We start from the raw sequence: 40,462 nt of genomic DNA, 5'->3' as shown, positions 1-40,462 counted from the left end.
CGGATTTGAATTAAAGAAACCCCCTCGCGGCTGGCGCCGCGAGGGGGTTTTGCATTGGAACAAGGCGTTTGCGGCTAACGTTCGGCGGGATTTATCAGCGCCGTCAGGACGTGATCGCACCAGGCCCCATTGATTTGCAGATATGACTGCGCTTCTCCTTCGCGCTGGAAGCCCAGGCGGGACAGCAAGCGGGCGCTGCGCATATTTTCCGGACGGTAATTGGCCATGATCCGGTGCAGCTTCATATTCTGGAAGACGTGCGCGATTGCGGCTGTCAAACCCTCATGCATCAAGCCCTGCCCTTGGCTGCGTTCGGCAATCGAGTATCCCAAGTGACAGGCCTGGAACGCGCCTCGGACGATATTGGTGAAGTTACAGACGCCAATGAGTTCATCGCTTTCCCGGCCGAACAACAGCAAGTGAAGGGCCTCGCCATTCGCGTTCCGTTGGGCCATTCCTTGCAGCCGTTCAGCGACGGCATAGGGTTCAAAGAAGGCTGCGTGGCGCAGTGGTTCCCAGGGTTGCAGATAGTTCTGATTTTCCAGCAGATAGGCCCGAACGCTGGCGGCATGAGACACCGCCGCGGATACCAGGCGTAGCCTTGCCGTGATAGGCACGATGGGGGGAAAGCGCGGTTTCGGCGTGATGAGCGCGGCGGGGAATGAGGGGGAGAGGGGGATCACGATGCCTTTCCAGTTGGGCGCGTACAGACCGGTTCAACCCGGGTTGCGCAAGTAGTGCTGGCGATCGATGCCGTGGCGCTGAAGCTTGTCATAGAACGTCTTGCGGGGAATGCCCAACGACTCCAGCGTGGCTTTGATGTCGCCTTGGTGCGTGGAAAGCGCATCGCGGATGAGCTGCGCTTCGAAGCGCTCCATCCGTTCCGGAAGGCTTTGCGGGATATCGTGTGCGGGTTGCGCTTCCAAAGAGGGGCTGCTCAACACACCCAGGACCACACGTTCAGCGAAATGGGCGAGTTCCCGCACATTGCCTGGCCAATCGTGCGTCATGACGTAGTGCTGGATCGAGGCGGGCATGTCCGGAATATCGCGGTTAAAGCGGCGCGATGCGTGGCCAAGATAGTGGGCGAAGAGCAGGGGAATGTCGTCCCGGCGTTCACGCAGGGGCGGAATGCGGATCGTGACGACATTGAGCCGGTAGAACAGGTCTTCGCGGAATTTGGCCCGGATGGCGGGACTGCCCAGGTCTTCCTTGGTGGCCGCTACGACACGTAGATCCAGATTGCGGACATCATTGCTGCCCAGGGGGGTGATCTGGCGGGATTCGAGCACACGCAGCAGCTTGACCTGCACGGCCAAGGGCATGCTTTCGATTTCGTCCAGGAACAACGTGCCGCCGCTGGCATGTTCGATGCGCCCAATGCGCTTTTTCTGGGCACCGGTGAAGGCGCCGGGCTCATGCCCGAATAACTCGCTTTCGATGACGCTTTCGGGCAAGGCACCGCAGTTGATGGCGACGAGCGCGCGATGCCGGCGGCGGCTGAGGCGATGGAGCGCGGTGGCCACGACCTCCTTGCCGGTGCCTGTCTCGCCTTCGACCAGCACGTCGACATCCGCATCCGCAATATGCCGCAGCGTCTGCTTGATGCGTTGCATGGCGGGCGTGGCACCGATGAAAGGCACCTCGTCGGCATCCACTGCAAACGCGGCGTCGCGCAGACGCCGGTTTTCGAGGATCAGCCTCCGTTTTTCGGCGGCGTGGGTGACCGCGGTAAGGAGCCGATCGGGGGGATAGGGCTTGGCCAGGAAATCGTAGGCACCGTCGCGCATGCACTGCACCGCGGTGGCGATATCGCCGTGGCCGGTAATGAGGATGACCGGGAGTTCGGGGTCGATATCGCGCAAGCGATGGAATAGCTGCAGGCCATCGATATCGGGCATGCGGATGTCCGTCACGACCACGCCGTCGAAATCCCGGTTCAGATGGGACAGCGCGGCGCGGGCGGATCCGTGAGCATCTACCGTCATGCCATGCAGCTTCAAGGTCTGGACGTTTGCTCGCCGGAGATCTTCGTCGTCGTCGATGAAGACGACATGGGCAAGAGCAGGCGGGCGTAGCCGATCCTCCGCCGATGCCGAGCCGGGCGCGGAAGTGGCGGCCGAAGCGGAGGCGGAAGAAGGGGAGGCGGAAGAAGGGGAGTCAGGGGCGCGGGTCATGGCGTGAAGGCCGGAAGCGGTGTTCCGGGGGCTGCCTTCTGCAGCGTCAGAGTGAACATGGCCCCCTGTTGAGGACCGTGCGGATTGGGGAACCCGGGATCATTGGGGTGCGCCGCACGCAACTCGCCGCCGAATTCGTTGACGATGTCGCGGCAAATGACGAGCCCCAGACCCAGGCCTTCCGGTTTGCTGGTATGGAACGGCGTGAAAAGGCGAGCCCGGGCGTTCGGCGACAGGCCGGGGCCGTTGTCGCTGACGTGGACTTGCACGGTTGCGCCCAGGTCTTGAAGGGCGACAATGACGCGGCCGTCGGGCCGTCCTTCCAGCGCTTCCAGGGCATTCTGAAGCAGGTTGACAAGCACCTGCTCCAACCTGACGCGGTTGGCGCGGACCAGGAAGTCTTGGCCCTCTGGCGGGCGTTGAAGGGTGACGCCTTGACGGCGCGCGCGCGGGCCGACCAGCAACAGCGCGCCGTCCAGCGCTTCCGTCAGCCGGGTAGGGCCAACCGAGGCGCCGGCCTTGCGCGAAAAGGCGCGCAGCTCGCCGGTGATGTGCCCGATGCGTTCGGTCAACGTGGAGATGGTGACAAGGTTCTCCTGTACCGAACCGGTGTCTTGGCGCCGAAGGAATTCGGACGCGTTGTCCGCATAGGCGCGGATGGCGGCGACCGGTTGATTGATTTCGTGCGCGACACCGGCGGCGACTTGGCCCAGCAGGGCCAATTTGCTGGCTTGCACGAGTTCATCCTGCATGGTGTGCAGCCTGGCTTCAGTGCGCTGGCGTTCGTCCATTTCGTCCGTCAGTTGCTCGTTTACGTCCAGCAATTGGGCCGTGCGCTCGTCTACCAGCGCCGCCAACTGCGCCTGGACGGCCGCATGCTGTTCGGCGCGCTCGCGATGGCGTTGGCGCCTGACCAGTAGGATGCCGAGCGCTGCGGCCAGCAGGCTCAGGGCCAGCAGGGCACCCAATTGGGCGTTGGCGCTGGCCTGGTTCATCGCTGTTTGCACGGGCGACAACAGGTGCAATGTCCAACCGGGTGATTCCACAATCGGCAGCGTCGTGTGCAACAGCGGTGCGCCCTTGGGCAACGGCGGCAGGTCGTCGTCGGTGCGCACCAGGTCGCCTGTGCTGACCGGCGCGAGAGGCGGGGACAGGGGCAACGGCCGGAATTGGGCGTCGCCGAATTGCAAGCTGGTGCGTAAGCTCTGCGCTAAGTCGGGCGCGAGCGGCGCCAGGACATCGAAGCGCCAGTCCGGAATGCTGCCCAGCAGCACCACGCCGTGTTCGTCGGTCACGAAAATCGGCGCGCTGGACTGGCGCCAGTCGGCCTCCAGGTCGCGGAAATCCACCTTCAGCACGATCACGCCGAGCAAGGCGCCGTTCGCGTCGTCGATCCGCCGCGACAGGTACAGGCCGGCTTCGTGGCTGACCGTGCCCAAAGCGAAGTGTTCGGCGAAACCGCGGGCGACAGAGCCTTGAAAGTAAGGCCGGAACTGGTAGTCGACGCCGACGAAGGTCGCGGGTTCGCGCCAGTTGCTGGCGGCGATGGCCAGGCCTTTCTTGTCAAGCAAGTAGATGGCGGAGGCGCCGACGCCGCGGCTCAGCGTATCGAGCTTTTCGTCCAGCGACTCGATCTGCCCGCCGGATGCGCCCTGCAAGGCTGCCCGTACGTCGACGTCCCGCGTCAACACGAAAGGCAGCGCCCGGAATTTGTCGAGGTTGTTGCGCAGCAACGCGGCATTGATCTGGCCGGCAGCACGCGCCTGCGCCGCCGCCGCCTTGACCGCATCGTCGCGTGCCCATTGCGTGGCGACGTGCAGCACGCCGAACACAAGGCCGACGGCCATCAGGATCATGGCCGTCCGTCCCAGCCACGACCCGGTTGCCGGCGGCCGTCGGTGCGGCGGCAGGCCGACGGAATCCCAGCGAGGGCGGGAGGGCGATGAGGAGGAGGCGGGGGCAGGCATGGCGTGTGCGGTTTTCCGCACATTCTATCCGGTTTCTGTGTGATTTTCCGCCCGAATGCCGCATGCGAGAACGGCGACCGATGAGGGAAATAGCGATATATCAACAGCTTGGCCGCGCAGCCAAGCCAATTGTGTCCCTGGCACGGCTCTTGCATATACGGGGGTAAGCCGGGCATCGACCGTCCGGTGAAATGGGCTTGCGGCGATAACGCAATGCCACAAAACAGATAACGCTCCGTCGCCCGCCGCGCTCAAGCGCCCGGGGCAAGGGGCATTGGTGGGGACAAACCCAATGATCGACGTGGATCACGGCGCGCCTGCGCGCAAGCTCAAGTTCTATCAAATCCTGTATGTCCAGGTGGTTTTCGCCATTGTGGTGGGTGTTTTGCTGGGCGCGTTCAAGCCTGAACTCGGCCAGCAGATGCAGCCGCTGGGCGACGCCTTCATCAAGCTGGTGAAGATGATCATCGCCCCGGTGATCTTCCTGACCGTGGCATCCGGCATCGCCGCCATGAGCGACCTGAAGAAGGTGGGTCGCGTGGCGGGCAAGGCCATGCTGTATTTCCTGATCTTCTCGACGCTGGCCCTGATCGTGGGCATGCTGGTCAGCCATCTGGTCCAGCCGGGCGCAGGGATGCATATTGACCCCAGCACGCTGGATCAAAAGGCGGTGGCGACCTACGTGGCGAAAGCCCACGATTCGACCATCACCGGCTTCCTGATGAACATCATCCCGACGACGATCTTCAGCCCGTTCGTGGGCGGGGACATCCTTCAGGTCCTGTTCGTGGCGGTGCTGTTCGGCATTGCATTGGCGATGGTCGGCGAGCGCGGCAAGCCTATCCTGAACTTCATGACGGCGCTGGCCCAGCCGATCTTCAAGCTGGTTGCGATCTTGATGAAGGCGGCCCCGATCGGCGCATTTGGCGCGATGGCGTTCACCATTGGCAAGTACGGGATCAAGTCGGTGGTGAACCTGGCGATGCTGGTTGGCACGTTCTACGCCACGTCGGTGCTTTTCGTGGTGGTGGTGTTGGGGCTGGTCGCCCGCTACAACGGCTTTTCGATCCTGAAACTGGTGCGCTACATCCGCGAAGAACTGCTGCTGGTGCTGGGCACCAGCTCGTCTGAAGCCGCGCTGCCCACCTTGATGCAGAAGATGGAACGCGCGGGGTGTTCAAAGTCGGTGGTCGGGCTGGTGGTGCCCACGGGATATTCGTTCAATCTGGACGGCACCAACATCTACATGACGATGGCTGCGCTGTTCATCGCGCAAGCTTGCGATATCCCGCTGTCGCTGCCCGATCAGATCCTGTTGCTGGCCGTTGCGATGCTCAGCTCCAAGGGCGCTGCCGGTGTCACGGGTGCGGGTTTCATCACCCTGGCCGCGACCTTGTCTGTCGTGCCGTCCGTGCCGATCGCCGGCATGACACTGATCCTGGGCGTGGACCGCTTCATGTCGGAATGCCGGGCGCTGACGAACCTGGTCGGCAACGCGACCGCCGCCGTCGTGGTCGCCCGCTGGGAAGGCGAATTGGATCAGGAGCAATTGCACGCGGCGCTTGATGGCCACGCGCCGGCGCTGCCCGATGCTACTGCGGCCGCCGTGCCCCAAACGCCGCTGAGCCATACGGCCTGAGTCGCGGGGACCATCCCGCAACGACAAATCCCCCGGAGCCGGATGGCTGCGGGGGATTTTTTTTGTCGGAAAAGGGAGGGCGGCTCAGGGCAGCGGGATGCCCGCGGCGCGCAACAACTCGGATGTTTCGAACAGCGGCAAGCCCATTACACCGGTATAGCTGCCGGAGATATGCGCGATGAAGGTGCCGGCCAACCCCTGGATGCCATAGGCACCAGCCTTGCCGAAGGGTTCGCCGCTGTCGCAGTAGCGGCCGATTTCGTCGTCGTCCAGTTCGCGCATGTGGACTTGCGTGACAGAAACGGCTTCCAGCAACTGGCCGCCCGTCCAGACGGCGACGGCGGTGTGCACTTCATGCGCGGCCCCGGACAGGGCGCGCAGGATGCGGATGGCGTCATCGCGGTCGGCCGGCTTGCCCAGCACCACGCCATCCAGGATGACGGTGGTGTCCGCCGCCAATAGGGGTAAGGGCGGCAAGGCCTGGCTGTGCATCCAGTCGCGTCCGCGCAAGGCTTTGTCGCGAGCGGTGCGCCGGACGTAGTCGGCGGCGCTTTCGCCGGGATGCTGGGGCTCGTCTTCGCCAGGCGGCGCAGGCACCCGCAGGACCTCGTGGGTCAGGCCGATCTGCGTCAGCAATTCGCGCCGCCTGGGGCTGGCCGAGGCAAGATAGAGACGGGCGTGGGAATCGGAGTCGGTTGTCTGGGGCATGCGGGAACAGGATGAGCGCCGCCCCGGCAGGCGGTCAGGCGCGGTGATAGGGGTGATTGGTCATGATGGCCCAGGCCCGGTAGAGCTGCTCGGCCAGCACCACGCGCACCATGGGGTGCGGCAATGTCAGGGAGGACAGGCGCAGTTGCCCGCTGCACGAGGCTTTCAGGTCGGCATCCAGGCCGTCCGGGCCGCCGACGAGGAAGGCGACGTCTTGTCCGCCCGCCCGCCATTGTTCCAGCTTTTGCGACAAGGCCATCGTGGTGAGGTCGCGGCCGCGCTCGTCCAGCGCCAGGCGCAATGCGCCGGCGGGCAACGCGGCTTCGATGCGCTTGGCTTCCGCTGCCATCATCTGCGCCGGCGTTTTGCCGGTGGTGCGGGGTTCGGGCTTGATCTCGCGCAGTTCCAGCGCGCAATCGGCTGGAAGGCGTTTGGCGTAGTCGGCCCAGGCGGTCTCCACCCAGTCCGGCATCCGCGTGCCCACGGCCGCAACGATCAGTTTCACGGCAGGGACTCAGCTTTCGGCGTCGTCGTAGCCGCTGTCGGTGGGAATAGGCGCCGCGCGGGTGGATTCGGGCAGGAGCTTCACGCGCACCGGCTTGCCGCCCCAGATTTCTTCCAGGTTGTAGTACTGGCGGATGGCGGGCTGCATGATGTGCACGACGACGTCGCCCAAGTCGACGACGACCCATTCACCGGTGTCCTCGCCTTCGATGGTGATGCCGGACAAGCTCAGCGCGCGGCCGCTGTCGGCCACGCTGGAGGCGAGGGCGCGGGTCTGGCGGTTGGAGGTGGCGCTTGCAATCACGACGCGATCGAACAGGCTCGTCAGATGCGTGGTGTTGTAGACCTTGATGTCTTGCGCCTTGACGTCTTCGAGGGCATCGATGACGGCGCGTTGGAGTTTCGTTATATCCATAGCTGCAAATATAACCCGCGGACGGACGGCGGATGCCGGCTCCGTGGCGCTTTGGGCGCCAGGCGGGTGTGGGTTTATCGGTAAAGCTGGTGCGCCGCAATATAAGCGGCAACAGCGGGGGGCAGCAGGCCATCGGTGGATTCGCCGGCGGCCAGGCGCCGGCGGATCTCGGAGGCGGACACCGCCATGGGGGCAAAGGGCAGTTCTTCCAGGCAGTGCCCGTGTTCGCCCAGCCAGGTGGCAAGTTCTGCCGGGGGCGCCAGCGGGGTGCCGGGGCGAGTCGCCACCGCCAGGTCCACCAGGCTGGCGATGTCGCGCCAGTTGCGCCAAGTGCAGAAATTGGCCAATTGGTCGGCGCCCAGCAACCAGACATAGCGTGCGTCCTGGGGCAGGGCGCGCAGGGTGTCGATAGTGTAAGTGGCGCCGCCGCGTTCGATTTCGATCGGATTGACGACCAGGCCGTCATGGCCGACGATGGCCAGTTCAAGCATGGCGCAGCGTTGTTCGCCGGTGGCGTGCAAGGCCGCGCGTTGCCAGGGATTGGCGGCAGGGATCAGCTCGACGGCTGCCAGGTCCAGGGTCCGCAGGGCATTCTGCGCCAATGCGAGGTGCGCGACGTGGACAGGGTCGAAACTGCCGCCCAGGAGGCCGATGCGCTTCAAATCCAGTCCCGTGGCGTCAGGTAGGCGGCGAGCCCGGCTTCCGGGGTGCCCGCTTCCGGCTGCCAATCGTAGCGCCACTGCGCCATGGGGGGCATGGACAGCAGGATCGATTCCGTGCGGCCGCCCGACTGCAGCCCGAATAGCGTGCCGCGGTCGAAGACCAGATTGAACTCGACGTAGCGGCCACGGCGGTAGGCCTGGAAGTCGCGCTCACGCTCGGTGTAGGCCAGCCCGCGGCGGCGTTCGACGATGGGCAGGTAGCTGGGCAGGAACGCGTCGCCGACCGAGCGGGTCAGGGCGAACGAGGCGTCGAATCCGGGGGCGTTCAGATCGTCGAAGAAAATGCCGCCGATGCCACGCGTTTCATTGCGGTGCTTCAAGAAGAAGTATTCGTCGCACCAGCGCTTGTAGCGCGGATAGTACTCGGCGCCATGTGCCGCCAGCGCGTCCCGGCACACCGTGTGGAAGTGCCGGGCGTCTTCTTCGAAGGGGTAATAAGGGGTCAGGTCGATACCGCCGCCGAACCAGAACACGTCGGATTCGGCGTGTCCGGGGCGGGCCGCCGCCATGAACATGCGCACGTTCATGTGCGTGGTGGGCACGTAGGGGTTGCGCGGGTGCAGCACCATCGACACGCCCATGGCTTCCCAGCCGCGCCCGGCGAGCTCGGGGCGGTGGGCGCTGGCGGACGGGGGCAGCTTCGTGCCCTTGACGTGGCTGAACAGCACGCCCGCCCGCTCGAACAGCTTGCCGCCTTCAAGCAGGCGCGACAGGCCGCCGCCGCCCTCGGGCCGGACCCATTCATCGGCCCGGAAGGCGCCGCCTTCCGCCGCTTCCAGGGCACCTACGATGCGGGCCTGCAAGCCGGTGAAGTAGTCGCGCACGGTGGCGACGGGCAAGGCGTTCATCTATCGCTTTCCGTTCAGGCTTGGGGCTTGGGTTTTTGCTGGGACGGTTTCAACGCACGCCAGCCGATGTCGCTGCGGTACTGGCGACCATCGAAATGGATGCCGTCGATGGCTTCGTATACGCGGTCGCGCGCCATCTTGACCGAGTCGCCCAGGGCCGTCACGCAGAGCACGCGGCCGCCGGTGGTCTTGGTTTCGTCGCCGTCGAGTTCGGTGGCGGCATGGAAGACCATGCAGTCTTCGGCGTCGGCGGGCAGGCCGCGGATCACGTCGCCGGTGCGCGGGGTGTTGGGGTAGTTGTGCGAAGCCAGCACCACGCCAAGCGCCGTGCGGCGGTCCCAGACGATGTCGGCCTGGTTCAGTGTGCCTTCCACGGCGTGCTCAAGGGCGTCCAGCAGGTCGCTCTTGACGCGCATCATGATGGGCTGCGTTTCCGGATCGCCCATGCGGCAGTTGAATTCCAGCGTCTTGATGGCGCGGTCGGGATCATCGCCGGGGGCGATCATCAGGCCGGCGTACAGGAAGCCCGTATAGGGGATGCCGTCGCGCGTCATGCCCTGCACGGTCGGCAGGATGATTTCGCGCATGATGCGGTGATGGAGCTCGGGCGTGACCACCGGGGCGGGCGAGTAGGCGCCCATGCCGCCCGTGTTGGGGCCCTGGTCGCCGTCCTGCAGGCGCTTGTGGTCCTGGCTGGTGGCCAACGCCAGCACGTTGCGGCCGTCGCACATGACGATGAAGCTGGCTTCTTCGCCCACCAGGCATTCTTCGATGACGACGCGGGCGCCGGCGGCGCCCATGGAGCCGTCGCCCAGCATGGCGTCGACGGCGGCGTGGGCCTCTTCCAGCGTGGCGGCGACCACGACGCCCTTGCCAGCGGCCAGGCCGTCGGCCTTGATCACGATCGGGGCGCCTTCCTTATCGATATAGGCGTGGGCCAGGGCCGGATCGGTGAAGGTCTCGTAGCGGGCGGTCGGGATGTTGTGCCGGACCATGAAGGCCTTGGCGTAGTCCTTCGAGCTTTCCAGCTGCGCGGCGGCCTTGGTGGGGCCGAAGATCTTCAGGCCACGGGCACGGAACACGTCCACGACGCCTGCGGCCAGCGGCGCTTCCGGGCCGACGACCGTCAGGGCGATACCCTCGCGTTGGACGAAATCAGCCAATTCCTCGGCATTGGTGAGCGCGATGTTTTCCATCTGCTCGGCCCGTTGCGTGCCGCCGTTGCCCGGAGCGACATACACCTTGTGTACGCGCGGGGAGCGGGCCAGCCGCCAGGCGAGGGCATGTTCGCGGCCGCCCGAGCCAATAACCAGGAGTTTCATGTTGCGTGAGTCTGAAGGTTGCCACTGGCGCCCGGGCGGCATGGGCCGCACGGGCGTCAACAGGGGGGATTTACTGCGCTTCGTCGAAAATGACGGTCGTATAGACTTCCTGCACGTCGTCCAGGCCTTCCAGGGCGTCGAGCAGTTTCTGCATCTTGATGGCGTCTTCGCCAGCCAGTTCGGTCTCGTTCAGGGCCTTCATGACGATGCCGTCGACTTCGGCCTTCAGGCCGGCGTCGTCGAAAGCGCGGCGGACGGCGGCGTAGTCGGCCGGCGCGCAAACGACCTCGATCACGCCTTCCTCGTCGGTCAGGACATCTTCGGCGCCTGCTTCCAGCGCGGCTTCCATGACCTTGTCTTCCGGCGTGCCGGGGGCGAACACGAATTGGCCGCAGTGCTTGAACATGAAGGCCACCGAGCCTTCCTGGCCCAGGTTGCCGCCGTTCTTGGCGAAGGCGTGGCGGACTTCCGCCACGGTGCGGGTGCGGTTGTCGGTCATGCAATCGACGATGACGGCCGCGCCGCCGATACCGTAGCCTTCGTAGCGGACTTCCTCGTAGGCGTCGCCGTCGGCGCCGCCGGCGCCACGCTGGATGGCGCGCTGGATGTTGTCCTTGGGCATGTTGGCGTCGGTCGCCTTGTCCCAGGCCATGCGCAAGCGCGGGTTGCTGTCCGGGTCGGGGCCGCCGGCGCGCGCCGCCACGGTGATTTCACGAATGATCTTGGTCCACAGCTTGCCGCGCTTGGCGTCTTGACGCCCTTTACGGTGCTGAATATTGGCCCATTTGCTGTGTCCGGCCATGGCTTCCCAGGAGAAATTGTCTGCAAAAGAGGCATTTTACCGTGCCGGCGGTCCGCGCGCCCGGGAGGCGCGCGCCTGTGTCCTTATTGCCACGCGCACAAGCCGGGCGGCAGGCTCTACACTTGGGCATCCTACTGATTCCCTGGCCCGGAGCGCTGCACATGCCCAACCCCATCGTCATTGCCAAAAACGCACAGGCCGAGTTGGCGCTGTTACCCGCCCTGGCCAACCGGCATGGATGCATTACCGGCGCCACCGGCACGGGCAAGACCGTCACGCTGCAGGTGCTGGCCGAATCGTTCTCCCGCATCGGCACCCCGGTCTTCATGGCCGACGTCAAGGGTGACCTGACCGGTATTTCCCAGGCGGGCGCGGCCAGCCCCAAGCTGGCGGAGCGCCTGAAGAGCCTGGGGCTGGCCGAGCCCGCCTGGGCCGCCAGCCCGGTCACGCTGTGGGACGTGTTCGGCGAGCAAGGGTTGCCCGTGCGGGCCACCATCACCGACATGGGGCCGCTGCTGCTGTCGCGCATCCTGGAATTGAACGACACGCAGGAAGGGGTGCTGACCCTGGTATTCAAGGTCGCCGACGATGAAGGCCAGTTGCTGCTGGACTTGAAAGACCTGCGGGCGATGCTCCAGAACGTGGCCGACCGCTCGGCTGAGCTAAAGACCCGCTACGGCAACGTGTCGTCGGCCAGCGTCGGGGCGATCCAGCGCGGCCTGTTGGCGCTGGAGTCCCAGGGCGCCGAGAAATTCTTCGGCGAACCCATGCTGGATGTCGCCGATCTGATGCGCACGGACGCCCAGGGGCGCGGCATGGTCAACGTGCTGGCCGCCGACAAACTGATGCAGGCGCCGCGCCTATACGCCATTTTCCTGCTGTGGCTGCTGGCTGACCTGTACGAAAAACTTCCCGAAGTGGGCGACATGGACCAGCCCAAGCTGGTGTTCTTCTTCGACGAGGCGCACTTGCTGTTCAACGACGCGCCGCCGGCGCTGCTGAACAAGATCGAGCAGGTCGTGCGCCTGGTCCGGTCCAAGGGTGTGGGTGTCTACTTCGTGACGCAGAATCCGTTGGACATTCCCGATACGGTGCTGGGGCAGTTGGGCAACCGCGTTCAGCATGCCCTGCGGGCCTTCACGCCGCGCGACCAGAAGGCCGTCAAGACGGCGGCGCAGACGATGCGCCCCAATCCGGGGCTGGATATCGAGGCGGCCATCACCGAACTGGGCGTCGGCGAGGCCCTGGTGTCGTTGCTGGACGCCAAGGGCCGGCCCATGCCGACCGAGCGCGCCTTCATCGTGCCGCCGGCCAGCCGGATCGGTCCGGCGACGGATGGCGAGCGCCAGGCGCTGCGCCAGGGCAGCCCGATGGCGGCCAAGTACGAAAAGGCCATCGACCGGGAGTCTGCCTATGAAGTCCTGGCGGGCCGCGCCGCGACGCCGGCGGACGCCGTGCAGACCCAGGGCGCCCCGGCCAAGCCGGGGGCCGCCGAACCGCCCGCCGAGGCGTCAGGGGGCGGCTTGATGGACAGCCTGAACGATGTTCTCTTCGGATCCACCGGTCCGCGGGGGGGCAAGCGCGACGGCGTTGTCCAGACCATGGCCAAAAGCACGGTCCGTTCGATCGCCCGGGAGCTGACTCGGGGCATATTGGGGTCGCTGCTGGGATCCAAGAGCCGGCGCTGACAGGGCTGCGTTGCAATTCGAAAAATGCAACTCCATCGTTTTGTAACGGGGGGTGTTGCGGCGCGCCCGTTTGTGCCTATGATTCTGGGCGGTCTATCAAAGGAAAACTAAGGAAACGTGGTGGCTAAGAAACACAAGATTGCGGTAATTCCAGGAGACGGGATCGGCAAGGAAGTCGTACCTGAAGGGTTGAAAGTGCTGGACGCCGTCGCGGCGCGCTTCGGCATCGATTTCCAGTGGGACCATTTCGACTGGAGCTGCGACTACTACGCCAAGCACGGCAAGATGATGCCGGACGACTGGAAGGCGCAGATCGGCCAGCACGAAGCGATCTTCTTTGGCTCGATCGGTTGGCCCGCCACGGTGCCGGACCACGAGGCCCTCTGGGGGTCGTTGTTCAAGTTCCGCCGCGAATTCGACCAGTACATCAATTTGCGTCCGGTGCGCCTGATGCCCGGCGTGCCGTCCCCGCTGGCGGACCGCAAGCCGGGCGACATCGATTTCTTCATCGTCCGCGAAAACACGGAAGGCGAATATTCCAATAGCGGCGGCCGCCTGTTCGAGGGCACCGAGCGCGAAGTGGTCATCCAGGAAAGCGTGTTCACGCGTATCGGCGCCGACCGCGTCCTGAAATTTGCGTTCGAGCTGGCCCAGAAGCGCGGCAAGCACCTGACCGCCGCCACCAAGTCCAACGGCATTTCGATTTCGATGCCGTGGTGGGACGAGCGCGTGGCCGACATGGCCGCGAACTATCCGGACGTGCGCTGGGACAAATACCATATTGATATCTTGTGCGCGCATTTCGTGCAGCATCCTGATTGGTTCGATGTGGTGGTGGCCTCCAACCTGTTTGGCGACATCCTTTCCGACCTGGGGCCGGCGTGCACCGGAACGATCGGCATCGCCCCGTCGGCGAACCTGAATCCGGAGCGCAAGTTCCCGTCGCTGTTCGAGCCGGTGCACGGCTCGGCCCCCGACATCTACGGTAAGGGCATCGCCAACCCGATCGGGCAGATCTGGAGCGGCGCATTGATGCTTGATTTCCTGGGATATCCCGAGGCGTCGGCCGCCGTGGTGAAGGCGATCGAATCGGTGTTGGCCGACGGCCCGCGCACCCGGGACATGAAGGGCAGTGCTTCGACCGTCGAAGTCGGTGACGCGATCGCGTCGCTGATTTCCGCCGGATAAGCGCGTTCCGCGGATACGGCTGGCCAGGCTCGTCGATGGACAACTCAATCTCCCCCTTGCCCGTCCAGCCTGTCGGCGGCGGGCGGGCGGACCGCTTCGTGCGCAAGCTGTTTCGCCTGCTGCGTTCGCGCACGCAACGGCACAACCAGCATCTGTGGCCGTTCGTGCGGATCTGGCGGGACCGGTCGGGGGTGATTTGCGGGTTCCGCGCCTTTGGCCGGTCGCTTCCCATTACGCCGCTGTCGCAGGGGTACGACCCTGCCGACCAAACGGTGCATCTGATCCTGAGCGGCCCGTCGGTTGCTCAGATTCCCTACGACCAGTTGGACATCCGCGTCGCAATGGGCGTCAACGGCGCGATCGCGCTGGCGCGCAAGTTCGATCTGCCTTTCAAGTACTACTGCATCATCGATCAGAACTTCGTGCGGGACCGGATTGAACTGGTCCGCGAAATCGTGGGGCGCGACCTGACGCTGTACGTATTCCCCGAAGTGCTGCGCTACATCATGCAAGGCATCCCGCAAGACGAGATTCGTTGCCGGATCTGCATCATTGAGCTGATCTCCGAGCGCGCCTACCAGCGCAGCGCCGCGCCCGCGATGCTCAAGCGGATCGCGGCGGCAACGCCCGATGTGCAGTTGCTGGATGCCAAGCAGGGCCTGGGTTACAGCTTCGATGCCTCGCTGGGGGTGTTTGATGCCGACACGGTGGCCTATGCGGCGCTTCAGGTGCTGGTGTCCAGCGGCGCCCGTCAGGTATATGTGCATGGCCTGGACCTGACCTTGCAGCACGGCCTGCGTTTCTATGACGAAGGCGGCAAGCCCCAGTCCAGCCGTCTGGCGCGCAAGTTCGCCAATCTGATCGAACCGTCGTTCCGGTTCGCGTCGGAGCAGTGGCGGGCCCGCGGCGTGTCGGTGTTCAACCTGTCTCCGGTCAGCGCGTTGTCGGCCGATATCATCGAGCGCAAGGATTGGCAGGTCTTGTTGAAGGACGAACCGGCCATGCAAAAGGGCGCCTCATGATGAGGCGCCCTTTTTTTGGGTGGCGACAGGTGGCGTTGCCGGCGTCAGTGTGCGCCGGCCGCCGCTTCCGCCGCGCCGCCGCCGCCGCCGGCCTTGGCAGAGCGGGGGCGGGCGAACCAGACTAGCCCCGTCAGCAGCAGGAAAATGATGGCCGAGGCATAGAACACGTCGACTGCCGACATGGTGAACGCTTGCGCGTTGATCAAGCCGTCCACCATGGTCAAGGCCTGCTGATGCGACATGCCCATCCCGTTCTGCAACGTGTTCAATGTCTGATCGAAAGCCTGCTGGCCGGGTTTGGCGATTTCCGTCAGCTGCGAATGATGCATCGTGGCGCGGTTTTCCCACAGGGTCGTGGCGATCGACGTCCCGAACGCGCCAGCGGTCAGGCGCAGGAAATTCGACAGCCCTGAGGCGGCGGGGATGCGCCACGGTTCAATGCTGGATAGCGTGATGGAGGTCAGCGGTACGAAGAACGCCGCCATCGCCGCGCCCTGGATGATGGTCGGGAGCATCAGGGTGCGCACGTCAGTCTGGGTATTGAAGCCCGAGCGCATGAAGCAGACCAGCGCGAAGATCAGGAACGCCACCGTCACGATCTGGCGCGGATCGCGGGTCGCCAGCATCTTGCCCACCAGCGGCGTCAACAGGATGGCCAGCAAACCGACGGGGGCCGTCACCAGGCCCGCGTAGGTCGCGGTATAGCCCATATTGCTTTGCAGCCACAGAGGCAGCAGAACGACGTTGCCGAAGAAGACGCCATACGCCACCGCCAGCGTCAATGCGCCGACGGTGAAGTTGCGGATCTTGAACAGGCGCAGGTCCACGACGGGGTGGGCGTCGGTCAGCTCCCAGATCAGGAAGAAGACGAAGGCGACGAAGGCGGTCGCGGCCAGCGCGATGATGGTGGGGCTGGCGAACCAGTCCAGTTCCTTGCCTTTGTCCAGCATGATTTGCAAGGCGCCAACCCAGACGACCAGCAGCACCAGGCCCAGCTTGTCGATGGGAAGCTTGCGCGTCAGCGACTCGCGGTTGCCGTAGATGCGCCAACTGATCCAGGCGGCCAGCAGGCCGACCGGCACGTTGATGTAGAAGATCCACGGCCACGTGTAGTTGTCGGAGATCCAGCCGCCCAGCAAGGGCCCTGCAACGGGCGCGACCAGCGTGGTCATGGACCAGACCGCTAACGCCATACCCGCTTTGGACTTGGGGAAGCTGGCCAGCATCAGCGTCTGCGACAGCGGGATCATGGGGCCCGCCACCGCGCCTTGCAGCACGCGGAAGGCGATCAGCGCTTCCAGGGACGGCGAAAAACCGCACAGCCATGAGGCCAGCACGAATAGCAGCGTCGAAATCAGGAATAGCCGGACCTGGCCGAAGCGCTGTGTCAGCCAGCCGGTCAGCGGCACGGTGATGGCGTTGGCGACGGCGAACGACGTGATCACCCAGGTGCCCTGGCTGGAACTCACGCCCAGGTCGCCCGAGATGGTGGGAATGGACACGTTCGCGATCGACGTATCCAGCACGTTCATGAACACCGCGGTGGACAGCGCGATGGACCCGATGATGCGGGTCGCGCCTTCCAGCGGCGGGTAGGTGCCTGCCGGCAGGACCGGCGGCACGTCGGGCGCGCCAGCGCCCGCGGGCTGGGCGGTCGTGCTCATGATGCCAGGTTGTCCTGGATGATTTTGGTGATCATGGTGTCGACTTCATCATGCGCGGGTTCGAAGGCGCGGGTGGACCAGACTGGTTCCTTGCGGGAAACCTGCGTCAGCGGTTCGCCTTCCTGCTTGCCCACATCGACTTCCACGTCCATGGACAGGCCGACACGCAAGGGGTGCGACTTCAGGTCTTCAGGGTCCAGGGTGATGCGCACGGGCACGCGCTGCACCACCTTGATCCAGTTGCCGGTGGCGTTCTGCGCCGGCAGCAGGGCGAAGGCGCTGCCGGTGCCGGCGTCCAGGCCCGAGATCTTGCCGTGATAGGTCACCGCGCTGCCGTACAAGTCGGCCACCATCTTGACGGGCTGGCCGATGCGCATCTTGCGCAACTGGCCTTCCTTGAAGTTGGCTTCCACCCAGACCTGATCCAGCGGAACCACCGTCATCAGCGCATTGCCGGGGGCGACGCGCTGGCCGACTTGCGCGCTGCGGCGGGCGATGACGCCGCTGACAGGCGCCGGCAGCACCGTGCGGGATTGCGCCAGCCAGGCATTGCGCAGGCCGGCCGCGGCTTGCAGCACGTCGGGATGGTTGGCGACGGTCGTGCCCTGCGTCAGGGCCTGGTTGGTGGCCAGCTTGGCGCGCGAGGCGGCCAACGAGGCGCGGGCTTGCGCCAGGCCGGATTGGGCGGACTTCAGCGCGGCTTCGGCGTGCAGGATTTCTTCGCCGCTGACGCCGCCAGACTTGGCCAGTTGCTGGCGGCGGCTGACGTCGCTTTGCGCGCGGGTCAGTTCGGCCTGGGCGCGCATGATGTCGGCGTTACGCAGATCGACGTCGGCGGCCAATGCATCGTTCTGGACATAGTAGGTGCGGACCTGACGCACCATCTGTGCCAGTTTGGCCTGGGCCTGTTGCAGCGCCACGTCGGTGTCGGCCGGGTCCAGCCGCACCAGCGGCTGGCCGGCCGCGACGGTTTCGGTGTCGTCGGCTTCGATGGCGATGACCGTGCCGGGCACTTGCGGCGTGATCTGCACCAGGTTGCCGTGCACATAGGCGTCATCGGTGCTTTCGAAGTGAGCGCCGAACAAGGCCCACCAGATGCCGTAGGCGATGGCGACAAGAATGAAGGCGCCGGTGGCCAGCAGCAGCAGGCGTTTACGGGCGGGATTGGTCGTGGGGGTGGCAGCGTTCATGACGTCTGAATCCGGGGATCGTTCAATGAATGGGGTTCGTGGCGGGGGCGGACGGCGCTTCGGGCGCAGAGGCCGACTTGGGCCCGGGCGCAGACCCGGGTTCGGTCCCAGGGGCGTAGCCGCCACCCAGCGCATTGGCCAGATTGGCATCCAGCTGATAGGCGCGGATGCGCAGGTCGGTGTCCAGGCGGGCCTGGGTCAGCACGCCGGTCTGCGCGATGAGCACGGTGATGTAGTTGCCCAGGCCGGCTTTGTAGCGGTTCACCGCCAGGTCGTAGGCCGCTTCAATCGCTTCGCGGGCCTGGCGCTGCTGGGCCCGTTCCTGATCCAGCAGCCGCAAACCGTCCAGCGCGTCCGCCACTTGATGCACCGCGTCCAGCACCGACTGGTTGTAGTCCGACACGGCCAGATCCGCGTCGGCGCGGCGGCCGGCCAGATTGGCGTTCAGTTCGCCGCCATGGAAGATAGGCAGCGTGATGGCGGGGCCGAAGCCGGCGGTGCGGGCGGCGGCGCCCAGCAGGTTGCCGGTGCCCAAGGCCTGGAAGCCGGCAAATGCGGTCAGGTTGACGTTGGGGTAGAACTCGGCCTTTGCGGTATCGATGGCGCTGCGGGCGGCCTCTGCGCGCCAGCGGGACGCGACGACGTCGGGGCGGTGGCCCAGCAGATCCAGCGGGATCTGGGCCGGCACGACGCCCGCCGGGGCGGTCAAGTCCACGGCGACCAGCGATTGGCCGCGTTGCGGGCCGGCACCGGTCAGCGCGGCGACCTGATTGCGCAGTTGCGCCAGCGTCGTCTCGGTCTGCGTCAATTCCACCTGGCCCGCGGCTAGCGACGATTCCGCCTGCTTCACCTCGACCTGGGTGTCCAGGCCGGCGCTGTAGCGTCCCTGCGTTAGCGACAGCACGTCGGCGCGTTGCGCGATCACGCGCTTGAGCACGTCGCGCTGCGCGAAGGCGTTCTGCAGATTCAGGTAGGCGCGGACCGTGGCGCTGGCCAACATGTTGCGGGCCGCCTGCGTGTCGGCGACTGCGGCTTCGCGTTCGGACACGGCCGACTTCAGGCGGGACCGGTTCTTGCCCCAGAAATCCAGCTCATAGCTGAAATCCAGCGCCAGCCGGTTGTCGCTGACAACCGAGCCGCCCAGCGGGGCCGGGTAGATGTAGTCCGAAGAAAGGTGTTCCCGGGTCAGCGAATAATCGGCGTCCACGCGCGGCAACAGCGGGGCGCGGGCGGTGCTGACGGCGGCGTTGGCCTTGGCCAGCCGGGCTTGGGCGGCGCTCATCGACGGGCTGTTGGCCAAGGCCTCGTCCATCAGCGCGTTGAGTTGGCTGTCGCCGTAGCGTTGCCACCATTGCGTGTTGGGCCAGGCCGTTTCTTGACCGCTGGTCAGTCCCAGTTTGGCCGCATCCAGCGCCGCAACGGGCTCGGGCCCGGGTTCCATCAGTGCGCAACCGCTCAGGGCCAGCACCAATACGGTAGAAAGAAGGCGTTTCATCCTGACTGTTTGCTGAAAGTAATTGATTAATCTGTATTTGCCTAGGCAAATATTATGCCAAATAAAGCCCCAGGTCTGTGGGGCGTCTGCGTAGCGGGGAGAGCACCGTCAGCGTTCGGGGGCGGCGCTGGACGCGGAGCCGTTGGCGATCATGCGGCGCATGAAGTGCATCAGCTGGGTGACTTCGTCGGCGGAAAAGCCGCGCAGGTGGTGGTTCAGCGACCGGGCGATGTTCGGCGGGATTTCACGGGCCTTGGATTCGCCCAGTTCCGTCAGTTCGATCTTCACGACGCGGCGGTCCGTCTGGCTGCGCGTACGGCGCAGCAGGCCTTTGGCCTCCAGGCGGTCCAGCGCGCGGGTCATGGCGCCGGTATCCATGTCGTTCAGTCGCGCCAGCTCGGCGGGGGTGTCGGCGCGGCCCAGGAAGACCATGGCCAACGGGCGCCATTGCATGGCGGTCAGGCCCAGCGGGGCCATTTCCTGGTCCAGCATCCGGGTCAGCGAATGATAGGCAAGCTTGATCAGGTAGCCGGCGTTGTCTTCCGCCATGCAGCGGTTGTCGCTGCGGTAGTGGACAGGGGTATCGGGCGACGGCGGGGAAGTTTCGGCATTCATGTGCCGAATTTTACTGCCTAGTCAGTTATTGTCAATGCTGTGTTTCAGGGGGCGGAGCGGCGTCCACCGTCGCGCTCTTGCGCAGCCCGGACCAGACAATGGCGGCCACGATCAAGGCAGCGCCCGCCATCATGCGCGGCGTGGGCTCCTGGCTGAACAAGGCCCAGGCGAAGGCGATGGCGTAGACGGGTTCCAGGGCGATGACCAGCCCGGCGCTGCGCGCGTTCAGGCGGGTCAGGCTCGAGACGAACAGGTAATGCGACAGTCCCGTGCAGAACACGCCCAGCAAGGCCAGCCAGAGCCAGTCCACGGCAGGCAACGCGGGCAACTGGCCCACGGCGAACGGCACCATGACCAGCGCCACCACCACGTTTTGCCAGCACGCCACCTGCATCGGGTCCATGCCCGAGGCCGAACGCCGATTGCTCAGCGCCAGCAGGGCGAAGGTCAGGCCCGACAGCAGCCCCCATGCCAGGCCGATCGTGCCCTGGTCCGCGAAGTCGAACGACGGGGTAACCAGGACCAGGCCGGCGGTGACCAGTCCCAGCAGCATCCACTCGGCCGCCCGGATGCGTTCCCGGAAGATCAGGCCTTCGAACAGCGTGATGAAGGCGGGGAAACTGGCAAAGCCCAGCGTGGCGATGGCGATGCCGCCCACCTTGACCGAGATGAAGAACGTGACCCAGTGGGCGGCCAGCAGCGCGCCGGCGATCACCAGCACGAACAACTGGGCGGGGGTCAGCACGCCCAGCAGGGGCTTGCGCCGCATGCGGGCGAACACGCCCAGTGAAATCACGGCGAAGACCGCCCGCCCCAGCGTGATGACGGCGGCGCTGGCCTGGATCAGTTCCCCGAAAACGCCGGTCAGGCCGAACAGCACGGCGGCGATGTGGATGTGGGTCAGAGCGCGTTGTCGGGTCATGCGATGGGGAATTTGATGCCAAAAAGCTGCGATGGACGTGCAAATCGCTTTGCACTGAATCTAAAATCATCGCATGAATCGTCTTGCCAAGTTTTTGCCGCCTTCCTACCTGTCCGGCCGTGCGGCCGGAATCCTCATGGCGACGCTTGGCGCGGTGCTGTTTTCAGCCAAGGCGATCGTCGTCAAATTCACGTACCGCTACGGTATCGATGCGGTCACGCTCATCGCTTTCCGCATGCTATTTGCCATGCCGTTCTTCGCGGCGGTCGCCTGGCATCAGTCGCGGCGCGCCGCCCGCGGCGAAATCGTGGTGATGACGGGCAAGGAACGCGCGCAGGTCATCGTGTTGGGGCTGCTGGGCTATTACCTGTCCAGCTTCCTGGATTTTCTGGGGCTGCGCTACATCACGGCCAGCCTGGAACGCCTGATCCTCTTCCTGTCGCCCTCGCTTGTCGTGCTGCTGTCGGCGTTCTGGTTCAAGCGCCCGGTCGAGCGCCGGCAATGGCTGGCCATGGTCTTGTCCTATCTGGGCGTGGTGCTGGTGTTTGCCCATGACTTGTCCTTCGGCGGCGGCGGCGAGGTGCTGTTAGGGTCTTTGTTCGTTTTTGGCTCGGCGGCAAGCTATTCTGTGTACCTGATTTGTTCTGGCGAACTGATCAAGCGGGTCGGGCCGACGCGCCTGGTGGCCTATGCCATGCTGGTGTCGTGCGTGGCCTGCATCATCCAGTTTTTCGTGATTCATCCGCCGTCGATGCTGATTCAACCGGCCGGGGTTTACGGGTATTCCGTGATCCATGCCACGCTGAACACGGTGGTGCCGGTCTTCATGCTGATGTGGGCGGTGTCGCTGATTGGCGCGCCCACGGCGTCGCTGCTGGGCATGGTGGGGCCGGTGTCGGTGCTGTTCCTGGCGTCGTGGTTCCTGAACGAGCCTATTACCGTTTGGCAGATGGCGGGGACCGCGTTGGTACTGGCCGGCGTGTTCGCCCTGATGGGCGTCGGCGTCGGCAAGCAGGCGTCCGCCACGCCGCGCGAGGCCCGCCCGCCGCGCTGAAGTCTGGTTTTCCCGGTTACACCCCAAATATTTCCAATGAAAGGAGGCCCGCATGGCCAGCAATCTCGTCAAGGCAATTCGTATCGAGCAGCACGGTGGTCCTGAAGTCCTGAAGCTGGTCGAGGTGGAAGTCCTGCCGCCCGCCGCCAATGAAGTCACGATTGAACAACACGCCGCCGGCCTGAACTTCATCGATATCTATTTCCGCACGGGCTTGTACCCGCATCCGCTGCCGCACGGCCTGGGCTTCGAAGCCGCCGGCGTGGTTACCGCGGTGGGCGCAGACGTCAAGCACCTGAAAAAGGGCGACCGGGTCGCCTACGGCCAAAGCCCCATCGGCGCCTACGCCAAGGCGCGCAACGTGCCTGCCAACCAGGTCGTCAAGGTGCCCAAGGGCATCGGTTTCGACGAAGCCGCCGCGCTGATGCTCAAGGGCCTGACGGTGCAATACCTGTTCCGCCAGACCTATCGCCTGCAAGGCGGCGAAACCATCCTGTTCCACGCGGCCGCCGGCGGCGTGGGCCTGATCGCCTGCCAGTGGGCCAAGGCTCTGGGCGTGAAGCTGATCGGCACGGTCTCCAGCCCGGAAAAGGCGGAGCTGGCCCGCGCCAATGGCGCGTGGGAAACCATCGACTACTCGCGCGAGAATGTTGCGGAGCGCGTGCTGGAACTGACCGGCGGCAAGAAGGTGCCGGTGGTGTATGACGGCGTGGGCAAGGACACGTGGGAGACCTCGCTGGACTGCATCGAACCGCGCGGCCTGATGGTCAGCTTCGGCAACGCGTCCGGCCCCGTCGCTGGCGTCAACCTGGCCGTGCTGAATCAGAAGGGCAGCCTGTACGTCACGCGCCCGTCCCTGGGCGTGCATGTGAATACGTTGGAAAAGCTGCAGGCCGCGTCGGAAGAAGTGTTCGACCTGGTGCTGAAGAAGAAGATCAAGGTCCGTATCGACCAGCGCTACAGCCTGGAGCAAGTGGGCGAAGCGCAGACCGCGCTGGCCTCGCGCAAGACCACCGGCGCCACGGTGCTGATGCTGGACTGATCGGCGATATCCGCCGCGCGGGCTCCCTGACGAGCCTGTAACGGGCCAGGCCGGACCGCCAAGCGCGGTTGGCCTGGCCTTTTTCATGTGGGGTCCGCGTGCGCAGAATGACAAATCCCCATGCACGGCCCGACAAGCCAGCCCGGAACGCCGTTGCTATTCTGGCTCCCACACTTTTCGTTGGAGCTTCAGATGTCTTTCCCAAGCGTTTCGACCGCGCGCCCTGCAGGGGCCGACCGCCCGGAACTGGGCGCGATCAGGGAATTCATGCTGATCGACGGCAAGCCGGTGCACGAGGGGCAGGGCCAGCCGGTCCCCGTCTACGACCCGGCCACCGGGCAGGTCATCGCGCATCAGCCGGATGCCGGCCCCGTGCAAGTGGATCTGGCGGTACAGGCCGCGCGCCGCGCGTTCGCCTCGGGGCCCTGGCACGACATGCTGCCCGCAGGCCGTGAACGGCTGCTGCTGAAGCTGGCCGACCTGCTGGAGCAGCACGGCACTGAACTGGCCCGCCTGGAAACGCTGAACAACGGCAAGCTCCTGGGCATCGCCCAGGGGCTGGAAGTGGGCGCTGGCGCGCAATGGCTGCGCTACATGGCGGGATGGGCGACCAAGATCACGGGCGACACCCTGTCCTTGTCGATCCCTTTTCCTCCGGGCGTCCAGTACAGCGCCTACACGCTGGCGCAGCCCGTGGGCGTGGTCGGCGCAATCATCCCGTGGAACTTCCCGCTGCTGATGGCGGCGTGGAAAATCGCGCCAGCGTTGGCCACGGGCTGCACCGTCGTGCTCAAACCCGCCGAGGAAACACCGCTGACTGCGCTGCGCCTGGCCGAACTGGCGCTGGAAGCCGGCTTTCCGCCCGGCGTGGTCAATGTGATCACCGGACGCGGAGAAACCGCCGGCGCGGCGCTGGTGGCGCATCCCGGGGTCGACAAGATCGCGTTCACCGGGTCTACCGAGGTCGGCAAGCTGATCGGACGGGCGGCGATGGACGACATGAAGCGCGTGTCGCTGGAGCTGGGCGGCAAGTCGCCCGTCATCGTGTTGGACGATTGCGATGTCGACCGCGCCGTCCAAGGCGCCGCCGCGGCCATCTTCTTCAACCAGGGCCAGGTTTGCACGGCCGGATCGCGACTGTATGTGCAACGGGGCCTGTATGACAAGGTCGTGCAGGGGCTGGCGGACGTGGCTTCCGGGTTGACGCTGGGGTCCGGCTTCGATGCGGCCACGCAGGTTGGGCCATTGATTTCGGCCCGGCATCAGCAGCGCGTCATGGACTACATCGGCATCGGCCGGGCGGAAGGCGGCCGCGTGCTGGCGGGGGGCGCCGCCGGCGATGGGCCAGGCTACTTCGTGCGGCCCACGGTGTTCGCGGATGTGCGGCAAGACGCCCGCATCGCACAGGAAGAGATCTTCGGCCCCGTCGTCGTGGCGCAGCCGTTCGACACGCTGGATGACGCCGTGCGGCTGGCCAACGACAGCGCCTTCGGGTTGGGCGCCAGCCTCTGGAGCAATGACCTGTCGCGCGTGCAGCGCCTGATCCCGCGCATCGACGCGGGCACGGTGTGGGTCAACACCCACAACATGCTGGATCCCAACATGCCGTTTGGCGGATTCAAGCAATCCGGCATCGGCCGCGAACACGGCCGCGCCGTGATCGAGATGTACCTGGAGAAGAAGTCCGTCTGCATCGCGTACTAGAACGTAGCGGCGCGCTGGCCAAGCCGGGAGATACCGGCGGCGGCGCATCCGCCAGACCAAGGGGAAGTGCATGGCAAGTAAGACACATGGCCGCGCCCGGGCGGGCGCCGCGCTGGTGCTGGCATGGCTGGGAGCGTCGCAGCCGGCTTGGGCGGGTGACCCCAGCGCACGCGACTGGATACCCGCGCCCGTGGGCACCAACATCGTGGCAGGGTACCTGGCGGGCCTGCGCTCGTCGGGGCTGTATTCGGAAGGAAAACGGGTGGACGGCGCGTCCCTGGACGTGAACGCGTTGATCTACCGCCAGATGCACTACCGCGACTTCTACGGCAAGACCGTGCAGCTGGAATTCATCGTGCCCATGTATCGGACGTCGCTGGACTTGCCCGGCGTGCCGGGCGACCACCAGACCGGCATCGGCGACGTGACGCTGGGTTCGGCGATCTGGCTGTACAACAATGAGCAGACCAAGACCTGGTTCGCGTGGGAGCCCTTCATCGTGGCGCCGGTGGGCCGCTACGATCGGTCCCGTCCGGACGTGTCGCCGGGCAAGAACCGGTGGTCCACCATCCAGGACTTCTCGTTCGTCCAGGGCGTGGGCGAATCCACGTTCCTGGAGGCTATCGCCGAAGTGGAAATCTACGGCCGCAACACCGACTGGTACGGGCAGACGCTGAAAAAAGACCCGTCGTTCCGCTTCTTCGCGCTAGCCTCCACCAACCTGACGCCCGACACCTACACGGGCATCCGGTACCGGTATGAAACCGGCGGACGCGAAACGTCCTCGGGCGAGACCGTCGCCACCCGGGCGCGCAATCACCAGTTGGCCGTCGAGCTGACGCATCAGATCAACGACGCCAACCAGATTCAGATGCAGTACATCCACGACCTGAAGGTCGAGAACGGACCGCGGATGCGCGGCGTGCAATTGCGCTACGTCTACGCGTTCTAGGAAACCGGATCATGAGAGGAGAACATTGATGATTGCGCTTCGAGCCACATCACGCGCATCGCGGGCCGGACGATGGGCGCTATGCGCCGCCCTGGCAAGCGCCACGGGCCTGGCGTGGGCGGACCTGCCCGTGGAAGAACTCAAGGGCGGCACCCGCTTGCCGCCCGCCACGCCGCATCGGCTGTACGTGATGGATGCGGTCTTCAATCACCTGGTGGACAGCCGGGTCAACATCTACGACGGTGATTCCGGAAAATTCCTGGGGCTGGTGCCCACGTCGTTCAACGGCCACATGACGGTGTCGGCCGATGGCCGCGATCTCTACGTCATGACGACCTATTACGAACGGCTCAACCGGGGCAAGCGCACCGACGTGATCGAGGCCTGGGACGCCGAGACGCTGACCCCCAAGTATGAAGTGCCGATTCCGCAGAAGCGCGCGCAGGCGCTGAACTACCGCAATTACCTGCGCCAGAGCACCGACGGCGAACTGCTGTTCGTGCAGAACGCCACGCCCGCGACATCCGTCACGGTGGTGGACCTGAAGACCCGGCAGTTCGCCGACGAGGTCACGGCGGCGGCCGGCTGCTGGAGCATCATCCCGCTGCCCTCGCGTCCGCGCAGCTTCGCCACCATTTGCGGCGACGGCGCCTTGCTGACCATCGACCTGGACGCCGCCGGCAAACCGGCCGGCCAACAGCGCAGCAAGCCGATGTTCGAGCTTGAGAAGGACCCCATCTTCACGCACACCGAGAACCTGGGCGACACCTTCTATTTCGTGTCCTACAACGGCAACGTCTACAGCGCCGATTTCAGCGGCAAGGAAGTCAGCTTCGGTGCCTCGTGGTCGCTGCTGGACGCGTCCGGCAAGGATCGCGGTTGGCGCCCCGGCGGCTACAACTTGCTGGCCATCAACCGGGCGTCCAAGCGGCTGTACGTGGGCATGCATCCGAACGGCGCGGAAGGCACGCACAAGACGCCTGCCGCCGAGATCTGGGTGTACGACCTGGCCACGCACAAGCGGCTGGCGCGGATACCGGGCAAGAACGCCTTGTCGATGTCGGTCTCGCAGGACGACAAGCCGCGCCTGTTCACCATCGACGGGGGCAACGTCAACATCTATGACGCGGCACCCGTGGCTCCCGTGTTCAAGACCACCATCCAGGCGGCAGGCGAGACCGCGCTGCAAGTCGAGCCGCAACCGGCGGGAGGCCCGAAATGAACGATCCGGTCTTGCTCTATGGCGCCAGCGCCGCATTGGCCTGCGTGCTGCTATTGGGGGCGCTTGAAAAACTGAAAGACCTGGCGGGGTTCTCGCGAGCGGTGGCGGCCTACGACATCCTGCCTGCCGGTTGGAGCGGCGCATTCGCGGCGGCCTATGCGCTGGCCGAAGCCGCCGCAGGCGCGATGCTGCTGATGCCGTCGGTCCAGACGCCGGGCGCGGCGCTGGCCTTGTTGGTGCTGGGCGTGGCGACGCTGGCGCTGGCCTACAACCTGGCACGCGGGCATCGCGACATCGATTGCGGCTGCGGGGGGCCCGCCTCCTTGGGCCGGGGTGGGCGCGATGCCGCGCAGGGCGGCGGGCTGTCGTGGTGGCTGGTGCTGCGCAATGCGGTGCTGGCGTTATGGACGGCACCCGTGTTGATCGCCGCAGCCGGACAATCGCGCAGCCTGCAATGGGCGGACGCCGCCGCCGTCTTCGGCCTGGCGATGACCGCCGTGGGCCTGTACTTCACTGCCAATCATCTTTTGGCTTCGCATCTCAAGCTGCGGAATTTTTGAAGGAGTTTCACATGGATGCCTTGATCATTTCCAATTTCCTGCTGTGGGGCGTGGTGCTGTGCCTGGTGCTGGTCATCCTGGCCTTGTCGCGTCAGATCGGTGTGCTGTACGAGCGCGTGGCGCCGATGGGGGCGCTGACGATGGACAAAGGGCCTGCCGTGGGCGAAGCCGCGCCGCGTTTCGAACTGCCCGACCTGTTGGGGCGCCGCATTACCGTCGGCGAACGCGGGCAGCATAGCCAACTGCTGTTCTTCCTGTCGCCCACATGCCCCGTGTGCAAGAAGCTGCTGCCCATCCTGAAATCGGTCGCCAGCACGGAAAGCGCCTGGCTGCGCATTGTGCTTGCCAGCGACGGCGACATGCCGGAACACCTGGCGTTCTACAAGCAAGCTGGGCTGGAACGGTTCCCGTACTTGCTGTCGACCGAACTGGGCATGAAGTTCCAGATCAGCAAACTGCCGTACGCGGTGCTGATGGACGAGTCGGGCGTCTTGCGTGCCAAGGGCCTGATCAATTCCCGCGAGCAGCTGGAAAGCCTGTTCACGGCCAAGGAGCTGGGCGTGGCGTCGGTGCAGGATTTCCTGGCCGCGGGCACGCTGGACGAGACTCGGATTTCACGCAAGGAGAGCGGCAATGCACTGGCTGGATAAATTGGGTGAGCGCGCCGCGCGCTCGGTCGCGCATGCCACGTCCCGTCGCAGCGTGCTCAACCGCATCGGCAAGCTGCTGGTGGGAACGGCCTTCCTGGTGCCGGTGCTACCGGTGGCGCGGTCGGCCCCCGCAGCCGCCAAGAAGCCGCAGATGGACGACACGGCATGCGACTACTGGCGCTATTGCGCGGTGGATGGATTCCTGTGTTCGTGCTGCGGCGGCAGCATGACGTCGTGCCCGCCCGGCACGTCGCCGTCCGCCGTGTCGTGGGTGGGGACGTGCCACAATCCGCTGGACGGTAAAGACTACCTCATCAGCTACAACGATTGTTGCGGCAAAACGGCGTGCGGTAAGTGCATGTGTGCGGCCGCCGAACGCGAACGTCCAGGCTATCAAATGTTCCTGCATAACGACGTGAACTGGTGCATGTCCAACGAGTCATCGATCTTTCACTGCACGACCTCGGTGATCGTGGGGCTGGCCAAACCTCAGCTGCAACCCAAGGCGGCGCCAAAGCCATGAGTTCCTGGGGGCGGCAGCCGGCAGGATGGCGCGGGGGCGTTGCCCTTGCCATCCTGCTGTGCGCGATGCAGGGCGCGGCGGCGCAAGAGGGCGCACGCCCAACAGCGCCGCAGCCAGATGTGCCGCAAGGCGCAGGCGTGGCTGATGCAGACCGCTTGCGGCAAGCCGTTCGCGCCGATTATGTCCTGCAGTGCGCGGGCTGCCACCGCGTGGACGGCCGGGGCAGCAGCCGGCACGGCATACCGGACTTCCGCGAATCGGTCGGAGGGTTCACGCATCTGCCGGCGGGCCGCGAGTATTTGATCCGCGTGCCGGGCGCCGCCCATTCGCAATTGAGCAATGCCGAACTTGCGGCGGTGTTGAACTGGGTGCTGGGCGAATTCAGCGCAGCCCAACTGCCGGCCGATTTCACTCCCTACACCGAAGAAGAGGTGGCGGCGGCAAGGCCCAACCGTTATGACGACGTGGTGCCGGTGCGCCACAAACTGGCCGAAACGCTTTCGTCGATGGGGTTCTCTCTGTCCGAATATTCGTATGGGAGCGACAGGAAACCGTAGTCCGGCGGGCAGTTAGGGGTTCTCACCGATACTCCCCCCAGGCGTGCAGTGCTAGAAAGAGGCAGCACCGGAGTCGCCATGTCACTATCCCTTTTGCACAGTGCGCCCAGGCACTTCCTGGATTGCGCCAGTTGGCAGGAAAGCATCAGCAGTACCTTCGTGCCACTGGAAGTATCGGCCGTGTTCCCCACGCGTTTCCGCAACAGCGTGGCGGTGGGCTGCCTGGGCTGGATGCAGGTCAGCGAATTGCACAGCAGCGCGCAACGGGTACGCCGCAGCAAGCTGCTGGCAGCTCGCGCCGAAGACGCCGGCTACAAGGTCACGCTGCAATTGGCGGGCCGCAGCGAGATCCGCCAGTCCAATCGCACTGCCTTGCTGATGCCGGGGGAATGGAGCATCTACGACACCACCCGGCCGTACGAGGTCGATGTGGATGACGGTGCACATTTTCTGGTGATGCAGGTGCCCGGCAAGCAAACCGAAGCCTGGCAGCCGTTCATGCAGAACGCCGTGGCTCGCAACTTCAGCGGCCAGCACGGTTGCGGCCGCATGGCCATGGACCTGCTGCGCGTCGCGTTGGGCGAACAGGCCCATCTGTCCGAAAGCGCGGCGCGTGACGCGGCCAACGCGGTGCTGCAGATGATGGGGCTGGACATTAGCGAACGGGCGGGGGGGCTGGCCGAGCAGGACCAGGCGGGCTTCAAGCAGGCGCAGTTGCGCCGCGTCCAACAGCACATCCTTGAAAACCTGCACGATCCCGCCTTGTCGCCGGCATCCGCCGCTGCGGCGTTCCGGATGTCGCGGCGTTATCTGTACAACCTGTTCGCGCTGGCGGCCACTACGCCTGCCGATTTCATCCTCAGCGCCAGGTTGGAGCGCAGCCGGGATGCGCTGTGCGACGCCACGCAGTCCGTACGGCAGATTGGCGATATCGCGTACCGGTTCGGGTTTTCCGACGCGGCGCGTTTCAGCCACGCGTTCCGCAAACGTTACGGCGCATCGCCGTCGGAATACCGCCGGCAGGCGCGTTAGCGCTGCCCGGGCGGGATCAACATTGCTCGGGAATCAGAGCAGTTCTTCGTTGATCAGGTCTTCCTTGCCGTAGAACTTCACGCCGATGTGGATGCGTTCGCGGCCTTGCGAACGGCGGTGGCGGTTCGTGTCGCGCAGGGAGTAGACGCAGCCGCAATATTCCTGTTGATAGAAGTTCTCGCGCTTGCTGATTTCGATCATGCGGGCGGACCCGCCACCCTTGCGCCAGTTATAGGTCCAGTAGACCAGGTCGTCGTAGCGGGCGGCGGCGCGTTCGCCGCAGCCGTTGATCTGGTTCATGTCCTTCCAGCGCGAAATGCCGAGCGAGCTGGTGATGGTGTCGAACCCGTGCTCGTGCGCGTACAGCGCGGTGCGCTCAAAGCGCATGTCGAAGCAGGCGGTGCAGCGTTCGCCGCGTTCCGGGGCGTCTTCCATGCCCTTCACGCGGTCGAACCAGTTGTCCATGTCGTAGTCGGCATCGATGAATTCGATGCCGTGCTGTTCGGCGAAGCGGATGTTCTCCTGCTTTCGGATCTCGTACTCTTTGACCGGATGGATATTCGGGTTGTAGAAGTAGATCGCATAATCGATGCCGGAGGCCGTCATGGCTTCCATGACTTCGCCGGAACAGGGCGCGCAGCACGAGTGCATCAGCACCTTGCTGCGGCCAGCGGGGAGGTCAAGCTTGGGGCGGACGAGTTCGGACATGGCTTGCAGGCAAAAAGGCGGAAAACCCCTTATTTTACCGCGAGTTGCCTCCCGCCGGGGCGCCTAGCCCAGCACCGCGTCCCATAGCTCGCGCACCGCCGCGCGTTCGTCCACGAGTTGGTCCGGCCCCACGCGCGCTTTCTCCACGCCCTGCATGCGCAACTGATGCTGCACGCGGCGCAAGACGCGGTAGGCGTCGGCGGCGCGCGCGGCCAGCTCGGGCGGGATCAGACCGGCCTCGCCGGCCAGGCGCAGCAGGGTGATGTTGCCCAGGTTGCGCACCAGGACCGGATGGGTGCCCGCGTAGCACAACACCAGGTATTGGGTAACGAATTCCACGTCGACCATGCCGCCTCGGTCATGCTTGAGGTCGAACTTCTGGCTGGTATTCGGATGGCCGGCGTTGATCTTTTCGCGCATGGCCAGCACTTCGGTACGCAGCGCAGCCTGGTCGCGGGGCTGCACCAGGATGGCTTCGCGGATCCTCTCGAAGCGGGCGCCCACGTCGGCGTCGCCCGCGGCATGCCGCGCGCGGGTCAGCGCCTGGTGTTCCCAGGCCCAGGCATGCTTGTGCTGGTATTGCTCGAAGGCTTCCACCGAAACGGCCAGCAGCCCGGCATCGCCGTCCGGCCGTAGACGCAGGTCCACCTCGTAGAGCCGGCCCGACGACGTCATGGTCGACAGCCACGAGGTCATGCGCCGGCCCAGTTTCGCGTAGACCTCGGCCGCATCTTCGCGCGGATCGTCGAACAGGAAAACCAGGTCCAGATCCGAGGCATAGCCCAGTTCCTTGCCGCCCAGCTTGCCGTAGGCAATGACGGCGAAATGGGGCAGGGCGCCCGGCACCTTGTTCACCAGCGGCCAGGCGCGGCGGATGGTCTCGGTCAGCAACAGGTCGGCCAGCGCTGACAACTGGTCCGCCAGTTTCTCCACCGTAAGCTCGCCTTCCAGATCCTGCGCCAGCAGCTGGAAGCTGGCCTGGCGCTGCACGTCGCGCATCAGGTTCATCTGGCGCTCGATGTCGGGATCGCCGTCGGGCAATTTGCAGGCGTCCAGGTCAGCGGTCAGTTGCCGGGCGATCTGCGTGAAATCCAAGGGTTCGAACAGCGTGCGCCAATCGATCAGGCTGTCCAGCAGCAGCGGATGCTGGGTCAGGTATTGCGCGGCCCAGGGGCTGGCGGCGACCATCCGCGCCACGCGCGCCAGCGTGTCCGGGTATTCGGCCAGCAGCGCCAGGTAAGCGCTGCGCTGCGCGATTTTCTCGATCAGGTCGAACAGGCGCACCGCGGCGTCCAGCGGCGCCGAGGTCTGGCGCGCGGCGCGCAGGGCGGCCGGCAGCAGGGTTTCCATGCGGCGGCGGCTGCTTTCGGGCAAGCTGCGCACGCGATGGCTGCCCAGCAGCGTTTCGGTGCGGCGCAGCAGGTCCTGCGCCTCGTCGCCAAACGCCTGCCGGATCTGTTCGGCCAGCTCGCATTCGTTGTCAGGCGTTTCGGGGGCGTCGTCGGCCGGCGTGCTGGTGTCTTCCGCGTCGCCCATGCCCACCATGCGGAACACATTGCGGAAGGTCTGCGAGACGAACTTGCGGTGCGCGGCAAGCGTGCTTTCGAAATTTTCCGAGCTCATGCCCAGCGCGGCCGCCAGCGCGGCGCGCTGGGCCGGGTCGCCTGGCAGCAGATGGGTCTGCTCGTCTTCGCGGTACTGCAAAGCGTGTTCGGTGCGGCGCAGGTAGCGGTAGGCTTCCTCCAACCGCCGGGCGTCGTCTTCCGGCACCAGGCCTGCCAATTGCTCGGCGTGCAGGGCTTCAAGCAGGCCGCGCTTCTGCAGCGCGGGCATGCGGCCGCCGCGGATCAACTGGGCCAGTTGCACCACGAACTCGATCTCGCGGATGCCGCCGTCGCCCAGTTTGATGTTGTTGGCGCTGTCGACGCCGTTGCGCGCCATGGCGCGACGCTGCCAGTCCTGGCGGATGCGTTCGCGCAGGGCGCGCAGCGCGGCCAGCGCGTCAAAGTCGAAATACTTGCGATAGACGAACGGCACGCGCAGGCTTTCCAGCTGCCGGGCCTGCGGCGCGCTGTCGCTGCCCTCGAAGGCCTGGGCGGGCATCAGGCGGGCTTTCAGCCAGGCATAGCGTTCCCATTCGCGGCCCTGGCCGATCAGATAGTGCTCAAGCGCGTCCAGGCTCCAGGCCAGCGGGCCGGAGTCGCCATCAGGGCGCAGGCGCAAGTCGGTGCGGAACACCTGGCCATTGGCGTCCACCTCGGAGATGACGGGCATCATGCGCCGCGTCAGGCGGCCGTAGAACTCGTGGTGGCTGATCCGGCGCGGGCCGTCGGTTTCGCCTTCCTCGCCGTACAGCATGATCAGGTCGATGTCGGACGACACGTTCAGTTCGCAACCGCCCAGCTTGCCCATGCCGACGATCAGCATTTCCTGCGGCTTGCCGGTGGCGGGGTCACGCGGCATGCCATGCACTGCCGCCAGGTCCGCCGCCACGCTGCGGTAGGCCGCCGCCACCGCGATATCCGCCAGCGCGGTCATCGCGCCGACCACTTCCTCCAGATCGGCCTGGCCCGTCAGGTCACGTACGATCAGCGCGCTGAATACCCGTTCGCGCAGCTTGCGCAGCACCATGCGGCAGGTGTCCACCGGTAGCGTAGGGGGCGCGTCGGGCCCGGCCAATTCAGCCTGCCATTGCGCCAGGCGGGCCGGAGTGACCGGCTCTTGCACGGCGTTGGCCAGCCAGGCGGCCAGATCGGGATGGGCATCCAGGCGGCGGCGCAAGTGACCGGACCAGGCAAGGGCGGAGGCAAGCATAGGGGACGATGACATGGCGTAAGGGCGGCAGACGAATGGGCGCGTTTCAGGTATAAGTGGGGACGATACCGCAAGACATCTTCCCCTGCCCACCACACGACCCGTGTCTGTTTCAAATACTGCTCCCACGCCGCACGCGCGTCGCGTGCTCTGCTGCCTGTTTTGGGTCGCGCTGACACTTTATGGCGTGGTGGCCATCGGGTTCCTGGGCGTCCGTTACTGGGTGTTGCCTCGGGTGGACCAATGGCGTCCGCAGATCGAGGCCTACGCCAGCCAGGCGCTGGGCGCCCGGGTCGCCATCGGCGGCATCCAGGCCAACTGGCAGGGGCTGAATCCCAAGCTTGATCTTACCGCCGTGCAGGTGTTTGACGACGACGCCGCGCCGGTGTTGACCCTGCCCTCCGTGTCGGCCGTGCTGGCCTGGCGCAGCATCTTGGCGTTGTCGCCCACGCTGGTGCGCCTGCGGGTGGAAAAACCTGAACTGACGTTGCGGCGCGATTCCGCCAACCATCTTTGGATAGCCGGGCAGGACATCGACCTGAACGCCAGCGACCACCAGTCCGACCTGAATCACCCGACTTTGCGTTGGCTGGTCGCCCAGCGTGAATTGCTGATACGCGACGCGACCGTCGTCTGGCAGGACGATTTGCGTCAAGCGCCGGCGCTGACCTTGAACGGCGTGGATTTCCTGATGCGAAACGGCAGCCTGTCGCACCGCTTCGCGCTGCAGGCCTCCGCCGGCGAGGCCTTGGCCCGCAAGGTGGAGCTGCGTGGGGAGTTCAATCGCAGCCTGTTCGCCGCGAACGCCGCCAATCCCGCGAACTGGAGCGGGCAGCTTTACGCCGAAGCCGATGACGTCGAGCCGCTGGCCTGGGCGCCCTGGGTGAAGCCGCCCCAGGTTGCTGGCCGGATCGCGGGCCGGGCATGGCTGCAACTGGATCGGGGCAAATTCACCGAATTGACCTCGGACATCGCCGTCAGGGGCGTGAACTGGTCGGCGGGCAAGGACGGCCCCGCGGTAAGCGGTGCTTCGGGCCAGTTCCGCATACAGGGCCTGCCCGGCGACTTCGTGCAGATCCAAGACGTGCCGCTCGCACGCAGTCCGGGCGCGGCGGACGCGTCGATCAAGGGGGCGGTGCAGCAGCTGCGGGTGACGCTGCCGGGCGTGTTCGAAGAACCCACGCTGGCGGCGCGCGAACTGGCGCTGGATGCCCGGATCAAGGGGCCGGATGCCCAGAACTGGTTCGTGGACGTGGCGCAATTGCATGTGCTCAACGATGACCTGGACGTGCGTTTGCAGGGCCAATGGCGGCGCGAGGGCAAGACGGCTGCGGGCAGCGTGGACATGCGCGGCACCATGGTGCGTGGGGCCATGCCGGCCATCCATCGTTACCTGCCGCTGGAGGTCAATGCGGACGCCCGAGAGTGGCTGGCCACCGGCTTGCCGGCGGGTGAAATGCGGTCTGCCGCCATTACGCTAAAAGGGGACCTGGACGACTTTCCCTTCAGTTCGCCCGGCGTCGAAGGTGAATTCGTCATTGCGGGCGCCTATACGGGGGCCAAAGTCGATTACGCGCCAGCGCGGCCGCCTCGCAAGGGCTGGCCCATGCTGGAGAACCTCTCGGGCAGTTTCCGCGTCGACAAAGTGAGTTTGACGCTGGACAGCCCGGGCGGCGCCATGGCCCATACCGGACCCGGTCAAACGGTCAGCCTGGGCGCCATATCGGCCACGATTCCCGATATGGAGCATGACTCCGAACTCCTGCTCGACGGCGAGACCTCGGGCCCCGTGCCGGCTTATCTGGCGATGGCGGCGAATTCTCCGTTGGGCGGGCTGCTGGATGGCGCCTTGGACGAGGCGCGCGGGACCGGCGACTGGCGCATGCCGCTGAAGTTGAAGGTACCGTTGCTGAACACGGACGACACCCAGGTTCAGGGACGTATCGTGTTCGCGGACAATACCTTCACCTTCATGCCCGAAATGCCCTTGCTGAGCCAGATGCACGGCGATCTGGAATTCTCGGAAAAGGGCGTGCAGGCCAAGGATATCCGCGCCCAGTTCCTGGGCGGCCCGGTCAAGATCTTCGGCACGTTGGCCCACAGTGCCGACGCCCTGCATTTCGACGGTACCTTGGCTGGCTCGGGGTTGTCGCAGTTGAGCAATACGCCGTCCATGTCGCGCTTCAGCGGCAGGGCCGCCTACAAGGGCCGGGTGGGATACCAGAAGGGCGGTTCGGTCGAGATCTCGTTAGAGTCCGACTTGGCCGGCATGGCGATCGATATGCCGGCGCCCGTTGGCAAGCCCGCCTCGTCTTCGCAATTGCTGAAGCTGCAATGGGGCGCGGCGCAGGACCGTGGCGCCAAGGGCCGTCGCTGGCTGACGGCCAGCCTCGGGGACAACGTCAATGCGTTGTTCGAACGCGATCCTGGCGATGCGGCCCGGTCCTATTTCGCCCGAGGGGCGTTGGGCGTCGGCCGCCCCGCCAGCCTTCCCGAACGCGGGATGAGCCTGAACGCCAGCCTGCCGGAACTGGACCTGGACAGTTGGGAAACCGTGCTGGACGGGTTCGACACGCCTGCAGGCAAGGGCGGCGCCAAGAAAGCGGCGGCGCAGCCGGTCTTCCCGGAGCCCGAGCGCATCAGCGTGGCGACCGGCCTGCTGCACGCGAGCGGCTACACGCTGAACGACCTGACCCTGTATGCAACGCGCCCGGGGCCGGCGCAGTGGCGCGTGGACATCACGTCGCGCCAGGCGGCGGGATCATTGGAGTGGCGGGAGGCATCGGGCGCGATCGCGGGCCAGATCACTGCCCGCATGAAGCACCTGTCGTTCGGGGGCGCCGACGACACCAACGAGGCGGACAAGGCCCTGGCGTCCGGCAACGACTTGTCGGATATCCCCGCGATCGACCTGCAAGCCAAGGAATTTTTCCTGTACGGCAAGAACTTGGGAGAACTTCAAGTGGTCGGCACCAATCTGGAGCGCGGCCGGCAGTGGCGCCTGGACAAGCTGTCGATTATCAACGACGCCGCCAACCTGAACGCCACGGGCAATTGGAGCCTGGATGGGCCCGACCGGGGTCTGACCGTGGACGCCACGGCCAAGTTTGTCGACCTGGGAAAATTCATGACCCGGATCGGTTTCGAGAACATGGTGTCCGGGGGCGAAGGCTCGGCGGTGGGCAAGGCGACGTGGCGCAACCTGCCTTGGACCCACAATATCGCTGACGTGGCGGGCGAGGTCGATATCAGCCTGGACAAGGGCCGCTTCATGCATGTGAATTCCCGCACGGCGCGGCTGCTGGAGTTGTTGTCGCTGCAATCGCTGCAGCGGCTGGCCCGGCTGGACGTGAATCCGACCAATCTGCTGCGCGACGGGTTCCCGTTCGACACCATCCGCGGGCGCGTGAAGATGGCGGACGGGCTGATGTCCACCGAAGGCTACAAGATCAACGGCCCCGTGGCCGCGATCGTTCTGGCGGGCGGCGTCAATATCATCCGCGAGCGCTGGGACCTGAAGGCGGTGGTGATCCCCAACCTGGACGCCAGCGGCGCGGCGATGGTGACCGCGCTGGCCGTGAATCCGCTGATCGGCCTGGGCGCATTTGTCACGCAATGGCTGCTCAAGCAGCCGCTGGCGCGGGCGATGACCATGGAATATTCGGTGACCGGCAACTGGGACGATCCCCGGATCGAACCCATCGACGGATCGGGCAAGGCGCCGGACAAGCAGACCCCGCGGCCCGCCGATTCGGCACCTCGCAGCCGCATTCCCCAATATATCGAGCACTGATCCCGTTTTCTCGCCCCATGAAAAAACCGCCTGACGGCGGTTTTTTCATGGGGCGAGACCTGTCTTACTTCTTCTTCATCATGTCGAAGAATTCGGCATTGGTCTTGGTGGCGCGCATCTTGTCCAGGATGAACTCCATGGACTGCACTTCATCCATGTCGTGGATGAACTTGCGCAGCACCCAGACCTTTTGCAGCAGGTCCGGCGCGATCAGCAGTTCTTCGCGGCGGGTGCCCGACTTGTTCAGGTTGATCGACGGGTAGACGCGCTTTTCAGCCAGACGACGCTCAAGGTGGACTTCGGAGTTGCCCGTACCCTTGAATTCTTCGTAGATGACTTCGTCCATGCGGCTGCCGGTTTCGATCAGCGCCGTCCCCAGGATGGTCAGCGAGCCGCCTTCTTCCAGGTTGCGGGCCGCGCCGAAGAAGCGCTTGGGGCGTTGCAGGGCGTTGGCGTCCACACCGCCAGTCAGCACCTTGCCGGAGGCCGGCACAACCGTGTTGTAGGCGCGGGCCAGACGGGTGATCGAGTCCAGCAGGATCACGACGTCCTTCTTCATTTCGACCAGGCGCTTGGCCTTTTCGATGACCATTTCGGCCACTTGCACGTGACGGGTAGCGGGTTCGTCGAAGGTCGACGCCACCACTTCGCCGCGCACCGTGCGTTGCATTTCGGTCACTTCTTCCGGGCGTTCATCGACCAGCAGGACGATCATGACCGCGTCGGGGTAGTTGGTGGTGATGGCGTGCGCGATGTGCTGCATCATCACCGTCTTGCCCGACTTGGGGCTGGCGACGATCAGGCCGCGCTGGCCCATGCCGATCGGGGCGAAGACGTCGAGGATACGGCCCGTGAGGTTCTCTTCGCTCTTGATGTCGCGTTCCAGACGCATCGTCCGGTTCGGGTGCAGCGGCGTCAGGTTCTCGAACATGATGCGATGCTTGATCGCTTCGGGCGCCACGCCGTTGACCTTGTCCACCTTGACGAGCGCGAAGTAGCGCTCGCCATCCTTCGGCGTGCGGACTTCACCTTCGATCGAGTCGCCGGTGTGCAGGTTGAAACGGCGGATCTGCGACGGCGAGATGTAGATGTCGTCCGTGCTGGCCAGATACGAGGTCTCGGGCGAGCGCAGGAAACCGAAGCCGTCGGGCAGGACTTCCAGGACGCCGTCGCCAAAGATCTGCTCGCCTTGCTTGGCGCGCCGTTTCATGATGGCGAACATCAATTCCTGCTTGCGCAGGCGGTTGGCGTTCTCGATTTCCAGGCCAGCGGCCATTTCCAGCAGCTGCGAGACATGCAGCGCCTTCAGTTCGTTGAGGTGCATCGCGGTGATTGGTGGGGGAAAAGTAAAGGAGGGCTCTGGCGGCGCGCCACGGACGGGCTCGCGCGGTATTGAATGAGCGCCGCCTCCAGGGCGGCGCCTTCGTTCACAGCACGCAGTTTACAACGCGCCGTCCAGGAATGCGGTGAGTTGCGACTTCGACAGCGCGCCAACTTTGGTGGCGGCGGCTTGGCCGTCTTTAAAGAGCATAAGGGTCGGGATGCCGCGGATGCCATATTTGGTGGCGGTGCCCTGGTTTTCGTCCACGTTCAGCTTCGCGATCGTCAGGCGACCTGCGTACTCGGTGGCGACTTCTTCCAGGATCGGGGCAATCATCTTGCAGGGGCCGCACCAGGCAGCCCAGTAGTCCACCAGCACCGGCTGGCCGGATTTCAACACATCGGCATCGAAGCTTGCGTCACTGACGTTCTTGATTTGGTCGCTCATGATGGTGATTCTCGGTTCGGCAGCAAAAGGCGCGTAAAAAGGGACGCGCCTTGCCGTTGTTCTTGTATGTGGAATGGATTAAAGCATACCACTGTCAATAACAACAGGCATACCACTGTTAATAACAACAGGGTTTGCTGGTTTTGTGTAGGATGTTGCGGCGCAGTCGTCGTGATTCGGGTGATTGAGCCCTGACGCGCTGGCTGTGACTGTCATCATCCTACCGAATTCGGAGCTGGTCAGGTCGTGCGCATCCCACTGGGAGCCGCGCAGAATCTAGGCTTATCCGTAAAATGTCGGTTTTTTTCCACAGATGTTGGGGATAACTTGGCCACTCCACGTTACACCGAGGCGTCCATTCGCGTCCTGAAGGGGCTGGAGCCCGTGCGCCAGCGCCCGGGCATGTACACCCGCACCGAAAACCCGCTGCACGTCGTGCAAGAGGTCATTGATAACGCCGCAGACGAGGCCTTGGCCGGCTACGGCAAACAGATACAGGTCACGCTGCACATCGACGGCAGCGTGTCCGTCGAGGACGACGGGCGGGGCATCCCCGTCGGCCTGCACCCTGAAGAAGGCGCTCCCGTCGTGGAGCTGGTCTTCACCCGCCTGCATGCGGGCGGCAAGTTCGACAAGGCGGGCGGCGGCGCCTATGCCTTTTCAGGCGGCCTGCACGGCGTGGGCGTATCCGTCACCAACGCGCTATCCACCCGCTTGGAAGTGGTGGTGTGGCGCGACGGCGCGGTTAACCGGCTGGTGTTCAAGGGCGGCGATGTCGCCGAGCCGCTGGCGCCGTACGGCGAGGGCGGCCGCAAGAAGTCGGGCACCCGCGTGCGGGTCTGGCCGGATGCGAAATACTTCGACAGCCCCAACATCCCGTTGGGCGAACTGACGCACCTCTTGCGCAGCAAGGCCGTCCTGTTGCCCGGCGTGAAGGTCACGCTGGTCAACGAGAAATCCGGCGACGCGAAGACCTGGCAATACCAGGACGGCCTGCGCGGCTACCTGGCCGAAGCGCTGACCGGCGCCGAACTGATGGTGCCGTTCTTCGAAGGCCAGCAATACGCCGGCGCCGACCACGAGAACTTCGCCGAAGGCGAGGGCGCGCAGTGGGTGGTGGCCTGGACCGAAGACAGCAACGCCGTGCGCGAGTCGTACGTCAACCTGATCCCCACGCCCGCCGGCGGCACCCACG

Annotated in this window: 35 protein-coding genes (1 of these 35 running past the window's edge); 16 read left to right on the top strand and 19 right to left on the bottom strand. The window is 65.3% G+C overall.

Features of this window, described 5'->3' with window-relative positions; genetic code table 11:
- Positions 1-74 precede the first annotated feature (74 nt).
- From rimJ to HG262_RS07920, 3 genes are all read right to left on the bottom strand, one after another.
- A complete protein-coding gene (gene rimJ / locus HG262_RS07930; RefSeq protein ID WP_348984372.1) occupies positions 75-683 on the bottom strand; it encodes a ribosomal protein S5-alanine N-acetyltransferase in 609 nt (202 codons plus the stop codon).
- Positions 684-716: 33 nt separating this feature from the next.
- Positions 717-2,003 carry a sigma-54 dependent transcriptional regulator gene (locus HG262_RS07925; protein WP_248293284.1) on the bottom strand — a complete coding sequence of 429 codons (1,287 nt, stop codon included), beginning with the start codon at positions 2,001-2,003 and terminating at the stop codon, positions 717-719.
- 170 nt (positions 2,004-2,173) lie between these two features.
- Entirely contained in the window at positions 2,174-4,033 is a 1,860-nt protein-coding gene (locus HG262_RS07920) for an ATP-binding protein (protein ID WP_169270484.1), read from the bottom strand.
- 403 nt (positions 4,034-4,436) lie between these two features.
- Between HG262_RS07920 and HG262_RS07915 the strand changes: the two genes are divergently transcribed.
- Entirely contained in the window at positions 4,437-5,783 is a 1,347-nt protein-coding gene (locus HG262_RS07915; protein ID WP_169270483.1) for a dicarboxylate/amino acid:cation symporter, read from the top strand.
- Between the two features lie 84 nt (positions 5,784-5,867).
- Here HG262_RS07915 and HG262_RS07910 read toward each other — a convergent pair whose 3' ends face one another.
- The 7 genes from HG262_RS07910 to HG262_RS07880 all read right to left on the bottom strand — a co-directional run bounded on the left by HG262_RS07910 (position 5,868) and on the right by HG262_RS07880 (position 11,104).
- Positions 5,868-6,491 carry a nucleoside triphosphate pyrophosphatase gene (locus tag HG262_RS07910; protein ID WP_169270482.1) on the bottom strand — a complete coding sequence of 208 codons (624 nt, stop codon included), beginning with the start codon at positions 6,489-6,491 and terminating at the stop codon, positions 5,868-5,870.
- 34 nt (positions 6,492-6,525) lie between these two features.
- A complete protein-coding gene (gene rlmH / locus HG262_RS07905; RefSeq protein WP_050449060.1) occupies positions 6,526-6,996 on the bottom strand; it encodes a 23S rRNA (pseudouridine(1915)-N(3))-methyltransferase RlmH in 471 nt (156 codons plus the stop codon).
- 9 nt (positions 6,997-7,005) lie between these two features.
- Positions 7,006-7,410, bottom strand: a complete 405-nt coding sequence (rsfS, locus tag HG262_RS07900; RefSeq protein ID WP_105560033.1) for a ribosome silencing factor — start codon at positions 7,408-7,410, stop codon at positions 7,006-7,008.
- 74 nt (positions 7,411-7,484) lie between these two features.
- A complete protein-coding gene (gene nadD, locus HG262_RS07895) occupies positions 7,485-8,072 on the bottom strand; it encodes a nicotinate (nicotinamide) nucleotide adenylyltransferase (RefSeq protein ID WP_169270481.1) in 588 nt (195 codons plus the stop codon).
- Positions 8,069-8,980: an oxygen-dependent coproporphyrinogen oxidase gene (hemF, locus tag HG262_RS07890; RefSeq protein ID WP_169270480.1), complete on the bottom strand. Its 912-nt coding sequence runs from the start codon at positions 8,978-8,980 to the stop codon at positions 8,069-8,071. Before hemF ends, nadD begins: the two co-directional genes overlap by 4 nt.
- Before the next feature lie 14 nt (positions 8,981-8,994).
- Complete coding sequence (purD, locus tag HG262_RS07885; RefSeq protein WP_169270479.1) at positions 8,995-10,302, bottom strand: phosphoribosylamine--glycine ligase; 1,308 nt, start codon at positions 10,300-10,302, stop codon at positions 8,995-8,997.
- A gap of 70 nt (positions 10,303-10,372) precedes the next feature.
- Positions 10,373-11,104 carry a YebC/PmpR family DNA-binding transcriptional regulator gene (locus HG262_RS07880; RefSeq protein WP_169270478.1) on the bottom strand — a complete coding sequence of 244 codons (732 nt, stop codon included), beginning with the start codon at positions 11,102-11,104 and terminating at the stop codon, positions 10,373-10,375.
- Between the two features lie 161 nt (positions 11,105-11,265).
- On the opposite strand from HG262_RS07880, the gene HG262_RS07875 reads away from it, so the two are divergent.
- From HG262_RS07875 to HG262_RS07865, 3 genes are all read left to right on the top strand, one after another.
- Complete coding sequence (locus tag HG262_RS07875; protein WP_169270477.1) at positions 11,266-12,792, top strand: helicase HerA-like C-terminal domain-containing protein; 1,527 nt, start codon at positions 11,266-11,268, stop codon at positions 12,790-12,792.
- Between the two features lie 120 nt (positions 12,793-12,912).
- Positions 12,913-13,980 (top strand): tartrate dehydrogenase, encoded by a 1,068-nt coding sequence (locus tag HG262_RS07870; RefSeq protein WP_169270476.1) that lies wholly within the window; start codon positions 12,913-12,915, stop codon positions 13,978-13,980.
- 35 nt (positions 13,981-14,015) lie between these two features.
- On the top strand, positions 14,016-15,002 hold the full coding sequence (locus HG262_RS07865) for a hypothetical protein (protein ID WP_169270475.1): 987 nt from the start codon (positions 14,016-14,018) through the stop codon (positions 15,000-15,002).
- Between the two features lie 44 nt (positions 15,003-15,046).
- Here HG262_RS07865 and HG262_RS07860 read toward each other — a convergent pair whose 3' ends face one another.
- From HG262_RS07860 to HG262_RS07840, 5 genes are all read right to left on the bottom strand, one after another.
- Positions 15,047-16,666, bottom strand: a complete 1,620-nt coding sequence (locus HG262_RS07860) for a DHA2 family efflux MFS transporter permease subunit (protein ID WP_248293280.1) — start codon at positions 16,664-16,666, stop codon at positions 15,047-15,049.
- Positions 16,663-17,856: an efflux RND transporter periplasmic adaptor subunit gene (locus tag HG262_RS07855; protein WP_169270474.1), complete on the bottom strand. Its 1,194-nt coding sequence runs from the start codon at positions 17,854-17,856 to the stop codon at positions 16,663-16,665. Before HG262_RS07855 ends, HG262_RS07860 begins: the two co-directional genes overlap by 4 nt.
- 22 nt (positions 17,857-17,878) lie before the next feature.
- Positions 17,879-19,351 carry an efflux transporter outer membrane subunit gene (locus tag HG262_RS07850; RefSeq protein WP_248293279.1) on the bottom strand — a complete coding sequence of 491 codons (1,473 nt, stop codon included), beginning with the start codon at positions 19,349-19,351 and terminating at the stop codon, positions 17,879-17,881.
- Positions 19,352-19,459: 108 nt separating this feature from the next.
- Positions 19,460-19,966 carry a MarR family transcriptional regulator gene (locus HG262_RS07845; RefSeq protein WP_169270473.1) on the bottom strand — a complete coding sequence of 169 codons (507 nt, stop codon included), beginning with the start codon at positions 19,964-19,966 and terminating at the stop codon, positions 19,460-19,462.
- 31 nt (positions 19,967-19,997) lie between these two features.
- Positions 19,998-20,888, bottom strand: coding sequence for a DMT family transporter (locus tag HG262_RS07840; protein WP_169270472.1), 891 nt, complete (start codon positions 20,886-20,888; stop codon positions 19,998-20,000).
- Positions 20,889-20,961: 73 nt separating this feature from the next.
- On the opposite strand from HG262_RS07840, the gene HG262_RS07835 reads away from it, so the two are divergent.
- The 10 genes from HG262_RS07835 (at position 20,962) to HG262_RS07790 (ending at position 30,184) form a co-directional block, all read left to right on the top strand.
- Positions 20,962-21,942: a DMT family transporter gene (locus tag HG262_RS07835; protein ID WP_169270471.1), complete on the top strand. Its 981-nt coding sequence runs from the start codon at positions 20,962-20,964 to the stop codon at positions 21,940-21,942.
- 52 nt (positions 21,943-21,994) lie between these two features.
- Complete coding sequence (locus tag HG262_RS07830) at positions 21,995-22,984, top strand: quinone oxidoreductase (RefSeq protein WP_006227552.1); 990 nt, start codon at positions 21,995-21,997, stop codon at positions 22,982-22,984.
- A gap of 192 nt (positions 22,985-23,176) precedes the next feature.
- Positions 23,177-24,688: a phenylacetaldehyde dehydrogenase StyD gene (styD, locus tag HG262_RS07825; protein ID WP_169270470.1), complete on the top strand. Its 1,512-nt coding sequence runs from the start codon at positions 23,177-23,179 to the stop codon at positions 24,686-24,688.
- Positions 24,689-24,758: 70 nt separating this feature from the next.
- Positions 24,759-25,640, top strand: a complete 882-nt coding sequence (locus HG262_RS07820) for a transporter (protein ID WP_169270469.1) — start codon at positions 24,759-24,761, stop codon at positions 25,638-25,640.
- Between the two features lie 28 nt (positions 25,641-25,668).
- Positions 25,669-26,862: an amine dehydrogenase large subunit gene (locus HG262_RS07815; protein ID WP_169270468.1), complete on the top strand. Its 1,194-nt coding sequence runs from the start codon at positions 25,669-25,671 to the stop codon at positions 26,860-26,862.
- The gene (locus HG262_RS07810) at positions 26,859-27,422 is read left to right on the top strand and encodes a MauE/DoxX family redox-associated membrane protein (RefSeq protein WP_169270467.1); all 564 of its coding nucleotides are present in this window, start codon (positions 26,859-26,861) and stop codon (positions 27,420-27,422) included. Before HG262_RS07815 ends, HG262_RS07810 begins: the two co-directional genes overlap by 4 nt.
- A gap of 11 nt (positions 27,423-27,433) precedes the next feature.
- Positions 27,434-28,072, top strand: a complete 639-nt coding sequence (mauD, locus tag HG262_RS07805; RefSeq protein WP_169270466.1) for a methylamine dehydrogenase accessory protein MauD — start codon at positions 27,434-27,436, stop codon at positions 28,070-28,072.
- Complete coding sequence (locus tag HG262_RS07800) at positions 28,056-28,595, top strand: methylamine dehydrogenase light chain (protein WP_169270465.1); 540 nt, start codon at positions 28,056-28,058, stop codon at positions 28,593-28,595. Before mauD ends, HG262_RS07800 begins: the two co-directional genes overlap by 17 nt.
- Positions 28,592-29,152, top strand: a complete 561-nt coding sequence (locus HG262_RS07795) for a cytochrome C (RefSeq protein ID WP_211186999.1) — start codon at positions 28,592-28,594, stop codon at positions 29,150-29,152. Before HG262_RS07800 ends, HG262_RS07795 begins: the two co-directional genes overlap by 4 nt.
- A 78-nt stretch (positions 29,153-29,230) precedes the next feature.
- Positions 29,231-30,184 (top strand): helix-turn-helix domain-containing protein, encoded by a 954-nt coding sequence (locus HG262_RS07790; protein ID WP_169270464.1) that lies wholly within the window; start codon positions 29,231-29,233, stop codon positions 30,182-30,184.
- A gap of 33 nt (positions 30,185-30,217) precedes the next feature.
- Here the strand turns inward: HG262_RS07790 and HG262_RS07785 are convergent, their stop codons facing one another.
- A complete protein-coding gene (locus HG262_RS07785) occupies positions 30,218-30,892 on the bottom strand; it encodes an epoxyqueuosine reductase QueH (RefSeq protein WP_169270463.1) in 675 nt (224 codons plus the stop codon).
- Between the two features lie 63 nt (positions 30,893-30,955).
- Positions 30,956-33,721, bottom strand: coding sequence for a bifunctional [glutamate--ammonia ligase]-adenylyl-L-tyrosine phosphorylase/[glutamate--ammonia-ligase] adenylyltransferase (glnE, locus tag HG262_RS07780; protein WP_169270462.1), 2,766 nt, complete (start codon positions 33,719-33,721; stop codon positions 30,956-30,958).
- 130 nt (positions 33,722-33,851) lie between these two features.
- Between glnE and HG262_RS07775 the strand changes: the two genes are divergently transcribed.
- Positions 33,852-37,499 (top strand): YhdP family protein, encoded by a 3,648-nt coding sequence (locus tag HG262_RS07775; protein ID WP_169270491.1) that lies wholly within the window; start codon positions 33,852-33,854, stop codon positions 37,497-37,499.
- A 64-nt stretch (positions 37,500-37,563) separates the two neighbouring features.
- Here HG262_RS07775 and rho read toward each other — a convergent pair whose 3' ends face one another.
- Positions 37,564-38,823, bottom strand: coding sequence for a transcription termination factor Rho (rho, locus tag HG262_RS07770; RefSeq protein ID WP_006218533.1), 1,260 nt, complete (start codon positions 38,821-38,823; stop codon positions 37,564-37,566).
- Positions 38,824-38,940: 117 nt separating this feature from the next.
- The gene (trxA, locus tag HG262_RS07765) at positions 38,941-39,267 is read right to left on the bottom strand and encodes a thioredoxin TrxA (protein ID WP_006218534.1); all 327 of its coding nucleotides are present in this window, start codon (positions 39,265-39,267) and stop codon (positions 38,941-38,943) included.
- 327 nt (positions 39,268-39,594) lie between these two features.
- Here trxA and parE point away from each other — a divergent pair, with 327 nt between their 5' ends.
- Positions 39,595-40,462, top strand: partial view of a DNA topoisomerase IV subunit B gene (gene parE, locus HG262_RS07760; RefSeq protein ID WP_169270461.1) — the start only. Its footprint extends 1,094 nt past the window's final position; 868 of the gene's 1,962 nt are visible here — the first part of the coding sequence; it begins with the start codon at positions 39,595-39,597; the stop codon falls past the right edge of the window.

This window comes from Achromobacter sp. Bel (assembly GCF_012928505.1).
GTDB lineage: Bacteria > Pseudomonadota > Gammaproteobacteria > Burkholderiales > Burkholderiaceae_B > Achromobacter.
The sequence above is the reverse complement of the archived record's forward strand: the minus strand, read 5'-3'. Positions and strand labels throughout refer to the sequence as shown.

Coding starts and splice junctions, on each gene's coding strand:
- trxA (WP_006218534.1), bottom strand. CDS start 39,267: ATGAGCGACCAAATCAAGAACGTCAGTGACGCAAGCTTCGATGCCGAT.
- purD (WP_169270479.1), bottom strand. CDS start 10,302: ATGAAACTCCTGGTTATTGGCTCGGGCGGCCGCGAACATGCCCTCGCC.
- HG262_RS07860 (WP_248293280.1), bottom strand. CDS start 16,666: ATGAGCACGACCGCCCAGCCCGCGGGCGCTGGCGCGCCCGACGTGCCG.
- HG262_RS07855 (WP_169270474.1), bottom strand. CDS start 17,856: ATGAACGCTGCCACCCCCACGACCAATCCCGCCCGTAAACGCCTGCTG.
- glnE (WP_169270462.1), bottom strand. CDS start 33,721: ATGTCATCGTCCCCTATGCTTGCCTCCGCCCTTGCCTGGTCCGGTCAC.
- HG262_RS07795 (WP_211186999.1), top strand. CDS start 28,592: ATGAGTTCCTGGGGGCGGCAGCCGGCAGGATGGCGCGGGGGCGTTGCC.
- HG262_RS07835 (WP_169270471.1), top strand. CDS start 20,962: ATGAATCGTCTTGCCAAGTTTTTGCCGCCTTCCTACCTGTCCGGCCGT.
- mauD (WP_169270466.1), top strand. CDS start 27,434: ATGGATGCCTTGATCATTTCCAATTTCCTGCTGTGGGGCGTGGTGCTG.
- HG262_RS07810 (WP_169270467.1), top strand. CDS start 26,859: ATGAACGATCCGGTCTTGCTCTATGGCGCCAGCGCCGCATTGGCCTGC.
- HG262_RS07820 (WP_169270469.1), top strand. CDS start 24,759: ATGGCAAGTAAGACACATGGCCGCGCCCGGGCGGGCGCCGCGCTGGTG.
- HG262_RS07845 (WP_169270473.1), bottom strand. CDS start 19,966: ATGAATGCCGAAACTTCCCCGCCGTCGCCCGATACCCCTGTCCACTAC.
- HG262_RS07785 (WP_169270463.1), bottom strand. CDS start 30,892: ATGTCCGAACTCGTCCGCCCCAAGCTTGACCTCCCCGCTGGCCGCAGC.
- rho (WP_006218533.1), bottom strand. CDS start 38,823: ATGCACCTCAACGAACTGAAGGCGCTGCATGTCTCGCAGCTGCTGGAA.
- HG262_RS07875 (WP_169270477.1), top strand. CDS start 11,266: ATGCCCAACCCCATCGTCATTGCCAAAAACGCACAGGCCGAGTTGGCG.
- HG262_RS07920 (WP_169270484.1), bottom strand. CDS start 4,033: ATGATCCTGATGGCCGTCGGCCTTGTGTTCGGCGTGCTGCACGTCGCC.
- HG262_RS07880 (WP_169270478.1), bottom strand. CDS start 11,104: ATGGCCGGACACAGCAAATGGGCCAATATTCAGCACCGTAAAGGGCGT.
- HG262_RS07915 (WP_169270483.1), top strand. CDS start 4,437: ATGATCGACGTGGATCACGGCGCGCCTGCGCGCAAGCTCAAGTTCTAT.
- HG262_RS07800 (WP_169270465.1), top strand. CDS start 28,056: ATGCACTGGCTGGATAAATTGGGTGAGCGCGCCGCGCGCTCGGTCGCG.
- HG262_RS07865 (WP_169270475.1), top strand. CDS start 14,016: ATGGACAACTCAATCTCCCCCTTGCCCGTCCAGCCTGTCGGCGGCGGG.
- rsfS (WP_105560033.1), bottom strand. CDS start 7,410: ATGGATATAACGAAACTCCAACGCGCCGTCATCGATGCCCTCGAAGAC.
- HG262_RS07910 (WP_169270482.1), bottom strand. CDS start 6,491: ATGCCCCAGACAACCGACTCCGATTCCCACGCCCGTCTCTATCTTGCC.
- hemF (WP_169270480.1), bottom strand. CDS start 8,980: ATGAACGCCTTGCCCGTCGCCACCGTGCGCGACTACTTCACCGGCTTG.
- HG262_RS07790 (WP_169270464.1), top strand. CDS start 29,231: ATGTCACTATCCCTTTTGCACAGTGCGCCCAGGCACTTCCTGGATTGC.
- styD (WP_169270470.1), top strand. CDS start 23,177: ATGTCTTTCCCAAGCGTTTCGACCGCGCGCCCTGCAGGGGCCGACCGC.
- HG262_RS07815 (WP_169270468.1), top strand. CDS start 25,669: ATGATTGCGCTTCGAGCCACATCACGCGCATCGCGGGCCGGACGATGG.
- HG262_RS07850 (WP_248293279.1), bottom strand. CDS start 19,351: ATGAAACGCCTTCTTTCTACCGTATTGGTGCTGGCCCTGAGCGGTTGC.
- HG262_RS07840 (WP_169270472.1), bottom strand. CDS start 20,888: ATGACCCGACAACGCGCTCTGACCCACATCCACATCGCCGCCGTGCTG.
- HG262_RS07830 (WP_006227552.1), top strand. CDS start 21,995: ATGGCCAGCAATCTCGTCAAGGCAATTCGTATCGAGCAGCACGGTGGT.